The sequence below is a fragment of the Psychrobacter sp. AOP7-B1-25 genome, assembly GCF_052376195.1.
Taxonomy (GTDB): Bacteria; Pseudomonadota; Gammaproteobacteria; order Pseudomonadales; family Moraxellaceae; genus Psychrobacter.
Genome location: NZ_JBQSVK010000015.1, coordinates 1 through 57,671, shown reverse-complemented (window position 1 = coordinate 57,671; position 57,671 = coordinate 1). Strand labels below are relative to the sequence as shown.

The following is a 57,671-nucleotide window of genomic DNA, read 5'->3' as shown; positions in this document are numbered from 1 at the left end:
CTTTGAACGTCGATAGAAAAATGTATCAATGGGTTATTGCGGTAGCTGCTAGCAAGACGCTGTCTTAGTGCATCATAAAAAAACTTAGGCATTTGGTCGGTTAGACACAGTCTAATATGTCCACCATGAACAGAGTCTAGTTGCTGAATATAATGCAGCTGATGTTGAAAATTGGCGACCGATTCAGTAAATGCAACGCAAGCCTCATAAACCGCTGCGCCATCCTCTGTCAGCTTAAATCCTGCGCGACCACGATGGCATAATGTCATACCCAAGCGATCTTCCAAATGCGTTAGATGACCACTAATCACCGAAGGTGTGACGTTTAGGCGTGTCTGAGCTGCTGTCACCCCTTTGCAGTCTACGATAGCCATAAAACTACGTAGGGTTTTTACGTCTATTTTTATCAATTCGTCTAATATCAAGAACCGTCCTCCAATAAATACGCTTTCCAACAAACTTCTGCTAATAACATATAAGTCTGCCTTACTACGAAAATTCAGAAGTTTACTTCTAAATTTTACCATGGTTCATGCTCTTATATTTATGTATTGTCAATGGTATGTAGCAAATTGTGTACTTTAATCAAATAAAGCAAGGAAGAATTTATGACATTCAATCAACCATTAAGTGGTAATGAAATGCCAAGATTTGGCGGTTTCGCTTCTATGATGCGCCTGCCAACTCAAGCCGATGCTGAAGGGCTAGATGTCGCGTTTGTTGGTGTCCCTTTAGATATTGGTGCATCTAACCGTAGCGGTGCAAGATTGGGCCCTAGACAGATTCGTGATGAGTCAAGAATGATTCGCCCTTATAACGTGGCCACTCGTGCTGCGCCTTTTGAGTCATTACAAGTCGCTGATATCGGCGATGTCCCTATCAATACATTCAACCTGCTAAAAAGCGTTGATATCATCGAACAATTCTATACCGATAAAATCGTGAAACACGATGCCATTCCATTGACGCTAGGCGGCGATCACACTATCGCGCTACCTATCCTACGAGCACTTGCCAAGAAACATGGTCCTGTCGGTATGGTACATATCGATGCTCATGCTGATATCAATGATGATATGTTTGGCGAAAAAATCGCCCACGGCACACCGTTTCGCCGTGCGGTTGAAGAGAATCTAATCGATGGTAACCGTGTGGTACAGATTGGATTGCGTGGGACAGGCTATAGCGCTGAGGAGTTTGACTGGTCAACAGAGCAGGGCTTTCGCGTGGTGCCTGCTGAAGAGTGCTGGTACAAGTCACTAGCGCCATTGATGGCAGAAGTACGCGAAAAGCTAGGCGATGGCCCTGTCTACTTGAGCTTTGACATCGACGGTATCGATCCTGCATTTGCCCCAGGTACGGGTACCGCTGAAATCGGTGGTTTGACCTCAACGCAAGGTATCGAAATTGTGCGTGGTATGCGCGGTCTAGATGTAGTCGGCGGTGATTTGGTTGAAGTATCGCCACCTTATGATCCATTTGGTAACACCTCTGTATTGGCGGCAAATTTGTTGTTTGAGATGCTATGTATCCTGCCCGGTGTGCGTTATGACGACAAGGTTAAAGCAGTTTACTAATCGCCATCATTTATTACCTATATAATAAGCAACCTTTGTAGCTAGAAATTAGTAATTAATATGAAAGAAAAAATACAAAGGTTGTTTTGAGGTAGTGATAATTATTTGAATATTCAGCGAAATTTTTAGGATGACTAATCCATGACCCAATTGACGCAAACGTCTTCTGCATTATCAGAAACCACTTCTCTAACCTGTGGTGAGCTACTGGTACAGTGGCTAGAGTACTATGGGGTAGAGACCGTTTTTGGCATCCCTGGCGTACATACGGTAGAGCTGTATCGCGGCTTGCCTAGTACCAATATTCGTCATGTGACACCGCGTCATGAGCAGGGCGCTGGGTTTATGGCGGACGGTTACTACCGCGCTTCCGGCAAGGTCGGGGTTTGTTTTATTATCACAGGACCCGGCATGACCAATATCATGACAGCTATGGCACAAGCGCTGGCTGATTCGATACCGATGTTGGTCATCTCTAGTGTCAACAAAGTCAAAGACACGGGTAGCGGTGAAGGGCATCTACATGAGTTGCATGATCAGCAGGGTATGGTCAGTAAAGTAGCCTTGACCAGCAAAACCATTTGGCAACCTGAATCGCTACCGACAGTGATTGCCGAAGCCTTTGCTTTATTTAATGGTGCACGTCCGGGACCAGTCCATATTCAGTTGCCTATCGATATCATCACCGCTGATGCCAGTTATGTCGCTAAGCCACCTACTTTAAATGCTGCCGCAACTGGCCAAGCCGATACAAACAGCTTGAGCCTACCACAGGTTACCAGACCACTACCGAATCCTGCGCAATTAGATTTGATTGTACAGTCATTAAATACGGCTAAAAATCCTGTAATACTTTATGGTGGCGGCTGCGTCGATGTCGATCACGATGCACAACGACTGGCAGAGCTGATAGATGCGCCAACGTTCTTGACGATTAATGCCAAAGGCTTGCTGCCACCTGGTCATTCATTAAGTTTGGGTAGCAATCAATCATTAGCCGCAGGTCAAGCCATAATTACCGAAGCAGATTGGGTGCTAGCGATTGGTACTGAGCTTGGTGAGACTGACTACGATGTGTTCTTTAACGGTGAGTTTAAGATAAATGGCACGCTGATACGTATCGACTGTGATGCTCAGCAACTGCAGCGTCCATTTAGAGCAGATATCGCGGTACTGTCCGATGCACAGATAGCGATTAGTGGTCTATGTAGCCGCTTAGAACATCAGGCATTCGATCATCAAGCATTGTCACGTGTTAATGAGGCAAAGCAGGCCATCTTGAAGGATGTAACAACAGACTTTGCTGGTCAAAATGCATTATTAAAGCTGATCAGAGATGAGGTAGAAGACGTCATTTTCGTTGGTGATTCAACGCAACCTGTCTATAGCGGTAACCTTGGCTTTGAAGCCTTAGCGACGCGTAAATGGTTTAACTCATCGACAGGTTTTGGCACGTTGGGTTATGGCTTGCCTGCTGCTATCGGAGCCATGGTTGGCTCAAACTTACCTGTCGTTAGCTTGATGGGGGATGGCGGTATTCAATTTACGATTGCCGAGCTCATCTGTGCAGCTGAGCTTAAGTTGCCATTAATTGTCTTATTATGGAATAACCAAGGCTACGGCGAGATTCGTCGTTATATGGAAGAGGGCGGTTTACCACTGATTGGCGTCAATATTAAAACGCCAAACTTTGAGCCACTAGCGGCAGGATTTGGGGCTGGCTATCGCAGAATCACCGATAAGCAGCAACTGTTAGCCGCATTAAAAGCAGACACTAAAGGTAAACAGCCAATCATTTATGAGATTGATGAAGCAGATGATTTTTTAAAGGAAATGGCTGAGACAGTCACTTATTTTAGTTAAGAGTGCTGATATTCATAACTTCATAAAATGACAAACGCTTTATGCAAGGAAGTACGTTCATGCCGCCAAACGCTAAAAAATGGTCAGAAGACAGACACGAGCAAATATCGTGTTTGTTGACCGACCTTGCGGCTGTTGTTGGTACGAACAACCTATTAATAAAATCAAGCCAACAGCAGTCCTATGTACAAGGTGCGATTGAAGCCATCACAGACGCTACCGTAGCAGTTGTGATACCGAACTCTCTAGTAGCACTATGGCGCGTTATTAATATCTGTGCAGCTGCCGATGCGATTATCATTGCTCAAGCGGCCAATACTGGCCTAACAGGCGGCTCAACTCCGAACGGAGATTACGATCGACCGCTAGTAGTGATTTCTATGCAGTCATTGGGCGGCGTGCATTTACTCAATGATGCAGCAGAGCTGGTTGCTTTGCCAGCTGCTACTTTGCAGCAATTAGAGTCTATCCTTGCGCCATTAGGGCGTGAGCCGCACTCGGTATTAGGCTCTAGTTGTGTTGGTGCATCGGTGATTGGCGGTATCTGTAATAGCTCAGGCGGGATGCTAGTACAGCGTGGTCCTGCCTATACTGAAATGGCGTTATTTGCTAGACGCAATGCCTCAGGAGCGTTTGAGTTAATCAATCATTTGGGACTGGATTTGGGTTCGCATCCAGAACAAATGCTAGAGAACTTGCAAGCTGGCACATTTAGCGAAGCCTCGAACAGCACAAGCGACATTCAAGCTTGCACCAACCAGCATTATCAACACAAAGTTCGTGATTGTGATGCAACAACACCTGCTCGATTTAACAATGATCCTAATGGTCTATATGAAGTGTCTGGTTCAGCGGGTAAGGTTATTGTATTTGCGGTGAGGGTAGCGACCTTTGCTAAACCAGAGCGAGAGCAAACGTTTTATATCTCGACCAATGGTGCGGACACTTTAACCACACTCAGAACACAATGGTTAAAGAGTGAGCTCACGCTGCCTATCTTGGCTGAGTATATGCATGGGGATTACAACGATATCACGATGCGCTATGGTCGTGATACTTGCTTAAGTATGCGAAAGCTACCTGCCAATAAGATAGGTGCGCTATATCGATTGCAGACAAAAATTGGCTATTATCTGGATAAATGGCATCTGCCAAAGACGCTGCCAGATCGGATATTGCAACTATCATCGAGATTTATGCCGCCATCGTTACCCGAGTCTTTGAGTACGCAAGCGCTTGCATATAAATATCATTTGATTATAAAAGTCGCAGATGGCGTTGATGGCGGCAACAATATCACCGCTGCGCAGACATTTCTGCAAAACCATCTACAGCAGTATCAAGGGGCTCTGCATGTATGTACAGCATCTGAATCGCAGTCGCTATTGGTGTTTCGCAGTGCCGCGACCGCTGCCATGTTTCGCTATTATGATTTAAATCAAGATAAATTTGGCGAGCTGTTATCGACTGATATTGCCTTACCTAGAAACGCTGTAGATTGGGACGAGATTTTACCTGATTCCTTACAAAAACAAGTCAGCAAAACTTTTTATTTGGGGCATTTTTTCTGTCATGTTATGCACCAAGACTATTTATTGAAACCTAATATCAATGCCAAGCAGTTCAAGGATGAGTTGCTGGCATTTTATGACCAACGTCATATCGAGTATCCGGCGGAGCACAATGTGGGGCATGTGTACCCTGCTAAAACCGAATTACATTATTTTTATAAAAAACTGGATCCAACCAATTCGCTAAATCCAGGTATTGGTCAGACAGAGAAATGGAAAAACTGGCAATCATCGCCCATTAAGGAGAAGTTAAATGACGAATGCTATTGATAAATCGCAGCAGCCGATTTTAGGTAATAATACTGTCGACCCTGAAACGCCGCTGGCAGGACAATGGCGCGCTGCCATGTGGAAATTTTTATTATTTTCAGCGTTGGGTATTGGGTTATTTATCATACCCTTTCAGTGGGATGGTAAAGTCACCATTTTATTGGGTGTATTGACCGATACGCTGCAGGCAGGGCTAGGTAGTTTTGTGGCTTATATCACCATGGCAATCGTTTCTGTCTCCTTTATCGGAGCTCTGGCTGTTAAGGTATTAAAGCCCAACCTAACAGAGAACTCATTAACAAAAAACCTCTTTGATGTGGATTTGTTTTGGTTGATCACGCGATTTTTGGGTATGTTATTTGTTTGGATGATTTATCTACAGGTCGGCCCTGAGTTTATTATCAATCGTAATACGGGCGGCGTCATTTTTGAAGATTTGATTCCCATTCTGATTCCATTATTTTTCTTTGCAGTTTTGTCACTACCATTTTTGACTGACTTTGGTTTGATGGAGTTTTTGGGTACTTTAGCCAGTAAGATATTCATCAAGCTGTTTAAATTGCCAGGTCGTTCTGCTGTCGATGCCATGTCTTCTTGGTTTGGCGCTGCATCTATCGGCCTGCTAGTCACCATGCAACAGTATGACAAGAGTTTCTACAGCCAGCGTGAAGCGTCTGTCATCGCCACCACCTTTTCAGTGACCTCTATCGCCTTTACCTACGTAGTGGCCAAAACCATCGGTGTAGACAATAACTTCGTTTACTTCTATTTGACTATTGCCCTAACAGGGTTTATCGCTGCGATCATCATGCCGCGTATACCGCCATTATCACTTAAACCTGACACATATCACGCTGGCAAGAGCATGTTAGACGAGGGTATTCCTGCACAGTACACCACTTATCAATGGGCGCTCAATCGTGCCGTCACTCGTGCACATTCTATGCCCAGCCTAGGTTATGTATTTAAGCGCAGCGTTGGCAATTTGTTTGATATCTATTTTGGATTGATCCCTGTTATTTTTGCCATCGGCACTATTGGTCTTGGCTTAGCAGAGTACACGCCGGTCTTTAACTGGTTAGCGACACCGCTCGTACCACTGCTTGAATGGTTACAGATTCCAGAGGCTGCAAAAGCAGCACCAGCCATGATTATGGGCTTCGCAGATATGTATTTGCCAGCCTTAGTCGGTAAAAGTATCGAGAGTGAGATGACACGGTTCATCGTTGGCGCTTGCTCCATCACACAGATTATTTATATGTCTGAAGTTGGTGCGCTGATCTTGAAATCAAACATTAAGTTAAATGTACTAGAGCTGTTCATCATCTTTATGTTCCGTACGCTTATTAGTTTGGTGGTTATTACATCAGTGGCGCACTTATTGTATTAGCCATAATACTGTATTAACCACAAGATTGTATTAGCCGCAGATACAGGGCTAAAAAATATCTAGCCTAACAGTAAGATATAAATAATCGGTTTTTCTGTCATCAGATAAACTGATTATTTAATCGATAGTGTTAAATATACAAAGATAATTTTATTAAAAATATAGGGCGATTGATCATTATGGAAATGTTGGAATCTACTGAGCTGACTAGAGAAGCTGCTAGTCAAACCGCTCAAAATGAAGTTGTACTAAATGCCGCTTATATCAATGGTGACTGGGTCACGATTGAAGCGCCTGCAACTGACACTGATAATGCCGATTCTAGTAAAACAAATAACCATGCTTTGTATGATCCAAACTCGGGTGAGGTAATCGCAACGACGCGCTTATGCACCAGTGTCCATGTAACGCAGGCAGTAGAAGCAGCTGATGCAGCGTTTGCTAGCTGGTCAAAAACTGCTGTAAGCGAGCGTGCGCACTATTTAAATGCGATTGCAGACGCTATGGAACAGCAGTTCGATAAATTGGTTGGGCTATCTGTATTAAACAACGGCAAGCCAATTGAAGAGGCAAAAATAGACGTCAGCGATGCCATTGCCTGCTATCGTTACTATGCCAATCTCATCACAGGTCAGGCAACATGGTCTGAGGTATCAACGCTTGAGTCGGGTATACGCTTATTAAAGACATACGCGCCAGTGGGTATTTGTGCGCTGATTACCCCTTGGAATTTCCCCATGGTAACAACCTCTTGGAAGCTAGCACCTGCGCTAGCGGCAGGCTGTACCGTGCTACTAAAACCGTCTGAGGTGACATTATTACCAGAGCTCATGCTAGGTAATATCTTATCGGAAATAGATCTGCCAAAAGGCGTGGTCAATATTTTACCGGGTGCGGCTGAGGTAGGCACTGCTATGACCAGTCATCCACTGATTGATAAAGTCTCGTTTACGGGCAGTAATGTCGTTGGTGAAAAAGTCATGGTCCAAGCAGCAAAGGGTATCAAAGATATCAGCCTAGAGCTGGGTGGTAAGTCCGCTATTATCGTATGTGCAGATGCTGATATTGATTACGCTTGTGATTTAATCATTGGCGGAATATTTACCAATGCAGGTCAGATATGCTCAGCTACTTCACGTTTGGTTGTACATCAAGATATCGCTGAACAGCTGTATGGGGTCTTAAAAGTCAAAACGACAAGTCTGCAAATCGGTGATGGTTTTGCGGTAGATACGCTACTAGGTCCATTAGTGAGCGAGCAGCAATTGAATCAAGTCAAAAAATACTTTGATATTGCCACTACTGAGAATCTCGCTTGTCTGACTGGTGGCGAGCTAGTTACTGGTTCAGGATATTTTGCTATGCCGACTGTCTATACCAATGTACCAACGACCAGCCAATTATGGATGGAGGAAGTATTTGGTCCTGTATTAGTCAGTACAACCTTTGCTGACGATGTAGAGGCTATTCGACTAGCCAACGATAGTAAATTTGCTCTAGCAGCGACCATCGTTAGTACCGATGAAACTGCTGCACTTGAGATGGCGCTACAAATTAAAGCAGGACATATCTGGATTAACGAGCAACAAATCGTACTGCCAGAAGCAGGATGGGGCGGATTTAAACAAAGCGGCATTGGCCGAGAGCTGGGCGGCGATGGTTTGTCCGCTTATCAGAAGAGCAAGCATGTGTTATTGACCGATTGATTAAATGGTCACTATCCCCTGTAGAGACCATTGACTAGCTATCAGCATGATTATTGAGTGATTGTTGATAGCTAGCATTACGTTTTTTTACTAGAGCGTTTCTTATATTAACTTTACTGTTGCACCCATTCAAGATAAAATTGAGCAATCATTCAAGTTTCAAAGCCGTGCCCATTCTTATATGCGGTCACGGCTTTTTAAATGGGGCACATTATGTCACGCACCGCACTTTACAACCGTCATGATGCCTTGGAGCGTGCGCTACAGCTTTTTTGGCAAAAAGGTTTTCATGCTACATCTTTAAAAGATATCGAGCAAGCACTTGATATGCGTCCAGGCAGTATCTATGCTGCTTTTGGTAATAAAGAAGGCCTGTTTCAAGAGTCATTAGAATACTATGCGCGTCTGGGCTTGACTGAGATTGAGCGAGTGTTGAGCCATCATGATACGCCTCTATTAGGCCTTGCTGCTTATGTTCGGCAGCTTGGCGGAATTCGTGACAAGGCGTTACCAAGCCGAGCCTGTATGTTGGTTAAGAGCTTACTAGAGTTGGGTGCGCGTGAGCAAACAGCGTTAACCAAGGTAGAGGTGCTGCTGTCAGGTATGGAGACACGTTTTATAGAGTGTTTTAGAGAAGCACAGAATGTGGGAGAAATGGATAAGCAGTTTGATCCGGTTAGGCTTGGACGTCGACTACAAGCGGAAGTCATGGGCCTGCGTGCCTTCGCACAACGCAGCGTAGAAAGCTCGTCTATACATGCTCTTGCTGAAGATATGGCCTTATCTATAGAAGCACTGCGACTCGATGATTCAGTAGATGATACTTAATAGCATAATGGTCAGGTACTCAACACAGCGTATATCTTACAGTGCACACCTTGAGTTTTTACTTAGAAGATTCGAGCTGCTTTAGGGTATGATACCCCCCATATATACGAGTGAAAATAGTAATAGCGCAGGCAGCAGCAAAGATTCCAGCAAGTAGCACGAAATGCTGCGGCCAAATACATAAAGCGACAAACAGAGCAATAGTCTCGGTGCCTTCAGTCAGACCATTTAGATAATAAAAGCTTTTGTATTTGAACTGCGGCTTATCCAGATTGTATTTTTCAGCGGCAATCGCAAATGCCAAGAAGCTAGATCCTGTGCCAATAAATGCAGCCAGTAATATAGAGCCAGCAATGGCATTTTGTTCAGGATTTGCCAAAATAAAGCCAAGCGGTATGGCGGCATAAAATAAAAAATCCAAGGTAATGTCTAAATAACCACCAGCGCTAGAGCTTTGCTGTGCGTAGCGAGCGAGTGCGCCATCAAGCCCATCAAAAACACGGTTCACCGCAATGGCGGCAAGCGCCCCATACCAAAACTCAAATGCGAGTAATGGTAAAGCCAACATACCAATCAAAAATCCTACCATCGTGAGTTGGTCTGGTGTGATACCGCGCTTGTGTAGTACCGCAACGACAGTGTTCAGCATCGGCTTGATAACGGGAGTGATAAACTTATCTAACATGCGAGCTGCCTTTTGTGTTTTGCTTTTCTTGTTATTTTGACTGGGTGCTTGATTTTAATGTCTAAAAATATTGTCCTATCCTACACGAATAACTTTACCGTTGGCTGCTTCGGCATCGCTTTGGTCATGCGTGACCATAATAGCAGGCAGCTTATGAGTGCGAATTTGATCGAATACCAATTGCCTCGTATCCATTCTCAGTTGGGTATCTAGCTTGCTAAAAGGCTCATCCAGCAGTATCGCTTTTGGCTCACTGAGTAGCGTGCGCAATAGGGCGATTCGTGCTTGCTGCCCACCTGATAAATTATCAGGATGGCGCTTACCCATACCAGCTAATCCAACTTGCTCTAGTGCCTGCTCAATTTTTTCTTGCCGCTGTTTCTTATTGCCTTTTGGCATAGCAAAAGCAATATTACCTGCGACGGATAAGTGTGAAAACAGCAAAGGGTCTTGATACAACACGCCAATATGGCGTAGATGCGGCGGTAGGCTACAGACATTTTCGTCATTTAACCACGCTTCACCTGTGGAGTGAAAGCCACTGGGCAAAGTGCCTGTGAGCCAATTTAAAAAGCTCGATTTACCACTACCAGATGGCCCCATCACAGTGAGTATGTCCCCGCCAAAAATCTGCTCATCAATGCTCAGTAGGCACTTATCTTCTCGATATAGCGCTAATTTCTTTATCTGTAAAGATGATGACATCAAAACCCCTTTATTTATATGGTCATTATTGGCTGGTTTAGGGCATATTAATGAGTGTTGTTTTGACCACTTCTAAAAATATATTTTGGCAGCAGGCTTGCTAGCATAAACCCAATCAGTGGTAGCAACATTTGAATAATGGCATACACTGCACTGGTGCGTCTACTGGCACCGTTTGCGAGCGCGACTGCTTCTGTCGTAATGGTGGCGATACGTCCACCGCCTGCCAACAATGTCGGCAAGTACTGACCAAAGCTTATCGCCAAACCCAGTGCGACAGCAATCAATATAGGTGTGAATAGCTGTGGTAGTTTGACCTGTAAAAACACTTTTAGTGGTGTGGCACCAAGGCTAGCAGCCACGCGCGCAAAACGTGGATCTAAGCGCCGATAGCTACTAGACAGCGATAAAAACACATAAGGCAGCACAAACAGTAAGTGCGTAAAGGCTACATTAAAAAACGCTGCTTGGTTATTGGCCAGTTGCTGTAACCAGACTAAGCCAAATAGAAACGCGATACTCGGTACCAATAAAGGTAAATAAATGATTAAACTGGTAAAGCTGGAGAGTCGTTTTGCACTCAGTTGCTCCGCTTCTAAACACAGTAAAGTCAGCACAATGGCAAATAAAGTGCTCACAAGACCGATAGAGATGGTATTAAATAAAGGCGTACCCATTTGCATAAAAGCACTTTGGAAATGCAATAGGACAAACTGCTCTGGCAAGGCTGCAGGGAAACGCCAAAATCCAGCAACAGACCACATAGCCAGTCCAACAAGTGACATAAACATAAAGCCAATCACGATGACGGTCAAGGCAGCCGTGACTTTTTGCCATATCGCATCTGCATGATGGCGCGCGCCATTGATCAGTGAGCCACTACACATTACTTTTATCAGCTTTTCACCGCCTAGCCACAATGCGATTAGCCCAATGGTCAGAACAAGCTGTAATAGTGCACCTGCCGAGGCTTTTATACGCATGTTCAAATCGACATCATTGAACCATTGCATGATAGTAACGGCAAGCGTTGGCGGGGTGTTTGGCCCTAGGATAAGAGGCATTTCTACGCTGGCACTGGCATAGGCGAGTACCGCTAGGATAGGCAAACGTAGCAACGGATAGAGTAGAGGCAAGACGGCTTTAAAAAAGGCAGTTACGGGGTAATAACTCAGATTGATAGCCACTTTATATTGTTGACGTAGCTTTTTGCCGAGATCTGGTTGTGCCAATGCACCTAGGGCAATTAATAATAAAAAAGGTAACTCTTTTAAGGTCAAACCCAAGATAATACTGATACCGTAAGTATCATGAGGAAATATGCCTTCTGGTGCTAATTCCCAACCGCTTAACCACGGCGATATCAATCGTGCAAACATACCAGAGGGTGCGATTAAAAACCCAACTGCAATCGCTGCTGCAGCATGGGGAATAACCAAAATAGGGCTAAGTAAATGCTCAATACGAGTGAGCCAAACACTATTGAAGAATGCTGCTAATATCATCAAAGTCATGACAAAAGACAGCAAGGTACTGATCAGTCCTGTACCAACGCTGAGCAGAACCATTTGAGTAAGACCTGGCGTCATCCAAAGGTCTTTGAAACCTTGTAGGCTGACTGTCGTTTGCTCAAGTGCAGGCACCCAGCTAAATGCAGGTAATAATACACTGATTAGCCCGCCCAGTACGGGCAGTATCAGTATCAGTAACAAAAACTTAGGGCTCAGGGTAGCGATATGTGTGAATAAGTCTTTTTTATACATGGGGCTCGCACTCGAGTTTTTGCGAGCATTGACCTGGCCTTGGGCGCTACCTTTATTGGTATCTTGGCTCATGGACTCACCCCATAACGTGTTTGCCAGCCCTGCATGATGGCCTCAACCCAACTTGGGTGTGGCTCACTCACAGTACGTTTGATACTGTCAAATGGTAGCGCGCTAGGATGAGGTTTATCGGTCTTGAATAAGGCTTGTTGCTCAGGGCTGAGCGTCGACTGGATGAGTACGGTTTTGTCCCCCCATATAGAGGCGGTTTGTTTTTTGGCTTGTGCTTCTGGGCTCATCAAAAAGTTAGCGACCAGCTGAGCCGCTTGAGGATGACTGGCGTTATAAGGAATGGCCACAAAGTGCGTATTACTCAAGCTGCCATCGCTCATGGCATAGCTACGAATGCTCTGGGGTAAGTCATAACGTTGTACCGCTGCTGGCACTTCTGGTGCCGAGAAGGTAAACGCAAGACTTAGCTCGGTATCATCGACCAAGCGACGCATTTGAGCACCAGTTTGAACAAACTGCTCGCCCTTGCGCCACAGTGTGGGATGCAGGTCGTCCAAAAATGCCCATAATGAATCTAGTACGATTGCTTTGTTTTCCTCAGTCGCAGGCATGTTGAGTAGAGATTTAGTGTCTTCACCAGTATCCGCATCATGTTGCTCATGTAGCATGACCAAGGCATACTTTAAAAAGCTCATCCCTAAAAAATCAGGCGGTTTGGGGTAACTAAAGCGCCCGGGATTCTGTGCGGTCCAAGTGGTGAGTTCATTTAAGGTGGTGGGCGGCTTTTTGGTAGACATGCTATCATAATAAAAAGTCAGTGACGCCTGTCCCCATGGTGCTTCCATGCCGTTAACGGGTACGCCAAAATCGAAGTTAACTGCAGGATTGTTGTCTGGATCAGTGAGTGCAAAATTAGGTATTTTGTTTGACCATTGCTTGAGCAATAAATCGTTTTCACTCATGGTGGCAAAGTTTGCACCATTGATCCATATGAGATCAACGCTACCTTTATCATCGTTATTGGCTGACTTTTCTGCTAGGACGCGACTGACAGCTTCGCTGGTATCACTCAATTTTACGTGGACCAAGTTGATATCGTATTTTTCATCAACTTGCTTGGCCGCCCACTGTAGATAGGCATTGATTTGAGGATCGCCGCCCCATGCATAAAAATAGACGTCTTGATTGGCACCTTGCGCCTCTACTTGTTGCCAAGGTGACGCCTCACCATCACGGCTCACGGTATTCGGTGATGCTGTGCTTGCAGAGATACCGATACAAACGCTAAGCGCCATTGCATAGGCGCTATAACGCGTGAGACGTTTGAGCATCGGTAAAGCGGTAATAACGCGCATTCAAGTTTCCGTCATGATTTAAATTTTATTAAAGCTGGTAAAGATTTTATAGCTAGCCATGTCAAACGACACAGATACTACAGAATCTAAACCAGCTTTATTGAGTTTTTTAGAACTTTGTTATCAGTCGTATCCTTTAACGGTGTTTATCAGCAATCTGCTATTAACTAACTGGCATTAACTAACCGCGACGCCAAGTATGATATTTCTCTAACCAACTCAATACAGTCTCAGGTGCGTGAGCACGTTTCCATTCACCAGCAGCATACTTATTGCCTTCTGCCCAAGTAGGGTAGCTATGGATAGTACCTAAAATTTTATTAAGACCAAGACTGTGCTTCATGGCTAATACAAACTCAGCAATCAAGTCACCAGCATGTTCAGAAACGACTGTCACACCCAAGATTTTGTCTTTACCTTTTGGTGTAATGACCTTGATAAAGCCTTTAGCTGCACTATCGGTAATGGCACGATCCAGCTCTTCAAATTCAAAACGGGTAATCTCGTAATCGATGCCTTTATCAATGGCTTCTTGCTCGTTGATACCTACGCGAGCAACTTCTGGATCAATGAACGTAACCCACGGAATCACACGGTAGTCTACTTTAAACTTCTTAAGATTACCAAATAAACCGTTTACCGCTGCATACCAGCCCTGATGAGCGGCGACATGAGTAAACTGATATGGGCCGACAATATCGCCTGCAGCAAAAATATTAGGATATAGGGTCTCTAAGTATTCGTTGGTCACAATAGTACGATTGGTTTCGATACCTAGGTCTTCAAGACCATAACCAGTAAGACGAGCGCTGCGGCCAACTGCACAAAGTAGCTCATCATATTCGATATCGATTTCACTATCATTGTGTTTAACGACGATGTATTTTTTACCATCACGAGCTTCACAGCGTAGTGCCTGGTGAGAGGTCAAGATATTTACACCACTTTCGGTAAGAGCTTTGTGAGCAAAGGTAGATACTTCAAGATCTTCTTTGATCATGATGCGCTCTGCCATTTCGATTTGCGTCACGTTTGAACCCAAACGAGAAAAACTCTGCGCCAACTCGCTACCGATCGGTCCACCACCCAGTACTACCAATTTTTTAGGTGCTTCGTCTAGCTCTGAGAATTTATCCCATAACGTGTCGCTGGTCACATAACCTGTTTCCTCTATACCTGGTAGAGGTGGTACAAATGGACGAGCGCCAGTAGCAATAACAATAGTACGTGCTGTTAAGGTCTGCATACCACCATCATTTAACTGAATTTCTACTGTCCAAGGGTCGATCAATTTAGCATAGCCTTTGACTACATCTACGCCTAAATCGGTATAACGCTCAACACTGTCATGCGGTGCAATATCAGCGATCACTTTGTGTACACGTGCCATAACTTTTTTAAATGAAAACTGTGGTGTGGCGTTTTCTAGACCATAGTCCTCACCATGGCGAATTTGCTCTGCGATTTTGGCACTTTTGATCACGGCCTTACTTGGAACACAACCATAATTTAAGCAGTCACCACCCATTTCGCCAGATTCGATCAACGTTACTTTCGCTTTAACAGCAGCGGCAATGTAACTTGTGACCAAGCCACCAGCACCAGCACCGATTACAATCATGTTGCGGTCGAATTTTTTAGGTTGCGTATAATCTTTATAGACACGACGTTTTTTAAACACGTTTAAAATTCCTTTAGCAATAAATGGGAATATACCCAACAAAGCGAATGATAAAATTAACTTGGGTGATAAAATACCTGACAAGCTTTCTATTTGCGCAAGCTGCGTCCCTGCATTAACAAATACAAAGGTGCCAGCTAACATACCTACTTGGCTTACCCAGTAGTAAGTCCATGATTTGATAGCGGTAACGCCCATCAATAAGTTAATCAAAAAGAATGGGAATACAGGCACTAAACGTAGCGTAAATAGATAAAAACCACCTTCTTTTTCGACGCCTGCATCAATAGCAGCGAGACGTTCAGGAAAGCGTTGTTTAATGGTATCACGCAGTAAATATCGCGATGCCAAGAAGGCAATAGTAGCCCCAATACTGGATGCGAATGAGGCAATGAGCAAGCCTTGTACTAGACCAAATAATGCACCAGCGGCTAGCGTCAAAATCGCAGCGCCTGGTAAGGAGAGGGCGGTGACAACGACATACAGTAAGAAAAACCCACCGACAATCAATAGTGGTGACTGCGCTTTGTATTCATTAAATTGCGCCATCGACCCTTTTAAGCCCTCAAGCGTCAATAATTGATTTAGGTCAAAGTAGAAAAAACTTGCCGCTAATATCAATATTAATAGTATTAAAAATATTCTTTTAATCATGGTGTGTCCGGCCAAATAAGGGAGCGAAGGCTAAAACCGTAGTTATTACTCAAACAGTTAAATAACTATATTTGAGTAATGCAGCGATTAAATCGAAACATCTGAATCGTTTAACTACGATAAAAAGTTTGAATCAGTAGTCTTAATAGTATACAAATTATGTCTTGCTGTCTGTTATTTGTATTACTAAAGTAATAAGTACTGCCGCTGATATCTATACTAGGGATTTATTTTTGCCCAGTGTTAGGGTGTCATAGTCTCTCATTAAGAATAGAGCGATACAGGCGGCTAGCATTGGCCATGCGGCAAAAAATAACAGGTTGTCAAAAGGCGTTAGGTAAAGACCAAAAGATGCAAAAGTAGAGCCAGCGTGTAGCAGTAAAATAATGCCATATGTCCATTTTTTGAATAGACCCATTACAAATGAGAATATAAGAATGATTTGCAAGCTACCAATCAGGTAAACGATAGTGATACCTAAGTTTTCTAATGCATAGAATTTAGCAAACACATTGGCAGCATGTTCAGGATTTACGAATTTATCGATTGTCCAGAAAAAGAACACAATGAAAACACCAAGGCGAAGAAGTAATAATGAAAGTGGTAAATGTTTTGGCATGAGTTATCTCTTTTGAGAAAAAGTAAAAGTGGATTGGAACAAATCAAGCAAATAAAACGGGCATGATGGTACCGGACTATCAGCTAATAAACACAGGTAAAATATGAACAATGTTGAGTGGTTACTCAAAAATAAACTAAGGCTTACCACCAAATGTGCTAAAAACGCATTGTAGTATTTATTGAATAACTGTTCAAGTTGATTATATCCATATTCTGGCAATTATAGAGCTGGGTTACTTTCTCTAACTAAACCAGCAATGTTAGGTTAAAGAATCTTGATTTGCGTACGTTTGTTTAAGTCTGTCGACATATTTAACCTTTGTTTCACGATATACAGATTTGTCTAACTTGTACAAATACAAAAAGCCCTTTATAGAACGTAAATTCTATAAAGGGCTTTTGACTGGATACTTATAACACTATAGTAAAGCTGACGGCAGTAAAATAAGTCTCTACCACATCAAATCATCTGGAATTACATAAGCGGCATATGGATCGTCTTCTGCCAATGCTTCCTCAGCAGTGTCGTTGGACACAACCATAAAGCCTTCCATTTTTGAATCAATACGATCAGCCAATGGACGAGGCAGTAGTGCATAACTTTCTTCTAAACGTGCGATGACCACGTGACCTGCCACGATTTGATCATACAGTTTTTGAGTAATAGAAATTTTCTTTACTTTCGACTCATCGACAAACTGATAGCTAACCTCACCTTCTGTCTCAGTAATTTGATGCTGTTTAATCATTTGGATGATATTGGCCTTTAATGCCTTTTCTTCCAACACTCGCTGTTTTTCTTGATTAAGCTTCTGATCCTTTTCTAGCTTTTGTGCTTGTGCCTCTGCTAGTGCTTTCTTGGCTTCGGCGCTTTCCGAATCACCAGTACGCTTGGCATGTTGCGTTTGTTTACTGATCTTCTTAGCCTTTTTACTATCAACCAAGCCAGCTTTTAATAATTGAGCCTGTAGGGCGTTTTTTGCCATAATCCAATCACCTAAATAATGATACCAAAATCATAAATGCTAAAAAATACATTGTATCAAACTTTGCTGACGCATGTGGTCAGACGATGACAAGACTTTATACGCAGTTGGTTGTTAGTTTGATATAAGCTATAAGTAATATGGAGAGTAACAAATTGCAATTATTGCAAAGGCGGCTTACACATTGCTGGATGAAGCTATTTAAATTGGTTATTATCAAATGAAAGGGTAGACCTTATAAGCAGATGTTTATAAGGTAATGATCATAAAATAAATGAAAGCTACTCTACCAGAAATATGGCTTAGTCAGAACTAACAAGCTGTATAGGATTAAATAGTTAAATTTAAGGACAGATTATGACAACATCACAGCACATTTTGGCCTGTATTGATGGCTCGGCAGTGACTGAATCGGTTTGTGACTATGCAGCATGGTATGCCAGCAAGTTAAACGTACCTGTTGGATTGTTGCATGTCAGTGACATACCAGTATCGACCAGACGAGATTTGTCAGGTGCCATAGGCATAAACAGTCGTCAGTTTTTATTAGAAGAGTTATCTCAGTTGGATGAACAACGAGCAAAAGTCGTCAACAGTTATAGTAATGCGTTGGTACAAGATGCAAAAAGCCATATTCAAAGCAGTTTCGCTGACGTGAATGTTCGTGTTTATCAACGCCATGGCAAGCTGCTTCCTAGTATTGAGCACTTCAAAGAAGAAAATCGTGCGATTGTGATGGGCCGCCGCGGAGAGGATCATAAGAACAGTCGGATCAATATTGGTAGTCAGATCGAGACGGTCGCTCGTGGGTCAGATATTCCTATATTGATTTGTTCAGAGAAGTTTGAAGAGCCAAGCTCTTATATGATTGCTTTTGATGGTAGCAAAACCTCTATTAAAGCGGCGCGAATGGCGTCAAAAAGTCCATTATTAAAAGGTCTAAAAGGTCATATCGTGATGGTAGGCAATCATAATGACGCTGCTAAGCAAAGTATGAGCGCCGCCGCTGCACAGTTAGAAGATGCTGGGTTTGTCGTTGAAGCACATCATCTATCTGCTTCTGATGCGGTAGATGGATTGTTAAAATTCCAAGTAGAAAACAATATCGACATTATGGTCGTGGGTGCATACGGACATTCAAAATGGCAACAACTGTTTCTCGGTAGCACCACGACAGAAATTATCGCTAGCACGTTATCTCCCGTTATTCTGGTGCGGTAATAACGTCATATATTTGTGTTTATCGTCTAGGGCGTGTCCTCGGTTTTATATTGTGGGTACGCCCTAATTATTTAATACCTTTGGAATACTTTATGCTCATTAATGCAGATTTTTCACAACGTGCTTCATTAACCCCCGAAGCACATCAATGGATTAAATCACCACAAAACGGCGTGGAGCGTGTCATGCTTGACCGTATAGGGGTTGAGAAGGCTCGCGCTACCAGTCTGGTACGTTATGCGCCAAACTCTTACTTTCCGCATCATCTACATCCAGGCGGCGAAGAGATTTTAGTATTGTCAGGCACTTTTTCTGCAGACGATACTCATTATCCAGCAGGTTGGTATTTACGTAATCCACCGTCTTCAGGACACAGACCTTATAGTGACGAAGGGGCTGTTATTTTCGTCAAGTTGCGGCAAATGTCATCTGACGAAACGCAGCACGTGGCTATTAACACTGATGATGAAGCTAATTGGCAGCAACAAGGCAACCGTAATGTTTGTCCACTTTTCTATGATGAGGTAGAGAACGTTAGTCTACAGCGTATCGACGCAGGCGAGTTACTATTTACTGAAACAGTTCATGGTGGTGCAGAAATACTAGTCATAGCAGGCGAGCTAATAGAGGGCGAGCAAGTATATCGACAGGATAGCTGGATACGCCTACCGATAGATGCGAACGTATCAATCAAAGCAGGAGAAAAAGGCGCAACGATATACCTAAAAACTGGTCACCTTAATAATATCATTGGTTTAGATGTTGAAGCTGATTGAATATCATCTATTAAGTGTGCAGACTAACTATAAAAATTTTTTTTGATAAGTACAATTTTGTAAATAGCATACTGAATCATCTTTTTATAAAATTAAGATTTCATTAAGAACGATCGTTCTTAATGAAATCTATAATAGAAAAGATACCGAGTACCTTCTTTTCTACCTACCTTCGAAAAATAAAAACCTTCCAAAAAACTTCTTCTAAAAAATTAGACTAAGTAATTAGAGTGCTCTAGAGTGGCACTCTTGGTTAGTCTTATTTTTTATTTTACAAAAAATCTAATATGCTTTTAAAGATAAATGAGAATACATATCGTTTTTATTACCTATTGTTAAGAAAAACTTAACTTGTAAAAGATAATTATTACGGTCCTATACCCTTATGGTGCCTACTCATTCTCTTGATTATTGACTACTCCCATAGTCTAAATTAAGAGTGTTTTATCCTTAGAGATGCACAGTATATTTGCGAGATAGGATGTATTTTACAATTAAATAAAGAAACTATGTTGACCTATAAACTTAGCGTATTATTATAAAAGTAATCATACAAAACATACTCAAGGCTAGACTCGCAATATCTAGAGGTTTTTTAGCAAGATACAGGTATTTACATATTCATAAATAAGTAACAAAAGTTATATAAATAGTTTATAAATTAAATTTTTGTTGATAGTATGTATCTTGAGGTGAAGGTAACACCCATATTGTACTACTACTGTAATTTGATCTTTATATTCTTATAAGTAAATATTTTAGACTATTAAGTTGTATTTCATTGGAAAAACCTATAATAATTTTCTTAAAAAAGGGTTTGTAAGTCATCACGAGAAAATGGATTTTCTTTATATAGGCCAACTGATAATTAAGGATGAGATTTTATGATTTTCGAAACCATGCTGTTAACTATTAGAAAAAATAGTTCAGTAGGTGTGAAATATTCTGTAAGTATAGGTCAGATGTCTTATGACCGTACTATGAATATGTTATGTATGTCTATCAACGATAATAAATATAGTTGTTGTAATAAAAACTATATATCTGCCCTTCGTGCCAATAGTTGTTTGCAACTAGAACCTCCCAAGAAAAAACTATCTCATCTAAAATTAATGACCGATCAATTGCTAAGAATGATCGGTATCGAAGACTATTGCCATTTTTAATATTATTTTCATAGATTTCACTTATTTTGGGTTATTGAACCCGCTTTTTTGGAGTAGATATTATGCGTATTAATAGCCTTGCACTAGTTGGTACTATTTTTCTCACCATGAATGTGATCGGCTGTCAAACTCTTGACGGTAAATTTATCGAGGCGAACTCTACAGACGTTACCAATGAAAACCAAAGACGCTGGAGTAAAAACGGCCAAGTCTTTCAAATACCTAATGACATGTCGCTTGGTGAAAATAAAAGTAGAGTAGTATTTTTTAGAGATTCAGCTGATATTAGAAAACATATTCCTATTCATATCGGAATTGGTTCAGAGAAAATGTTTCATACAAGTTTAAAAGATGGGTATTACTCAGACGTCGTGGTTTGTAGTGGTCCGCAAACTATCAATAGCGCTAGTATCCTAAATACTAATGAAGATGTTGTATCTCATTCAGAAAAATATAACTTTGCTCCGAAAAAAACAACCTATATCAAAGTTAGTTTGTCACCAACGAATCAATCAGTTATTCAGCAAATAGACGCTAACAAAGCTATTCCACAGCTAGAAAATATCGTACGTCAGTCCTATCAAATTAGCCGTGTATCTACAACATGTGATACCAATTACGAAAAAATAGAGTATATGGTTAATTTTGATTTTGATACAAATGTTATTAATACTAGCTATTCTAGATTTGAAGACTTAGTGAGTTTTATCAACTTATATCCTAATAGCAATATTATCTTAGAAGGTCATACAGATAGTAAGGGGTCGCCTGAATATAACCTTCGATTATCGCAATCACGTGCTGATAAAGTTAAAAGTATTCTGGTAAATAGTTATGGTATAGATGCTTATAAATTGAGAACGGTTGGTTACGGTGAAACAAGACCTATAGATACTAATGAGACAGAGTTAGGAAGATTGAATAATCGTAGAGTAGTGGCAGTGATTAATCCATAAGCTTGCTGAAAAAATATCATTAATTAATAAGGAAATTAACAATGACTACTATTACTGTCAAATCATATGATCAAGCTAAAAATATTACAGAGCAAGCTGTAGTCGTTAACAACGGTCAGCCTGCTATTATTCAAGCTACAGAAAAAGTTAATTATGAACTTTTAGACGAATCTACTGGGCGTGCACCGTATCACGTTATAACAAAGCGTGTGGATAATAATTTGCAGCTCTCGTTCGATGAAGATATTGAGAACCCAGATTTAATTATTGAAGGATTCTACGACACTGCCAATAGTGAATTGATTGGATTGGCTGAGGATGGTAACTATTATTACTACATTCCAAATTCGGGTGAGTATGCAGATTATATAACAGCAATGCCCGAAGGTGCGATTGCAGGGCATGCATTAGGAGGAGCCTCAAGTGCCACTCCTTGGTGGGTAGGTGCCAGTGAAGTAGATGGTTTCAAAGTAATGCCTTGGCTAGTGGGCTTAGGAGCTATCGGTGCAGGCTTGGCAGTCGCAAAAGATTTAGACTCAGATGATAGTCAAGATGGTGCAGATGGACAAAGTGGTCTTTCAGCTTATGAAGTGTGGGAGAACCTATCAGGTAATGAAGGTAAAACTGAAGCAGAGTTCATTGAAGCAATTACCGGTGAGCAAGGAGTGGCAGGTGCAACCGGTGCTGATGGTGAATCAGCCTTCGACGTATGGGAAGCGCTACCAGGTAACGAAAACAAAACTGAGCAAGACTTCATTGATTCTATTACTGGTGATGATGGAGTTGATGGTAAGTCAGCATTAGAGCTATGGCAGGAGATACCAGGTAATGAGAATAAAGATATCAACGAATTGATTACTTCGTTAAAAGGTGATAAAGGTGATAAAGGTGAAGATGGTAAGTCAGCCCTTGAGTTATTGATTGAAGAGGGTAAGTTAGAAGAAGATGCCACTGTTAATGATCTAATCGATTATTTGAAAGGGGTAGATGGCACGGATGGTAAGTCAGCGCTTGAGCTATTGGTTGAGGCGAATGTACTACCAGCAAATGCGACCGTTGCTGATCTGATCGAGTACTTACGCGGTGAAGACGGCGTGGATGGTGAAGACGGCGCGGATGGTGCAGATGGTGTTGACGGTCAGGACGGTGTTGATGGCACAAATGGTAAGTCAGCGCTTGAGCTATTGGTTGAGGCGAATGTCTTACCAGCAGATGCGACCGTTGCTGATTTGATTGAGTACTTACGCGGTGAAGACGGCGCGGATGGTACAGATGGGATTGACGGTCAGGACGGTGCTGATGGCACGAATGGTAAGTCAGCGCTTGAGCTATTGGTTGAGGCGAATGTCTTACCAGCAGATGCAACCGTCGCTGATCTGATTGAGTACTTACGCGGCGAAGATGGCGCGGATGGTGCAGATGGTGTTGACGGTCAGGACGGTGCTGATGGCACGAATGGTAAGTCAGCGCTTGAGCTATTGGTTGAGGCGAATGTCTTACCAGCAGATGCGACCGTTGCTGATTTGATTGAGTACTTACGCGGTGAAGATGGCGTGGATGGTGCTGACGGCGCGGATGGTGCTGATGGCACAAATGGTAAGTCAGCGCTTGAGCTATTGGTTGAGGCGAATGTTTTACCAGCAAATGCGACCGTTGCTGATCTGATCGAGTACTTACGCGGTGAAGATGGCACGGATGGTGTTGACGGTCAGGACGGCGCTGATGGTGCTGATGGTACAAACGGTAAGTCAGCGCTTGAGCTATTGGTTGAGGCGAATGTACTACCAGCAAATGCGACCGTTGCTGATCTGATTGAGTACTTACGCGGTGAAGACGGCGCGGATGGTCAGGACGGTGCTGATGGCACGGATGGTAAGTCAGCGCTTGAGCTATTGGTTGAGGCGAATGTACTACCAGCAAATGCGACTGTTGCTGATTTGATTGAGTACTTACGCGGTGAAGACGGCGTGGATGGCACGGATGGTGTTGACGGTCAGGACGGTGCTGATGGCGCGGATGGTAAGTCAGCGCTTGAGCTATTGATAGATGCCGGTGAATTACCAGACGGCTCAGACGCTGCTGATCTGGCTGCCTATCTAAAAGGAGAGACTGGCGCTGCCGGTCAGGATGGCGAAGATGGTCTAGACGGTGATAATATTCCTTTTGTTAACATTTTAGAAGGGGATGATGCTTACATCTCTGGTTCAGATTTGAATGAGGAAGGGAAGATTGATGTAGCTATTGCCCTACCAGATGACGCTCAAGTAAATGACACTTTGATAGTCAACGGTGTTAATACGACTATCACACAAGACATGATTGATAATGGTTTCATCACTTCTTTAGATGTACCAGATAGCGGAACATTATTCGTCAGAGCGACTGTGGAATACGCAGATGGTAGTATCTCAGGCACTGGTAAGGACTTTGCCAGAGTTGGACTGATTGCTCGAGACGATTTAGATGAGCTTGAGTTGGGGAATTTGCAAGTTGTTCAGCAGACTTCTTATAATGATTCCGATCTAGAACTAGTTGGTCTAACGCCAGGTACTGGTAGTACAGAGAATAATCTTAGCTTTACAGTAAGTGACGGTACTAACGGTACAGTAAGTATCGAGGTCACCCAAACTGCACTAGTTACGGTAGCAGATGCAGTCAATATAGAAGTCTATGATAGTAGTGGCAACCGTGTATATGTTGGTACTACGGGTAGCAGTCCGCTGATAGGTAATGTGGCTGGTCTAGAATTACTAGGATTGACGGGTAATGATACGTTAACAGCGACTGTATCTGGTCTAGAACCAGGTGATTATGATGTAGTTGTGCGGAACGATCCTAGTGCACTAGAGACATTAGTGAGCGAGCTCTCATTGGCAGAATTAGGTGAAGCAGGTGTAGTATTAGGTCCTGAGAATCAGGCTGTCGTCTTCACTACGATTGAAAATGCATTAGGTCCAGTTTTAGGAGGGACTGTTAATGGTCTACTTGGTATTGCACTAACTGCAGCGGGAGGTGAAGGCTTAGGGCTCGATGTTGTAGTAGATATACTTGAAGATAATGTATTAGGATTAGGTGTTTTAGATCCGCTACTTGATAACATCGCTGCTGCGCTTCTTAGCAATACAGTAACGCTACTCGAAAATACCGAGATTACAGCCACGTTATCTGAGCTTGCTTATGCAAATGATACGGTCATTTCAGGCAACGTCATTGATCCTGATGCTTTGCTATCAGATGAGCCAGGTGAAGATACCGTGACAACCAATGCAATATTGACCACGATAAAGAGTAATAATAACTCACAGTCATCGTCAACTTCGACAGACGTTGGTGGTGTGGAAGTGTTCACTATTGTAGGTCAGTATGGTGAACTAGTCATTGATGAAAATGGTGATTATACCTATACTGCAAATGGTGATTATGCTTCATTAGGTCAGTCAGAGACTTTTACCTATACCATTGCTGATGGTAACCGTAGTGATATAGCAGAACTGGTTATTGAACTTGGCGATATGATTCCACCAAATGCGCCAACTATTAACAGCCCGATAGCTGATGATAATGTGGTAAATAGCCAAGAAGCTGCAGATGGCTTTAATATTACAGGTACAGGCGAGATAGGCGCTACTGTTACCTTGACTGATGAAACAGGTGACGTCATTGGTACCGCTATTGTTGATGGTGCTGGAAACTGGAGTGCTCCAGTTGAGCAAGCAGATGTAGATGCTATGGGTCAAGGTGCTGAGACTATCACAGCGACAGTAATGGATCCTTCTGGTAATGTGAGTAGTCCTGTTACAGCGGATATCACGGTCGATACCAATGCACCTACTGCTTTTACTGATCAGACTTCTACTGACCTAGAGGTAGATGTGACCACATCACTATCTTTAGATGACCTTAGTGGTAGGGTTGGAGGTGTGCTAGGTGTTAGGGCTCTTAATTCATTGATAGATTTAGACGAGCTTCAAGACAATAATGTTTTTGATGTCGTCATGGCGCCCGGTAGTACACAGACAATCACCATAGATGGTTCCGGTAGGGAACTTGTGGGTTTGAGTCTGGGGGGCAGCAAGAACTTCGATCTTGAAATTTACCGCCAAGAGGATGATAGTGATGAAGCCATACTCGTGCAACGAGTAGCAAACTTTTTAGTGTATGACTTCTCGGCACTTGGTGATGATTGGACTGCTGATGAGCGCCAACTTGATGAATTCACTGGTGGTGCCAACGGTGCGACGTACTATGTCGTTGCTAGTAACCCTGCTGCTAATAGTGGGCTTTTAGATGTCTCATTGGCTTCAACAATAACGATCGAAGCGACAGCTAGCACAAGAACAGATTATACTGTCACTAATGCAGCAACAGCCGCAGTTAGCGGTGACGTCATCTTTAATGATAATGGTGATGGACAAGCAATAACGGTCACAAAAGTTGGTGATACGGATATAAGCGGGCCTACTACTATCGCAGGTGAATATGGTAACTTAGTCATAGAGGCTAACGGTGACTATACTTACACGCCAACAGAGAATGTTAGTGGTATCGGTCAAACGGATGAGTTTGAGTACACTATCGATGATGGTAATGGCAATGTCGATACCGCTACACTTAGTATAGATATTACTAGTGATGACTATAGTCCTCCAGCGCCAGCTGCTGGACGTATGAGCGCTAGCAGCTTTACACTTGCTGAAAATACCGATAATGCTATTGAGCTACCTGATACATCATTAATTACCTCAAATGGAGGACTCGATACCTTTATCTTTGAAGGTGCAGATCAAGTTATTAGTCTATCTGATATGATGCAGCCTGATATCATTGATATTAGTGGTATTGGCGCTAATACTTTGAATGTAGCAACCAACGATGTTGACTCTACTATCTATGTCAGAGGTGATAGCGATGATACAGTTAATCTAGAAGGTAACAGTTGGTCAGACGTTGGACAGACTGTTTCAGAAGGTGAGGAATACAATTTGTGGCAATCAGGTACTGACGTCTCCACACAGATTTATATCGATACTGATATTACTAATGTTATCTAATAACAAATAATTAAATTTTAGTCTCTAAAACGCTTCCAAAATGGAGGCGTTTTTTGTACTACCTATTTAATTATTTTTAGATATGAGACATAGGTAATCAGCCTAAAAAACTTTAGAGCAAGTAATTAAAAGATAAATAATTTTTTAGCAAGATTTGGATAACATATTCTATATTTTTTTTAACTAATTCTGATTCCACAGTATTTAGTTTAAAATTGCAAAGCGAATTCTATGAGCAATTTTATTATCATTCAACCCATATTTTGAAAAGTTAGTTTATGCAAAATGTCTTTTGTTCAGTGTTACACTGTTTACGATGACTAAATGAACTTTCGTTATTGAGGTTTTTACTCTTTTTTATACTTTATTTTGTTAATTATATTATTGCTTTATAAACTTAGGTTTAATGCGGTAGTATTAAGTAAATATTCGAGCGTGCATTAACAAGGATGGTTACTAAAATAATATGAAAAATTCATCAAATAGTAAGCAGTTACTTCGTAATATCTCAGTGCGCTATTTCATGACCGTTTTGGCGACTGGTGTCTGTTTTACAGTGAATTCGCAAGCAGCGGTAGAGGATTTACAAATCAACAGTCTGGTTGCACAAGCGATTCAAACACATCCTTTAGTAGGTTCGGCTCGAGCGAGTCAAGAAGCAACCACTGAAGGTATCAATGCGGCTAAATTAAACCTTTTGCCAACCCCAAGCGTGAGCTCAGGTTATGACAGAGACAGTGACTTTATATCAGAGGTCACCATTCGACAGCCTCTATGGACTGGTGGTCAACTTACGGCTGATGTCAATCAGGCTATATTTGATGACAAAGCCGCGGTCGAGTATATCTATGAGCAGCAAAACTCAGTAGCCAAAACGACGATTGAGGCGTGGCAGAGTTATATCCAAGCAGTCGCCCAGCAAAGTGTCTATGTTGAAAATATAAAAGAGTTGAATGATTTTGAAGCCATGATGCAGCGCCGTGTTGGTCAAGGCGTGTCGGCTCGTATTGAACTTGATCTAGTAACCAATCGTATCTTACAAGAACAGACCTCTTATCAAGCTGCAGTTGAACAGCAACGTATTGCTGCTGCTAGGCTTGAACAAATCATTGGTCAGCCGTTATCTCAAATGAGCGTGACGAGTATACCGAATATCAAAGTATTGGTTGAGCAGGCCAAACGTCAATCTGTTGATTTTGAAAGAATGGCCTTTGATAGGGCAGGATTTTATAATCCTACCGTCGTAAAAAATCATTTTCAAATTGAATCTGCTAAGCAGGGTGTTGAATCGCAGCAGGCAGCAAGATATCCAACCGTATATGCTCAATACGAACATGTTTACTATCATGAAGATGATGAAAATGACGGACAGTTTTCAGTAGGTCTGAGCTATGAACCAGGAGCAGGATTTTCCAACTTTGCGCTAGCTCGTGCATCGCAAGCAGAGGTCAATAGTTTGATACAGAATCAGGAAGCGTCGCGACGTAATGTCATAGAAGAAATCCAAGTACAGTATCAACAGTTTATTAGTGCTAAAGATCGAGAGACATCATTGATTGCTGCTGTAGCAGGTGCCCAGATTGTGGTCAGCTCTTATCGTCGCCAATTCATTGCAGGACGTAAATCATGGTTAGAAGTGCTCAATGCTGTACGTGAGCATAATGATTACCAAGTCCAGCTAGTGCAGACCCGAGCAGAGATGTTGGGGTCATTTTATAAGTTACAAGTAGATTTTGGCGTTATGCAATGGCAACAGTTTTCCCATAATCGTGAGCCAGTGAGTTTATTTAGCCCAATAGGGTCTGTCAAACAGTGGCTAAACAAACAAGATAAAAACAAAGCTGGTCGCGAGTTTGGTTATGGGGATAACATTACAGATGAATACGTCAATGTCAATTTACCTGTCACAACAGAGCAAAGCTTGAACAATGGTGAACATCTCATGTTAAATGATGATTACAGTATTACGCCGATAAATGAACAAGACGACATGACAAATAATTAAATCGTAAAGTCATTCAACCAGGCGTAACCTATCCTACATATGCAACCATCTAAAATACTAAATAAGCGATTAATATGAGTGCACAATTACAAAAGACACCGTCTCAGTCTGTTGATCACCATGAGCTGCAACACTCAGAGCAGGTCAATCTGACCGAAACGTTGACTGATGCGATTAAGCATTTACTCGGACAGCAAGGCTATCCAGTAGACAATATACGGCTCCATGATGTTGTTAAACGTCATAGTGAGCAGTCGGATATACAAGGTCAAAGCATTCATGAGCTAGGCGGTGTCATTGCAGTGCTACAAGGCATCGGTATAACCGACACGCCAGAAATACTAGAGCAACCTGATGCCGCTTTTTTACCATTACTGGCATATCGCTCAGACATGGGTTGGGGCGTGATCGATAGCCAAACACCACAAAAAAGCTGGAACTTTAGACAAGCGAACCAGCAGGTACATACGCGCGCCGAAGAGTTGACTTTGGTCATGCGTATTCGTCTAAAAGAAGATCATATTAAGCAGCGAAAAGCCTCATTTTCTGATCTGTTAAAATCTGATTTGGGTAATTATAAAGGTATTTTAGCTGAAGCCGTCATAGCTACTTTTCTGATTAACATGCTGGCATTGGCCGTTTCTCTGTTTTCTATGCAAGTTTATGACCGCGTCATTCCAACGCGTAGCGAATATACGTTGATCATTTTAGCCAGTGGCGTTTTCTTAGTGATTATGTTTGAAGCGTTTATGAAGTTCTCTCGCTCAAGAATCATGGATAAGGTTGTCGTCGGTTTAGACCAGTACCTGTCTCGAGAAGTGTTCCAACGTTTGCTTAAAGTACGTATCGACCAAATGCCGGGGTCAGTTGGCTCTATGGCGGCGCAATTACGTGGTTATGAGCAAGTACGTAGTTTTTTTACAGCGAGTACGCTTTTTGGTTTAGTCGATTTACCCATGACTATTATTTTTGTCAGCCTAGTGGCTTTTATTGGCTCACCACTAGTGGCTGTCGTGCCAGTGATAGCGGCAGTTATCGCTATTACGATGGGACTGGTTGCTCGAAAACGCATCGATGCTATCGCATCAGAGGGTGCGACGGCCTCCTATTATAAGACAGGTTTGCTAGTAGAAGCTGTGGAAGGCGTTGAGACAATAAAGGCAGGGGCGGGTAGTTGGAAGTTTCTCTCACGTTGGCTGGATGTGATGGACGTCACTATCAAAAATGATTTGGATATGAAGCATGCCAATGACAACTTAACGTATTTCACGCAAATGCTGCAACAAGCGAGCTATGTCGGTATTGTAATCGTAGGGTCGTTTGTCGTTATGCAAGGTGACATGACAATGGGTGGGCTGATTGCCTGTTCGATACTTGGTGGTAGGGTGTTGGCGCCTGTTATGGCAATACCCAATCTACTAGTGCAGTATGCTCATGCCAAAGCCGCTAAAATGAATATCGAGAGTCTGTTTGCACTAGAGCAAGACAACCAAGGCGTTGCGTATCCATTATCACCTACGCATATAAAAGGAGCATATCAGTGTGATGGATTGTTGTTTAATTACCAAGGCAACGATCGACCAGCCATTACGGTTCCGCAACTATCGATTAAGCCAGGAGAGCGTATAGCGATACTTGGGCCTATTGGTTCAGGTAAATCTACCTTGCTTAAGGTATTGGCAGGATTGTATGCCCCTACGGAAGGGCGCGTATTGTTAGACGGACTTGATATACATCAGGTCAGTCGTGAGACACTTAGTGAGCGTTTGGGTTATCTGCAACAAGATCATCGATTGTTCCAAGGAACGTTGCGTGAGAATCTATTAATTGGTATGGCAGCGCCTAATGACGATGTCCTTCAAGATACCTTGAATAGAACAGGGCTAATCAATTTAGTATCCAGCCATTCGAGCGGTCTTGATCTACCCATCAGTGAGGGTGGTAAAGGATTGTCAGGTGGACAAAAACAACTAGTAGCGTTTACCCGTTTGCTACTGACTAAGCCAGATGTGTTCTTGCTAGATGAGCCAACGGCTTCTATGGACAATCGACAAGAGCAGCGTTGTCTACAAGTGCTACGTCAGGAGTTGACGAAAGGACAGACGTTTATTGTGTCTACCCATAAGACGGCATTGCTAGACTTGGTAGATCGGCTGATCATTATGGATAACCAGCGTATTATTATCGATGGTCCAAAACAAGCGGTACTTGATGAGCTCAGAAAAAATGATCAAGCAAAAAATAAAACTACCGTACAGCAGAAAGATAGAGTCTCTAACAAATCCAATCAACCGTCAAAAGAGAGTGCTGAAGAAAATAAGCCTGCTACCTCTAAAGTAAGAAATATCAGTGTAAAACCTATCAAAGCTAAACATTCAACAGATGATCAAGGGAAGTAGGCATGTCAGAGTATAAGTACACACCCACCAAGCCCAAGGTGAATCGTTCAAGGTTGAGTATTTGGATAGCATTAATCGGGATTGTCACTTTAATTATTTGGGCGTCATTTGCCAAGATTGACCAAGTGACCCGTGCGCAAGCAACGGTGATTGCTAGTGCTCGAACGCAGGAAATCCAAGCGTCAGAAGGCGGCGTATTGACTCAGCTGGCTGTCACAGAAGGTGAGGAAGTTAAAGCAGATCAGTTACTGGTAGTGTTGGAGGAAGAGCGTGCTAAAGCGGCTGTTGATAATTCTGCTTCTAAAACAGCTGCATTGACTGCTAAGCTAGCAAGATTAAACGCTGAAATTTTTGAAAAACCTTTGGTATTTCCTAAAGGGATAGATGACTATCCTGAATACGTGCAAAACCAAACAGCGCTATACAATAGACGTCGTCAAGCTATCAATGAAGAAGTTTCTTCTCTTCAGAAAATGTTGGTGCTGGCACGTCAAGAACTACGTATGAATGAGCCTCTATTGCAGTATGGCGATGTCAGTCAGGCTGATGTCATTAAACTGAGCCGTCAAGTTGCTGATATCGAAGCGCAGATTAATAACAAGCGTAATAAGTATTTTGAAGAAGCACAGGCTGAAATGACAAAGGCTCAGGAAGAATTAGATACAGAGCTTGAGCAGTTGCGAGATCGGGCACAAGTGCTTGAAGAGAAACGCTTGATGGCTCCTACAGAAGGTAAGATTAAAAATATCAACGTGACCACTATTGGTGGTGTTGTTAAGCCCGGCGAGATCATCATGCAGATTCTGCCAACCAGTAGTGACTTGGTTATAGATGCAAAGGTCAGTCCTGCTGATATTGCTTACGTCAAAGAAGGTCAAGAAGCGACAGTTAAGCTTGATGCCTATGACTACTCTATATTTGGAGCCATGAAAGGTACAGTCAACTATATCAGTCCAGACACGTTAATGGAAAAAACACCTGAAGGCGAAGAGCCTTACTACCGTGTATTAATTGTGATTAATGGTGCTGAGTTTAAGGGGCGCGGTGATGAGATTGTCATCAAACCTGGTATGACCGCCTCTGTCGATATTAAGGCGATGGAACGCACAGTATTATCTTACTTAACTAAACCAATTACCAAGACCTTATCAGAAGGGTTGGGTGAACGTTAATAATTCATCAGTGAATATTTATCAATGAGATTAAAAAACCCCAGTTGATTGCTGGGGTTTTTTATATTCAAAAGTATAAGGGCCAATGATGCTACTACTTGTAACTCTTGTAGAATTAGTTGGAATTTTCAGGAGAGTTTTGGTTATCTTTGATGTTTGCCTGATTTCTTAACTGTTGTTGCTCATCAATTTTCTGCTGATTACGCTTCTTAACTTCATTGATGGCGGCACTCAACTGATTATTTATTGCTTCTACTTCAGATTTTGCTGAAAGGTAGTTTTTATCTATTTTGACGTTACTTTTTTGAGCAGGAACGTCTATATCCAATAATCCTGCATTGCTTCTAAGCTCTTCCAAATTATCATCAGTGTTTGCAACTATAGACTGGGTTTCGTTATCTGTTTGAGTATTTGACGTATTTTCTTTTTGCGTAGGAGTATCGATTACCTGAGCTGACTCTTTCGATGTAGTAGCGGATTTCTTGGGTTCATTATCGATGTTACTTACATCTGGAGAAGGGGATGCTTTTTTGCTCTCTACTTTTGCTATTTGCTCATCACTACTTGTTAGTTGGGATGCCTCAGGCTTATTAACAGTATCAGATTTTTTATTGACGGTTTCATTTACATTGTCACTATTGTCATCCGATGTCTTAGTGCTAGTGACAGTAGTGGTATAGACCTTTTTGGGTTCAGGTAGAGTTACATCGTTGATAGCTGCCGGTTCAGTCGTGCTTATTTGGCTATCAGCCACTTCTACCGAATCGGTTTGCTGGGTGTTGAGGTAAAAAATAAGAAAAACCCCAGCATGTACTAATACTGCAAGGCATAACGCCCAAAACCATTTTTCGCGAAACTTCATCATTATATGGCTTTACCTCTATCATATTAGTACACGTGCAACTCATCTTGAGGTTATCAAATAATAAGGATTTTTGGTATAGACAATATGCTAAGCCTGCTCAATGTTAGTTTTAGTTTTTTTATTTCCAGAGTTGTTGGTTTCAAAATCATTGGTCTCAAAGTCAGCTAGCATTTCTATGATTAGCTGATCTTTTTGATGCCATATCTGTTCTACCCAGTCAAACATCTGCGCTTTTATCGCTTCATCTGTTTCATAGCCGCCTTTTTTGATCGCAGTAAACAACTCTTTTGGTATCTCAATATGTCGCACGTCGACGCCTAGACGTTTGATGTTACCTTTCCATAAATCGCTATAAGTAGGCACACCGTCAGGGTAGACAATCGTCATGTCCAAAATCCCATCTATCTCTTCCCCTAATGCACTTATAGCCAGTGATAACCCGCCAGCGCGCGGCTTAAGTAAATGCGTATAAGGAGATTTTTGTTTATCGTGTTTGCTAGGGGTGAAGCGAGTCCCTTCTAGATAGTTCAATAGCGTGAAAGGCTTGTCTTTGAGTAATGCACACGCTCGTTTCGCTTCTTCGATATCCTTACCCTTTAGAGCAGGGTTTTTGGCGATGGCTTCTTTAGAATGTCGACGCATCATGGGAAAGTCGAGAAAGTAAAAAGCTTGACCAATGACGGGAATATATATGAGCTCAAACTTGGTAAAAAAACGTGTCAATGGTAAACGTTTTTCGCTGATATATTGCACGATACTGGTATCAACCCATGACTGATGATTACTAACCAGTAGATACTTACCGTTTGTATGCACGTCATCAGGTAAGTTAATACGCCAGTCTTTGCGCGGTAATACGTTATCGATCAATGCGTTGTTACTGTTAATCCAATAGTTCGTCACATCAATAACAGCTTTGTCTGCGATGGCAGCACCAGTGATAGCTTTCGTCGCACCCATTACCCAGACAGGTAGACCGGCTAACATGCTATTAAAAGTGATAACGCTGGTTGCAGTTGTCAGCGAGGCAGCTTTGCCCAATTTTGGAGTGCGTTCATGTAATTTTTGAACGATTGATTTCAATCGCATATTGTGTCCTTTTACTCATACCTATGATGAGATATTGATAATGTTACTGCATGATTTTAGCAGGAAATCAATCTCAGTGTACGAGTGTTAACAACAAATAATAGACAGTACTGTTCAAAATATCTTTTGACGAACGAATGGTATTGAGCAAAAGTAGGTCATTATAAAACCAAGATATATCCAACCTAACTACTCTAATAGACAAAAGAAGGGTGTATTGAGGTAACTTCTCAATACACCCTTGGTATTCAAACCATCCGATTATTCGAATGAATTAAACGTTATCGATTTACTGTCCGTGCATACCGCGGATAGGGTAATTGTTTTCTGGGTTTCTAACAAAAGCTAGACCGTTTGCCAATGATTCAAGATCTGGTCTAGAGAACGGTGCATTCGAGATATCAACAATATGTACTTTTCCTTCAGCATTGATAACGAACACAGCAGGCTCAGCAAAAGGATGATCAGTTTCTTTTTCTGAACGTGGATCAGAGATATATAAACCTAGCGTATTCATCTGTTCGATAGTTAAACCATAAGCCATCGGGAAGTTAACGTCTATCTGCTCTAGATGACCTTCTAACTGCTCTTTGCTGTCGGCAGATACTGCGATAATATCGACACCAGTGTTATAAAAAGAGTCTTTCATAGTCTCTAAAGTATTTAAGTACTTTGTGCAGATTGGGCAGTGTTTACCGCGATATACAACGACCAGTTTCCAGTCATGACCGTTTTCAGGTTTGCCTAATGAAGTCGTTTCACCATTTAATATCTGTACTTCCATTTCAGGAAATGTAGTACCAGCTTGAATTTTTTGAGCATAATCTGTTGACATAGTTCTTATCCTTTTTGATAGTGTTCTTTTGGTTATTTCTTATTTAGCAGCTCTACATTAACAGTCCTAAGTGCAAAAGTGTTGAATGTTTACAGTAGTCCAAAGTAGTAATAGGAAAAGTTAACATTACCTTTGAAATTGCCCAACAAGACTATTTAAGTAAGCCAGTAAGTAATAGACAAAGCGTCTATTTTTTTGCTTCTTCAGTTGCTTCAGCATCTAATTTGTCTTGAGTTTTTAGTTCAAAGTCTGAGGCATCATGACGTTCATGCAATTGCTCAGCAGGTTCACCCCAGGTACGGTTTACCTTGCGACCACGTTGTACAGCAGGACGCTCTAAAATCTCTGTTGCCCAGCGACGTACATTTGGATAGCTCTCAACTTGTAGGAACTCTCCTGCGTCGTATGCTTGACCTAGTATGAGATTACCATACCAAGGCCAAGTGGCTATATCTGCAATCGTATACTCATCGCCACCTAGATAGCGATTTTCTGCAAGCTCTCGTTCTAGGACATCTAACTGTCGTTTTACTTCCATTGTGAATCGATTGATAGGATACTCGAACTTTTCGGGCGCATAAAAATAAAAATGTCCGAAACCGCCACCCAAGTAAGGAGCGGAGCCTTGTAACCAAAACAGCCAGTTCATCACTTCAGTGCGTGCTGCTGCATCTTTAGGGAGTAGTTTTCCGAACTTTTCAGCCAAATAAAACAAGATAGAGCCACTTTCAAACACTCGGCTACCTGTCTCTGTATCCAAAAGCACAGGAATTTTTGAGTTTGGATTTAGCTCAACAAAACCTGACGAAAACTGTCCGCCTTCACCAATTTGTATAAGGTGCGCGTCGTACTCAGCTTCTGTCACACCTAATGCTAATAATTCCTCGACCATAATGGTGACTTTCTGGCCGTTAGGGGTACCAATTGAGTAGATCTGTAATGGATGTTTGCCGCGAGGTAGCACTGCTTCATGCGTTGGGCCAGCAATAGGGCGGTTGACACTTGCCCACTTACCGCCGCTGTCAGCGTCCCACGTCCAGACGCTAGGTGGCTCGTAATGATTAGAATTTGACATAATGATGATACCTTTTTATAGACTGTGCTCAGTAGAGTGCAATTGGTCAATCAGATCCAGTTTATTATTTTTATTCTGGCATGTCTGCTAGTTGCTTTAAGATACTCTTGTAGTTTTCCACACCTTGCGCGCCGCTCACCAAATGCCGACCATTAAAGATAACCGATGGTACGCTTTGGACACCCTGCTGCCTTGAGTGCTGTACGGCTTCACGTATCACACTAGCAAAGCGTTGATCTGCGATAACGGCAAGCGCTTCGGTACGATCGAGTCCGATATCTGCTGCAACATCTGCAAGTACGGTACTGTCAGCCACATTTTGATTATCGACGAAGTGTGCGACGAACAATGCTTGTTTTAGGTCGTGCATACGTCCTTGCTGATCAGCCCAATGTAGCAACTGATGCGCATTAAAAGTATTGTAAGTACGAAAGTCATCGGTAAACTGAAAATGGAATCCAGCTTCTGCACCTGCTGCTGTCATTCTAGCTCGGCCTTCTTGAACGTCTTCAGCAGTCGTACCATACTTCTCCATAATATGCTCACGATAGTTTCGTCCTTCGTGCGGCGTATTAGGATTTAATTCAAATGGGTGCCAGTGAATTTCGTGTGACGTGTTGGTTTGTTTTAATGCTTCAGCCAATTGACTATAGCCGATAGCGCACCAAGGGCACACAACATCTGACACGATGTCTATTTGTAAAGGTTTTTTTGCCTGTTCCATAGGATCTCTCATTAACGATAAATTAAAATGAAAAACTGCTGCCCGAAGATGTTTCGAACAACAGCATGAAAACATCAAATGGACTGTGTCAGCGTTAGCTGGAAAACATATTAGTCAGCTTTATGCCATTCAAATTTTTGGAATGGTTTGTCAACTGGCGTGTTAGCTAGGTGGTTTGTGTAGTTACTCATTACTTTCTGAGCAGCACCAAGAATAACCTCAAGAACCTGACGCTTAGTGTAGCCTGCATCTAAAAATGCTTGAACAGCGCTATCATCAACATTGCCGCGATCACGTACAACAGAAAGCGTAAAGTCACGTAGCGCTTCTAGACGTGCAGTTGGTAGTGGCGTTTCATCACGTAATGCATCAGTGATGGCGTCATCTACTTTCATGCTTTTAGCAATACCAGTATGCGCAGGTACACAGTAATGGCAAGCATGTTCAACGTTGATAGTCTGCCATACAACAGTGGTTTCTTCATCATCAAAACTGCTGTTTAAAAACAATTCATGCAGACGCTGATAGCCCTCTAGCAAACCTGGTGCTTCAGCCATCACAGCGTGTAGGTTAGGTACCATACCAAATGCTTTGATAGAAGAATCAAGTAAGTCTTTGCTTTCTGCTGGGGCTGTGTCTTTGTCGTGTAAAGTAAATTCGGTCATAATATTATTCCTAATAATAGGTTTAAAATTTAGTGTGTTTTAGATTTTCCATGCTCACTTCGAAGTAGTCGCTGATTTACATTTAATTATTAGCTTGAGTGGTTATTCAAAATTAGCGACTTTGCTTAGTAGGCGAGTCAATAGAGACTACTATAAATGATATTGAGCAATCGCTCAATAATTATTTGAGTAATCGTTCAAGTAAATTGTAATGGCACAATTACATTTCTCTGTATAATTTATATTATTCTAATAATATCAGTGCTTTAATAAAGTAACACTGTGTAAGTAACGATTTAAAAGTAATGGTAAAAAAATGATTATTATTTTGAATGACGCTGATAACATTATTATTTCTGATACTACGGACAAAGATTACTAAGATGATTGAATGAACTAGAATTAATCAATTCCTGTCATCTTATGTAGAACGTATGGATTTGCCGAAGCTCGCGCGTGGCTCAGTTTTTACGATAGCAATACTATCGTTCTTTGCCATTGTATAAGTGATAATAGTTAACACAGGAATTGTTAAGCCTTTGTTATGTAGGTGAAAGGCTGATAAGTTGCGAGGATGTATGCTAGTAAAGAAAACTATAATAAGAACAGGATTATATCGACACTGTTTTGATTATATCGACATATAACATTACTTGAACGACCGTTCATTTGTGGTTATAGTATATATCAGACAATAAAAATGTGCTTCAAACTGCGACGTCTATTTTTGTTATCTCATTACAGCTTTTATAGATCACCTGATCTTATAGTCATTAGACGACTATTTTCATATAATAGGATAAAGTTATGCTTAAATTTTATTTTCACCAAACACCAAACCCAATGAAAGTAGCATTGTTTCTAGAAGAAACAGGGCTGCCTTATGAGCTTGTGGCAGTAGATACGCTAAAAGGTGAGCAACATACACCTGAGTACCGTGCTATCAATCCAAACGGTAAAACGCCTGCGCTAGAAGATGATGGCAAACGCGTGTTTGATTCTACGGCTATCTTAATGTATCTTTCTGAAAAAACAGGAAAGCTGGCAGGACAGCCAAAAGACCGTAGCGAGATGCTGTCTTGGCTAATGTTTGTAGCATCTGGGTTAGGTCCTTTTTCTGGTCAGTCTGTTCACTTTAGACACAAAGCGCCAGAAAAGATCCCATATGCGATCAATCGCTACCTTCGTGAGGCAGAGCGCCATTATGAAGTGCTAGATACGCATCTAGAAGGCCGTGAATATATGGTTGGTGATAGCTATACAATCGCTGATATTTCTACTTGGGGTTGGATTGATAAATCAACATTCGTACTTGGTGAGGATAGTCTGGATAATTATCCAAATCTAAAGCGTTGGTTTGATAGCATTGATGCCCGTCCAGCGGTGCAAAAAGCTCGTGATATTCCTAAAGGTATTGATTTCAAGACTGATTTTGACGATGTTGCTGCACGTGCGCTTTATCCGCAAAACTTTGATAAAAACAGTTAATCACAGCAAAGAGACTCAAGAAGTTTTATAATATAAAAAGTGTTTAAAAACAGTAACTAAGGTTGATTCTACAAACTTTGCCTTAAAATAGATTTTAAGGCAAAGATATTAAGGTGAAAATTATGAGTGCTCCGATAAAGTTCAATCGTGAGGATGTGATCGAAAAAGCAAAAAATCTCTATTGGGAAAAAGGCTATCACGCAACATCCATGCGAAACTTGCAAGATGTTGTGAATATGCACCCAGGTAGTATTTATGCCGCTTTTGGTAGTAAAGATAAGTTATTTACAGTGTCGCTGAATCGTTATGCTGCAGATGGTGCCAAAAAATTGGCCGACTGTATTGAGCAAAAAGACACAGTACTAGAAGGCTTAAAATATTTTATCCATACGGTGATTGTCTGTAATAGCGCTACTGCGCCTAGTGGTATGTGCATGATTGTCAAGACAGTCGCTGAGCTTACTAAAAACGATAGTCCAGATTTGCTTGCGCATGCAACGAATATCTTAGAGGGTATAGAAGCGTCATTTGCCGTCCTTTTTGAACAAGCCATTGATAGCGGTGAGATTAGCGCAGAAAAAGACCCTGTTGAGCTGGCACGTTATTTTCAAATTCAAATTATAGGTCTCAGGACTTATGCGCAGGTTACTAACGACAACGATGCAGTAGAGAAGTATATTGATGATATTTTTAAAAATATCGTATAGCAAGGTTGTATGAAAAGCAGGTTTTTTAGCATGTAATCAAGCAGTTATTTTTTATAAAACACTAACCATTTGGTTACTATAGCTAGTGTATTTTATCGTTGATCAATTATCACGGCATTACTAAAAACCCTGATTGCTAGTACATTAGCAATCAGGGTTTTTGTTATTTATTGCTGTGCTTTTGGATTGTCATTAATGAATGTCAATAGAAGTTCAGCCAACGTTTCGCTTTGGTCTTCTTGCAGGAAATGACCGCCATTAATAATAGTCGTATGATTTTGGCCTTTGGTACCAGGAATCAGTTTCTGCATGATGCGATCGCCACCACCAGTCACTGGATCAGAATCACTAAACAACGTGATAAATGGCTTGGTCCATTTGCTCAGTACGACCCAAGCAGCACGATTGTTTTCTGAAGCAGGATCATCTGGTGTGGTAGGTACTAGTATAGGAAACTGTCTGGCACCTTCTTTATAGGACTCATCAGGGAAGGGTGCATCGTACGCATCCAGTACGGCTTGAGACAATGTCGTTGTGGTACCGCTTTTGATGGCGCCTGCTACATTGAACTGCGGCGTCTCTTGAGAGAACTTCTGCCACTTGCGAAAACCTTCGCCAGGATCATGATCCCCAGTCGGTAGCATTGTATTCCCTGCAGCGACGCGATCAAACTTATCAGGGTGTGCTGCTACTAAGCGCAGACCGATTAAACCGCCCCAGTCCTGACAAAACAGCGTAATATTTTTTAAGTCTAATTGATCAAGCACCGATTGCATCCAATCGACATGGCGCTGATACGTATAGTCAGTACGCGATGCAGGTTTGTCTGAACGTCCAAAACCAGGAAGGTCTGGTGCGATGACGCGGTGTCCTGCTGCTGTTAGTATTGGAATGACTTTACGATATAGATAAGACCAAGAAGGCTCACCGTGTAATAGTAAGATAGGGTCGGCGTCGCTTGGACCTTCATCAAGGTAGTGTACTCGCAGCTCGCCACCTTCTGTATCATCGACCATCAGATAGTTCGGTTCAAAATCATAGTCCTGCAAACTGGCAAAACACGAATCAGGCGTCCTAAGTTTTTTCATATATCATCCTTGGGTTAGAAAAATAATAGTACATTTTGGCACATATGTTAGACAGTCTATTAGAAATGAGTTTCTAAATGCTAATTGACTATCACTTGTAATTTCAGTGATAGATCTATCTGAATATGTACTATAGTACTATATTGATTAAACGTTCAAAATGAAAACTATACCTTACATTCATCCAATGCTGCAAACATTAATAGTAGATGCATGCGTTAATAGCAATGACTATATTTAGGATACTCTTGAGTTACATTTTATAGGACTAAACTAATCATGACGCCAATATACTTTTACCACAATATCTGTACGACTTAGCCCAAGTCGGTCTTTAAGCAATGAGCGTAATGCTTTGGTAGTATTTGCTTCTAATGCTCCCCAAACTTTATCAATCTGTAGAGGATTGTCGGTCAAGTAATCGCCCAACTCGCTATCAATTAGTGTGGCTAACTCTGCTCCTGAATTTGTTTGGTTGGTCACTATAGGCAATACGGTAAAGTGGTTGTTACCATTGTTTTCAGTATCGCAATTAAGGTCACTGCACATTTTTACAGTATCAAAATAACGTTGATCCTCTGCATCTTGTGTTACACAAATGACCAGTGGTGGTTTGGGGTTATTCCACAGTTCCAGCAGTCGTGCTGCCGTTGGCATCGAGGTCTCATCGACAATTAGTACCGCTTGACCGTCTTGCAAGTGCTCTACTTTTTCTGGAAACTCTCGTTTTGTGACAACGGTTTCGCCTGCTTGTAGTGCTGCTGCCCAATTACCGCCCGGTGTATTCCCATGTAGAAATACATCGACCCATGCTCGTATCTCATCATCAGCATGCCATGCTTTTCTCAAAGTGTAATAACAATGAGGACGAGCAAGGCGTACGTTATCTTTTTCACCGTCATCAACAGCATTGCTATTAGCTTTATTTTCATTAGTGCTGTCAGTCATTGATGCGCTAGTCATTGCATTGTGCTCTAAATCAAACAAGTAAGCGTAACCTGCTTCGTTGGTAGGCACTGACGTTGAGCGAGGGGCATTCTTGGCACCACTTAATGGCGGCATACTCAATTCAAGGCGCAGCATGTTTTTGCTGACTCTATAACTGTTTTGTACATCAAATACTTGTTTAGTCAGTTTGATTGTTTTTTTGCCTAACTTTTTATCTGCTCTTTGCTTTAGCAAGATATATTGAGCTTGTAAGTCATCAAGCCGGGAAATAGGTGCAGCGAAAGCGATAAAGAAAGTTTGTTCGGAAAGAGTGCTATCTTGAGTAACAGTTGGCTGGTCCTCTGAGACTTTTGGACGAGTCTGTATGGCAATACCTTCAGCGTAAATATCAGTCATTTGTGCATCTATAAGATCCAACTTGGCTGTAGATAAAGAGGTAAACGCACTCAAGAACCCAAGCAGTTCATCGAGGTGCTCTTCGTTAATATGAGCAACGACACTTGCTATTTCAGGATTATTCAGAGAAGTATATTGGCTGTTCTGGTTATGGGCGTTTTCTGTAGTGGCTAAAAGAAGGTTGGTCATATAAATACTCGCAATCAACAAAGTGTTGAAATTAAAGTGAATGAGTTTTTAGTTAATGATAATTGTTTTTGTTATCGTTTACGAGTAAAATCAATTTTTTATTGTGGTTTTTCTCAAAAATCGGTCTATAACCAAAGATCGGTAAACCATAACTTTTATGACGTATTATTTTTATCAAAAATGAGTACTTATATGCTACGTGCAAACCAGCTGACTATCAGCCGTCAAGGGAATACGCTATTAGACAATGTGACTTGTGAGATTGATACCAATCAATTGGTGGCTTTGGTTGGACATAATGGATCTGGCAAGTCGACCTTGATCAAAGCATTAGCAGGGGAGATGGCAAGTAGTAGCGGTAAAGTCGCATTAGATGAGCACAGTATCAATGACTACGGCAGCAAAGAGTTGGCGCGACAAATGGCATATCTGCCACAGCAATTGCCAGAAGCTGCTGGATTTACGGTGCGTGAGCTAGTCATGTTAGGTCGCTATCCACATCAAAAATGGCTGCAAAAGCCCACTCAAATAGATAAAGACAAAGTTGCGCAAGCATTAAAAGTGACTCAAACCGAAGCGTTTGCTGACCGAATCACTGCCACGCTATCAGGTGGTGAGCGCGCTCGTGCCTGGCTTGCGATGTGTCTGGCACAAGATACCCGTTACCTATTGCTCGATGAGCCACTTGCTGCGCTTGATATGCATTATCAAATCGAGATTATTCAGCTTATTCGTCGTTTGGTAGATGAGCAAGGCTTAAGCGTGGTAATTATTATTCATGATATTAATTTGGCCGCGCAATATGCTGATCGAGTCATCGCGCTAAAAAATGGCCAAGTATGTCACAACGGCGATATCGCCAGTACCATGCAACCTACCGTGTTACACGATATCTTTAATGTCGATATGCAGCTGCTTAGTCATCCTATTACTGGACAGCCTGTCGCAGTTGCTTAACATCTGGTTTCTGCTTCTTCTTTTTATTCGCCTACAAAGATACGCTTCTATGCCTCACGTTCTTTATACAGACAAGTCATCAAAATTTCCACTATCCACGTCAGTAACAGTAATGGCTTCACTGAAGTGGTTTGCCCTCGTATTGTGCTTGGTATTGACGGCCTGTAATAATCAGGCATCCACGCAAACAACCGCTACCTTGGAGGTAGAAAGCAGTCACAGCGATAGGATGAATATTGTGTCTCCTGACTGGGGTAATGCAGCAACTTTGACAGCGATGGGGCATGTACCAATTGCGACAGGTGATGTAAGGGTTTGGGATAGATGGGTAGGAAGCCCCAAACTGCCAGCATCGATAACGGATTTAGGCATCCGTTATCAGCCCAATGCTGAGCTAATCGCTCAACTGCCTGTGGATATGGTCATAGATAATTATTTTTATGAGCATGCTCGTAATCTATACGGCGATGTCCCTGCTGAGTCTGTGATGTTTGCGGCAAAAGAAGAGACAGCAACGTGGGCTGATTATACCGAACCGACGCGGGAGCTTGGCGTACTGATTGATAACCCAAAGATGGCTGAAGACTATATTGTACAAAGCCAAAAAGACATACAGCTAGCCAGTCAGCAGTTCCAACAGCGTTATCCAAAAGCAAAAAAATTCGCAGTGGTACAGTTTGCGGATGCTAATAACATGCGTATGTACGTAGCAAATAGCTTATTTCAGCCTGCGTTAGAGCAGATGAATAGAGAGCTTGTGGTATTGGGCAAGGGCAATCAGTGGGGGTTTGTGCCGATACGAATGGGAGATTTGGCACAATTAGATGATGAAACTTGTCTACTAATTATCGACCCGCTGAGCCCAATTACTAGAGCTGAGATTGATGGTAGCTTGATTTGGCAGCGTCTAGGGTATGGCAATACTCGCTGTGTGGGCGAGCTACCACCAGTATGGATTTATGGTGGTATGTCGTCATTGGTAAGCCTAGCAAATAACTTGTCAGACGTTTCATTAAAAGGCGGGGAAGTACTATGAGCGCCAATGCAGATACTCACAACAACCACAATACCAATAACCACACCGACAGTTCTCATAACGACAGTGTTCATACGATGACATTAGCTTCTCAAGCAGCAACAGTTTCAAAACCCTCATCAACGAAACAGTCATCATCACTAAATCAGCCACCGAATCAACCCAATCCGCAAACTTCTCTATTTACCAATTTGTCTTGGCGACTATGGGCCATGCTTGTCGGGTTAACGGTACTATCTTTATGGAGTAGTTGGGCATTGCTAGATCAGCAGTGGACGCGTCCATTTAGTGATTTGTTTATACCAAGCATGCAGTTAGATATTGCCAGTATGGCGATACAGCTGCATATAGTGGCAACCAGCGTAGTAGCATTGTTGGCTGGCGGGCTATTAGGTGTGGTTAGTATTTTACTACAGCAGTTGGTAAAAAACCCCTTAGCATCAGATACTACGTTGGGTGTGGGTGTTGGGGCACAGTTAGCCATGCTCATCGTCACGTTGTTTTTACCAAGCTTGGCCATTTATGGCGGACTTTATGTGGCCTTTGCAGGGGCAATCATCAGTATGGGTCTGGTATTTGCCTTGTCAGCACCCAGTCGATTTAACCCATTAATTTTGATATTAGCTGGTTTGGTGGTCAATATTTTACTAGCAGCAGTCGCCAATGTACTGGTGCTGTTTTTCGCTGAGCGTAGTAATGGCATGCTGTCGTGGGCAGCTGGATTTTTAGCACAAAACAGCTGGCATACCAGTATCGCGCTAGTCATTACTGCAGCGTTGATGGCGGTTGTATGTCTACCATTATTGAAACCATTAACGCTTATGAGTCTAGATGACACTCAGGCAAAACGCTTGGGTGTGCCTATTAATGGAATTCGCGCAATTGTTGTATTGGTCGTCGCTGTTGTGACGGCCTTAGTAATTAGTGAAGTCGGTTTGATTGGTTTCATTGGTCTTGGTGCGGCAAGTTTGGTCAATGCGCTTGGTATCTCGTCTATTGGTAAGCGTTTGGCCGCTGCCTTTGGGTTAGGGGCACTGCTTTTATTGTTAACCAGCAATGTCGCGTTACTGCTTGAGCCGATACTTGATATGCAAATTCCGGCTGGGGCTATGACAGGTATCTTGGGTGCACCGTTAATTATTTGGCTAATTTTACGTCAGCGTCGTGAGCGGATAGAGACAGTGACGCCTATGCTTGCGGGTAAGCATATATCCATTACATTTTGGCGCTGGGGTGTTGGGGTGCTTGCTGTCATAATGTTGGCTTGTTTGTTTGTGCAAGATATCAATGGTTGGGGACTTAGTACAGATTGGGCGCTTACGCAGCAGTATCGCTTACCTCGTAGTTTGAGTGCTGCTGCCACAGGCTTGATGTTGGCGGTTGCAGGCGTGCTACTACAAACCTTAACGCGTAATCCTATGGCCAGCCCCGAGGTATTGGGGGTCAGTTCAGGTGCTGCACTTGGGGTTATTTTAGGGTTTTTATTATTACCAAGTTTAGGGTTATCTGCTGGAGCAGGGACGTTGCTGATCTCAGGACTGTCAGGTGCGATGGCTGTGCTGCTATTGATTATTTGGCTGGCACGTAGGGTCAGCTCAGGTTATTTATTATTAGTAGGTATAGGCATTGCCGCCATGATGGATGGTGTGATGCATATGGTCAAGCTCTCAGGAGATCCGCGGCTAGAGGCGATGCTCAGCTGGCTGTCAGGGACAACTTATAGCGCTCAGCCCAGTACAGTATGGTATCTCATTGGCATTGCCACTATTTTATTTGTACTCAGTCTACTGCTGATTAAACCCTTACGCGTCCTTGGTTTAGGCACAGGTGTGGCGCGTAATCTAGGTGTGGCAGTTACGCCGATTACTTTGTCACTATTGGCATTAGTGGCAGCGCTTAGTACGGCCAGTACGCTTGCCGTTGGCCCATTGAGCTTTATTGGTTTGATGGTGCCACATTTGGCTACTTCATTGGGAGCTGTGAAGCTTGAACGGCAATTGCCACTAGCTGCACTTTTAGGGGCAGGGGTGATGGTGATAGCGGATTGGATTGGACGTTACGTTATTTTCCCTTATGAGCTACCGGCAGGAACGATTGCGGCTATTATCGGTGGTGGCTATTTCTTATGGCTCATTCGTAAGGTGCCAGCCTCAGCAAGCAGATAGTCGCTGTCTTCAGCAGAGGTCTATCGAATGTTGTTTGAGCTACAGCTTGATGTGAATAACGCCGCAAAATTTCAGCTAGATTGGATGATGCGCTCGGCAGGCTAGCAAAATAATAATCATAAACATGCCATGCCGACCATCACCCAAAATCTACCTGACACTTTTAGTATTGAAGCTTATCAAAAGAAGTTTGCCTTGAGACCTGTCAACTATCCAGAAGATATGCCATTTTGAATACAACGTCTGATTGAGATGCCAGAAAAGGCGGCCTTGTTATATTTCTGCAATTGAGATGAGTTTTTTGAATCTAGAGGCTATCTTAACTTCTATGGTGTCACGGCTTAATGAGCAACGCTCCTATAAATAAAGCACCCATAAATAAGGCATCTACAAATGAAGTGTCTATACGCGAAGCCAATCAGAATAGTAATAACGGCTTGAGCGAAAAACAAGTGCAGCGGGTACTATTGACGCTATTACTTGGCGGTACAGTGGTTAGCTTTAGTAATAGTGCGCTCAATCCAGCGATTCCTGTTTTTATGTCAGCGTTTGATGTCGATATTGTGATGGGCAGTTGGGTACTAAATGCTTATGTCTTGGCCATGAGTGTGGGGTTGATGCTGAGTGGTTACTTAAACAAAAAGTTTCCTTTTAAGCATGTTTATTTGGCGGCAATTTTTGGGTTTATGTTGGGCTCAGTCATTGGCATGCTGGCCTATAGTATGAGCTTTGTCATCATTGCCAGAGCTATCCAAGGGTTGAGTGGCGGTCTGATTATCCCGCTGTCCATTGGTATGCTGTATCAGATTTACCCACAGCAGCAGCATGGCAGAGTAATGGCGCTATGGGGCATCGTTATTATGATGTCATTGGCGTTTGGTCCTTTGGTTGGCGCTTATTTGGTTGAGCAGTTTGCATGGTGGACACTGTTTGCCATTACTGTACCACTCAGTGCGGTGGTCATGACGATGGTGTGGCTATTAATACCTGATATATGCTCACATGAAGAAAAACATCATTTTGATACCATCGGGTTTATCAGCTTACTCACTTGGCTGCTTGCGATGATGGTATGGCTGAGCACGCTGCAAATAGATTTTACTGGTGGGTTACTCAGCAGTGACGGCTTATTAAAGATAGCTACGTTAGGTTTATTGTCTGTCGGGTTTTTATTGTCTGCGATGGTTTGGTGGGCCTATGAGCGTCGTCAGCGGCATCCGTTATTGAATGTACGCTTATTCCGTAATAAAACCTATTTGCACAGTAATATCATCAGTATTAGCCAAACAGTAGGTTTGATGCTTTGTCTCTTGCTACTGCCTGTGTTAATACAAGATGTGATGGGTGAAAGTGCGTTATGGACAGGCGTTGTCCTGATGGTCGCGACGCTCGTGGCCAGTATTACCACGCATTACGCTGGCAAGAGGGTAGACAAGCGCGGTGCCAAAGGAATTGGTATTGTGGGGATTGCGATTAGTGCGTTATCTACCTTGATGCTGGCATGGTGCTTGTATCAGCCAACGCTTTGGCTACTCATGCTGATTATGAGTATACGCGGTATCGGAGTAGGTTTGGCGTATCTGCCGACCACTACCGTTGGTTTTAGTAGCTTACCCAAAGACTCAGTCACGGAAGGCGCCGCACTTAATAACATCAGTCGCCGCATCATCTCTACCATATTTATCACGCTGTCCACAATTTATATAGACAGTCGAGGTGTGCAGTTATTAGCATCAGGTAGTAGCCAAGGTATGGCGAGCGCGATCCAAGAAATATTGGTAGTAATCACGGTGATTTTATTATTCACGATTCCTTCAGCGTGCAAATTACCACGATCCCCATAAACGAATACCCCTTATCTGGGTTTATTTTGACTTATCAAGATGAAAATATTATTGGTTTTTGGCACCAAACATTAATCGCCGAAGAGCAGTGGGTATCACTGATGAATTGTCCTTTTCACCTACTGGCTAAAGGTAAGTTGGGCTTTACTGTATTTGCGCAGGGTATCAGGGCTGTGACCACGTCTAAGAGCAACCAATTACAAGGCAAGCTGGTATCTGATATTACCTATCGCTTCGGTGAGCAAACAACGACGATTCGTTCAGGCGATATTGCTATTATGGATAATGATGGGGTGTTTATTTTGTCTATTGAAGTGGCAAAACAGTTATTATCAGATTGTCAAAAGAAGCATAGAGAGGATGAGTGGAAGTTTCAACGATTCTTTGAGGCCTATCGCAACAATGAGTTAGATAAGTTGTTTGACGGCCAGTAAAGTTATTAAACATTACCCTGTACTCCGAATTACCACGAATGAGCACTGTATAAGTCCTTATCAATAAGAGTTAAATACATATAGAAATAAAAACGATTATCATTTACAATACGATTCACAAAGTTAGTACACACAGTATTATTAGCTAAATATTACTCATACCACTGTTTATCTATCCAACTAAGTGAAACCAACATGAAAAGTCATCATCAAGTTGCTCTATCTGTTCTTACCCTTTGTATTAGTCAGCAATTATATGCGCAAACTGACAACGCATCGGACGTTGCATTGAATGCGCAGACCTCAGCGGAACTGACCTCAAATGCCGTGTCTAATGAGACGCCCAATGTCACTTTAGATACTATCAATGTTACTGCTAAAGCCAGAACGGGCACAGCACTGGCACAGAAAATTAGTGAGATGCCAGCAGTTACGCAAGTGATTACTGAAAATGAGATTCAGATGCAGGCAACGGGTGACCGTACCACTGGTGATATCTTGGCACAGTTGATTCCGAGTCTGGGTGCCAGTAGTGGTTCAACCAGTAACTATGGCACGACCATGCACGGACGTCCTGTACAGTTCTTGTTGAATGGCGTGCCTTTGAGTAGTTCACGTAGTCTCTCACGCGAGCTAAATAGTATTGATCCTGCGCAGCTTGAGCGGGTAGAGGTACTCTCAGGTGCTACCAGTATTTACGGCGCTGGTGCAGCAGGTGGTTTGATTAACCTTGTGACCAAATCTTTGGTAGGATACGGTCCTATCAGACAGACCAGAGTTGGTGTCAGTAGTAGTCGTGGTTTTGAGTCAGACTCATTGGGTTATCATGTCGGGCAAACCTTAGGATATGGCGGCGAGCGTGTGTATGGTCGCCTAGACGTTGATTATGATAACAAAGGCGGCAAGTTTGATAGTAAAGGCAACCGAGTCAGCCCTGATGTGAACCAAACGGACCAACAAGATACCGAATCGCTAAGTGTGAATGGTAGCTTAGGTGTGGAGCTCACTGACAGCCAACGTCTTGATCTTGCAGTGACTTACTATAAAGACGAGCAAGATACTGACTATGGCCCAGACTATGGTGATGGTTTGGCAGTATTATTTGGTGCAACACCTTCTTTAAAAGCCATTGATGGTGCCAACGTAGAAAACGAGCCATATACTGAAAAAAGCTCGGTGAATCTAAGTTATAACGATGATGACTTTGTAGGCTCAGGTTCTAACTTAAGCTTGACAGGTTATTATAGAGATGAAAAAGGCCGTTTTTATCCTTCTGCTAAGAGCGCAGCAGCCCAAGCAGCTGAAGTATGGCAAGACAATGGTTTAACTGATCAAAGTACAGTAGACCAGCTTAGCAGTGCTGCAGTGTTTGTGACCCAGTCAGAAGCTGACATCGAGGTAATGGGCTTGCGAGCAGCGTTGCAAACGGAGACTGAACTTGCTGGCAAAAACATACTGCTGAGCTACGGCGCTGATTTCGAACGCGAAAATAGTGAGCAAACGTATTATGGTCAAGATCTAAATGCGTTTCTTGCTAGTAATGGCTTGACCGCCCAAACTAACGGACTTACCTATAATGCTGGACCAGATACTACCATCGATAAATGGGGTGCATTTGTCAATGCAGATGTAGATATAACCGATAAGTGGCATACCAGTGCTGGCGTGCGTTATCAAAAACTGAAGTCAGAGACTGACACCTTTACGCCCATTTATGAGCAACTGCTTGAAGAGTATTTCAACAATCCTGCTATTAGTAGCACAAGCGATGCTTATGGCATTGACTATAAAGCAGGCGACGTAGAGAAAGGTAATACAGACCATGACAAAGTACTCTTTAATCTTGGTACTAGCTATCAACTAACACCGAACGATCAAATTTTTGCTAATTTTTCACAAGGGTTTACGACAGCAGATATCCAGCGTGCGCTGCGTGATGTGCGTGCAGGTTTTGTGGTTAATTCAGACAATGTTCAGCCGATTACAACCAATAACTACGAGTTTGGTTGGCAAGGCAAACATGGTGATACCGCAGCGCGTTTGAGCGGTTTTTATAATGAGTCAGATAAAGTTGTACGTTTCACCGATAGCTATACTGTAGAAGTCGTCGATACTGATGAGCGCGTCTACGGCGTAGAAGGGTCGCTCAGTTACGATATCAGTGATAAATGGCAAGTAGGTGGTAGTGTGGCGTATACCCGTGGTCAATATGATAAAGATGGCGATTGGCTAGAGCTCGATGCAGTACGTTTAACACCGTTAAAAGGTACCGCATTTGCTCAATATAACTTTGATGAAGGTAGTAATATTCGTTTGCAAGCCCTAGCCATCGGTGGTGATGATAAAGCCTTTAAAGATCAACAACAAGATCCTGATTCTAGTGCCTTACCTGTCACTGGTTATATGACCTTTGACGTGTTGGGTCAAGTAAAAATGCCAGTAGGTCGGGTAGACTATGGCGTTTATAACTTGCTTAATAAAGACTACCTAACGGTTTATCATCAAACCACTTATTCAGACTTGAATCGTCTGCCAGCTTCTGGTACTACTTATGGCCTAAGCTATACCGTTGATTACTAGAAATAGAAGGTATTAAGAAACACTTTTATGCCAACTTACTTATGCGGTTTGCCATTGATTATTTTGAGCAGAATATTAATGGCAATAGACTTTATAACGGGTGCAAATATCACACTGATACCAGTTCTTAAAAGGAAATGCGTGATCGCTGTGTATAACGCCCGATTTCATAAGGCAAAACGTAACCAAAGTTTTTTAACAGGCATGACTATCATATTCTATGGCTACAACCCTAATCTAAATCCTGAGGTTAAAGTACTAATTTGCTCGAGCGGAAAATGAGAGTTGTATTCAAGTAGAAAAATAAATGGGCACAAGCTAAGTTTCTACGTTAAAAGTGGGTGGAGAGTAATCTACATAAACTATTTCATAATACGGGCTGTGTCAATTTTATATTGAACCAACTTTATATAGCAGTTATTTGTGTCCCTAGTAATAGTAAAAAGCCAGATACACAGCGTATCTGACTTAACGAAAACTATTCATTTATTTTGGGACGAGATATATCTATATCTCTTTCTGCAAAACCACTTTGTCCGAATAACCTGCAGGCATCGGTGTGACTGCTGTATCTAAATCATCTATATCAGTTGATTTTGCTGCTGTACCTACATAGTCTATATCAGTTGGCTTGACTGCTGATGTATGCCATTCTGGATCGAGATGCGCTCCCATCTTTAGCATTTTCATTAATGACAAGACTAGTAACAAGATCACGAATAGGAAAGGTATGGCTGTCAGTATTGAAGCAGTCTGTAGTGTTTTCAGATCTCCACCTAATACCATTAAAGTGCATGGTAAAATAAATAAGGTAAAGGCCCAAAACAATCTATTCCATTTAGCAGGTTCTTCGTTTTGTCTTATGTAGGGTGTCGTTGAAGAAGCCATCATATAAGCTGCTGAATCAAATGAAGTTGCTAAGAATATCAAAGCGACAAAACTGTACAAAGCCACTACTAATTTGCCTAAAGGTAAGGTGCCCATGATTTGAATAATAGTTGCAGCTCCACCTACTTCTTCTATTAGGTGTTCAGTTGACAATACTCCAGTCAACTCTACGTGCATTGCATAATTTCCTAATATTGCGAAATAAGCAGTACATCCTACGCTACCCCATGCTATTCCTCCTATGATTATTTCTCTAATGGTCCTTCCTCTAGAGATCTTAGCAATAAATAATCCCATGAATGGGGTGTAAACAATCCACCACGCCCAGTAGAATATAGTCCAACTGTTGACAAAGCTTCCACCATTCGTAGGATCAGTATAAGTATTCCAGCGTACAAAATTACTAATTACCATACCTACACCATTGGTTCCCATTCTTAGAATGAACTCAGTGGGTCCAATCAATAGAACATAACCTAGTAGTATGATAGAAGAGACAATTGCTATGTCACTCAAAATTTGTAATCCACGTTTCAAACCAGAGTAAGCACTCCATGTGAATAAAACAGTACATAATACGAGTACAAAAACGGTCATTGATGTTGTAGCTGGTATTCCAGTGACACTGCTGATACCTTCTGCTACTAATGGAGTGCCGAGTCCTAATGACGTGCCAGCAGCCCCTAAAATGCCAAACATAAATGTTACATCAATTGCCTTACCCAATAATCCATCTGCATGTTTTCCGATTACAGATCGACAGACTTCACTTAACCGAAGAATAGGAACTTTTAGGATATAGTAAGAGTAGGCAATAGGTATAGATGTGATGATGAAAAATGCCCAAGCAGTAGGCCCCCAGTGAAAAATACCATAAGCAGCAGCAATCTCAGCGGCAGAAGCAGATTTTGCTTCAATGCCATAAGGTGGCGCTGTATAGTAATAAGCCCACTCAATCACTCCCCAATAAAGTATTCCGGAGGCTACGCCCGCAGCAAAAAGCATGGCGCCCCAGCTAAAAGTTGAGAACTCGGGTTTTTCATCTTTAGTACCAAATTTAATCTTTCCGTGTTCGCTAAAGAATAAATAAATTAGAAAGCCAATACTCCCTGCGCCACCCCACAAAAATAGTAAGCCGAGATTTGTAGTAAAGAAATCATTTGCTTGATTGACAATCACGGCACCTTTTTCTGGAAATAAAACCAGAGGAAGACAAATAGCGACAATCAAAAAAAATGTGGCAATAAATACTGACCAATCAATCCTTCCTGATTTTACTTCTTTCATTTCAACACTCCTTCCTTAGAGTTAGATATCTTATACGTTTAGAGGCTCGTTTAGTTCAATAACGTATCCATCAGGATCAAAAATGAACCCTAGCATTCTTTTGCCATGGTTCATTTTTTTTGCTTCACTTTTTATTTTGACGCCTTCTGATTTAAGGTATTCCATTGCCTCAGTTAAGTTTTCAATATAGGAGATTATCCAAGTATCACTGAGGTTGGAGGCTTTACTGTAGCTGCATTTTTTATGATGATGATGATCTCTGCTTCTTGGTTAATCGGTTTTGCTCCTTACGTTTCTGACTATTCAAGATATATGTCTCCTGATAGTGATGAAAAATCTGCATTTTGGGGAACTTATTTAGGATGTACTCTAGGTGCCGTAGCAACGATGATAGTTGGAGCTTTTTTGGCATCTCAAGTAATAGCCGGTGACCCACTTTTAGCGTTAAAAGAAAACTATGGGCTTGCTGGGTTATCTGTTCTAGTTATTTTCTTCGCTGCTTCTGCACTAGTTAATAGTATTAATTCTTATACTGCAACATTGAGTATTCTAACATTGTTAAAAGGAATGTTTCCTAAATTACAAATAAGTTCATCTATAAGGATATCTACTGTATTTATTTTTCATATTGTTGCATTTTTCATGGCAACAGCTGCAAGTGAAGACTTTTTGACAAACTTTACTAATTTTATATATCTTTTGATTTATTTTTTAGTTCCGTGGTCAGCTATTAATCTTGTGGATTATTTTTTAATAAAGGAAGGTGAGTATGATATAGATTCCTTTTTCGAAGATGGAGGTGGTATATACGGACGATGGAATGCGAATGTTATGACAGTTTATGCTTTAGCTATGGTTTTTGAAATTCCATTTATGGGTACAAGTTTATACACTGGTGTAATGTTTGATGTACTTGGAGGAGTAGATATTGCATGGATATCAGGATTTGTATCTGCGGGAGTTTTGTACTATTTTTCAAATAGAAATAAAAAAGTATAAATTAATTTGTAGGTTTTATTTATCTTCTAGGTAGTATGTTTTTTAAAAAGGATTTTAAAATGGATTACGATTATATAATAGTTGGTGGTGGGTCTGCAGGGTGTGTATTAGCAAATAGACTAAGCGAAAACCCAAACATTAGGGTTCTTTTATTAGAAGCTGGAATTTGGGATACAAACCCATTAATTCACATACCAGCAGCCCTTCCAGCCGTAGCCCCTAACAAGAAAATTAATTGGGGATATTATACTGAAAAAGAAAGAAAATTAAATAAACGTTCGCTTTTCTGGCCTCGGGGAAAAGTTATAGGGGGATCAAGTTCTATAAACGGAATGGTATATACTCGCGGCAACGCTGGTGATTATGATAAGTGGGAGGAGTTAGGAGCTGTCGGTTGGTCTTATAAAGATGTATTACCTCATTTCAAAAAAGTGGAGGCTAATGAGCGTGATGATGATGTTTATCATGGAAAAACAGGCCCTTTACGTGTAACACGTGGGGTTCCAACATCAGAATTATCTGATTTATTTGTTGAAGCAGGAAAGCAGGCTGGTTTCAGACATAGTGATGATTTCAATGGAGAGAATCAAGAAGGTTTCGGCGAGTTCGATGCAACCGTATATCAAGGTAGGCGTTGGAGTACTGCTACTGGTTTTTTAAGACCAATCAAATCAAGAAGCAATCTTTCTGTTATTACTAGTGCATTAGTATCTAGAGTTTTATGGAATGAAAATCGTGCTATCGGAGTTGAGTACTGGTGTAAAAATAAAATTCATGAAGTCTACAGTGGAAAAGAAGTGATTTTATCAGGTGGTGCTATTAACTCACCTCAGTTACTACAACTGTCTGGAGTTGGTCCAGCAAAACTATTGGAAAAACTTGGGATCAAAGTTATTGCTGACCGTTCACAAGTTGGTGAAAACCTCCAAGACCACCTTTGTGTATGTGTTATGTCTAAAATTACTAAGCCAATTAGTCATTATCGTTGGTTAAATCCGTTCCGTGGAGTAATGGCTGGTTTACAGTATATGATGGGGAGACAGGGTATTGCCGGACAAGCCCCATTATCGACAGGAGCCTTCTTAAAAAGCGACTCGGATTTAACCTATCCAGATTTACAACTTCATCTCACGCCTGCACTTGTGACCAGTCACGATAGTTCTTGGCCTACAGAACATGGACTAACCATTTACGTCAATCATGGCTATCCGAAAAGTCGAGGAACAATTAAAATTATTAGTAAAGATCCTAATGTGCATCCTAGTATTAATGCGAATTACTTATCTGATCCGGAAGACGAAGATCTTACTATTCTTCGTAATGCAGTAAAAATGACTCTTAATCTTTTACAATAACCCTCTTTCAAAGGAATATTGGGAGAAAGTATAGGGTTGATTGATCATAATGCGGCGGATTCTGATATCGATGATTTTATACGTTCTTATGCAGAGACGGTTTACCATCCTATTGGAACTTGTAGAATGGGTAGTGACGATGATGCGGTAGTTGATCCAAAGCTAAGGGTGAAAGGTGTTGAAGGTCTACGTGTAGTTGATGCTTCAGTAATGCCTTCACTCATCAATGGTAATACTAATGCTCCTACGATTATGATTGCGGATAGAGCAGCCGATATAATTCTTGGTGATACAAATTGATTAAATCTTCACTGAGTGAGATAGTCTCTTTTAAGTTTTGTATTTTTCCACTTGTATTAAAGTCAAACGTCGCATTATCCACGGTACAGTAAATATTGCCATTAGAGAGTTTGAAATTCAGCTGGCTAATGGCATAACTCATACTTCCTCCTATAGCACCCTCGTAAGTACAAGCTTTTACGATGGCTTTATTTTTAATAATAGAATCAATGATGGTGCATTTGGTACTACCATTGACATCGGCCGTACCTGCAATAGCGCTAACAGAGAGTAATGACAACGGAAGCGCTATGAGTATTTTTGAGAGTTTCATTGATATGTCTTTTTATGGGTTTTTAACTTGAGCCGGAATGACTGCATTTTTTGCTGCTGAGTTCATTATAGCGACTAAAAAAACAGCTATTTTCTAGACCTGATGAACGATTGTTTGTCTAACGAAAGTCTTTTAGCATTCCCCTGTTTTTATTAGTTAGAGCTTTTAGTAGCATTCGGAACCAGATGAGTTCAGAATCAGCGTACAGCAGGATAGTATTGGAAAATAGTCAATAAGGGAGGGCGTTATATTTTTAGATCAAACCTTAATTTTAAGCGACTCCACCACATAAGAGTATGGATAAAAAAACACCCTTTAAGCTATATAAAATATAGCTTAAAGGGTGTTTTTTTATCCATAAAATACGTGACGGTGATACCGTTTAATCGCGATAATTTGTATTTTAGAGTGTCTGAAAATAAGAGGTTTGATACATGATGAATTATAATATAATTCACTATTTAGTTTTTGAATGAATGTTATTCATCTAAAAATCGCTTGGTTCATCCTATATCATATAGATGTATCTCAACTAAACAGTATGTTATGACATTATCTTACATGTGCTGATTTCGTTAACTGATTATTAGAATTATCACCAAGTGCAGGTTTTGATTTATAAAGGCTCAAAAAACATCACGCTAGCCTCAGTCGGTGCATGAGGTTTATGGTTAGTATTCTTAGGAATAACGACCACTTCGCCAGCATTAACCTCTATAGTTTTGTCCTGTAATATAATAAATAACTGCCCTGACAGTACATGAAATAACTTGTCTTCATGTTCATGATTATGCCATTCATATTCGCCTTTCAGTTTGGCCAGCTTGACGGTCAACTGATTAAATTTTGCAATATCAGTAGGCTTCCATAATGCTTTAATATCATCCAGTTCATTTTTTATGTTGGCTATAAGTAGGCTCATTATTGCTTCATCCTGATATATTAGTTCCAGCTATTTATGTTTAATTGATAATCATTTACATTAAAATGATTGTTTATTGCGAATAATGCTATGATTACTTCAATAGTTA

General features: G+C 41.8%; 44 protein-coding genes (1 of these 44 running past the window's edge). 24 read left to right on the top strand and 20 right to left on the bottom strand.

The genetic code is table 11. From position 1 onward, the window contains the following. Window positions 1–425: the beginning of a LysR family transcriptional regulator gene (locus ACT3QR_RS11350; RefSeq protein ID WP_444521439.1), read on the bottom strand. It extends 478 nt beyond the left edge of the window; the window shows 425 of its 903 coding nt (coding positions 1–425); it begins with the start codon at window positions 423–425; its stop codon lies beyond the left edge, outside the window. Between the two features lie 183 nt (window positions 426–608). On the opposite strand from ACT3QR_RS11350, the gene speB reads away from it, so the two are divergent. The 6 genes from speB to ACT3QR_RS11320 all read left to right on the top strand — a co-directional run bounded on the left by speB (window position 609) and on the right by ACT3QR_RS11320 (window position 9,205). Beyond that, window positions 609–1,577 (top strand): agmatinase, encoded by a 969-nt coding sequence (gene speB / locus ACT3QR_RS11345; RefSeq protein WP_444521438.1) that lies wholly within the window; start codon window positions 609–611, stop codon window positions 1,575–1,577. A 141-nt stretch (window positions 1,578–1,718) separates the two neighbouring features. Then, window positions 1,719–3,440 carry a 5-guanidino-2-oxopentanoate decarboxylase gene (locus tag ACT3QR_RS11340; protein ID WP_444521437.1) on the top strand — a complete coding sequence of 574 codons (1,722 nt, stop codon included), beginning with the start codon at window positions 1,719–1,721 and terminating at the stop codon, window positions 3,438–3,440. A gap of 59 nt (window positions 3,441–3,499) precedes the next feature. Beyond that, on the top strand, window positions 3,500–5,281 hold the full coding sequence (gene dld, locus ACT3QR_RS11335) for a D-lactate dehydrogenase (RefSeq protein ID WP_444521436.1): 1,782 nt from the start codon (window positions 3,500–3,502) through the stop codon (window positions 5,279–5,281). After that, a complete protein-coding gene (locus tag ACT3QR_RS11330; protein WP_444521435.1) occupies window positions 5,265–6,671 on the top strand; it encodes a YjiH family protein in 1,407 nt (468 codons plus the stop codon). Before dld ends, ACT3QR_RS11330 begins: the two co-directional genes overlap by 17 nt. Window positions 6,672–6,850: 179 nt before the next feature. Further along, a complete protein-coding gene (locus ACT3QR_RS11325; protein ID WP_444521434.1) occupies window positions 6,851–8,377 on the top strand; it encodes an aldehyde dehydrogenase family protein in 1,527 nt (508 codons plus the stop codon). Window positions 8,378–8,590: 213 nt separating this feature from the next. Further along, window positions 8,591–9,205, top strand: coding sequence for a TetR/AcrR family transcriptional regulator (locus tag ACT3QR_RS11320; protein WP_444521433.1), 615 nt, complete (start codon window positions 8,591–8,593; stop codon window positions 9,203–9,205). A gap of 58 nt (window positions 9,206–9,263) precedes the next feature. Here ACT3QR_RS11320 and ACT3QR_RS11315 read toward each other — a convergent pair whose 3' ends face one another. The 7 genes from ACT3QR_RS11315 to ACT3QR_RS11285 form a co-directional block, all read right to left on the bottom strand. Continuing rightward, window positions 9,264–9,890, bottom strand: a complete 627-nt coding sequence (locus ACT3QR_RS11315) for a CDP-alcohol phosphatidyltransferase family protein (RefSeq protein ID WP_444521432.1) — start codon at window positions 9,888–9,890, stop codon at window positions 9,264–9,266. A 75-nt stretch (window positions 9,891–9,965) separates the two neighbouring features. Continuing rightward, entirely contained in the window at window positions 9,966–10,595 is a 630-nt protein-coding gene (locus ACT3QR_RS11310; RefSeq protein ID WP_444521431.1) for an ATP-binding cassette domain-containing protein, read from the bottom strand. Between the two features lie 47 nt (window positions 10,596–10,642). After that, the gene (locus ACT3QR_RS11305) at window positions 10,643–12,430 is read right to left on the bottom strand and encodes an ABC transporter permease (protein ID WP_444521430.1); all 1,788 of its coding nucleotides are present in this window, start codon (window positions 12,428–12,430) and stop codon (window positions 10,643–10,645) included. Next, window positions 12,427–13,725, bottom strand: coding sequence for an ABC transporter substrate-binding protein (locus tag ACT3QR_RS11300; protein ID WP_444521429.1), 1,299 nt, complete (start codon window positions 13,723–13,725; stop codon window positions 12,427–12,429). The genes ACT3QR_RS11305 and ACT3QR_RS11300 overlap by 4 nt, the downstream gene beginning before the upstream one ends. 181 nt (window positions 13,726–13,906) lie before the next feature. Then, window positions 13,907–15,955, bottom strand: coding sequence for an FAD-dependent oxidoreductase (locus tag ACT3QR_RS11295; protein ID WP_444521428.1), 2,049 nt, complete (start codon window positions 15,953–15,955; stop codon window positions 13,907–13,909). Window positions 15,956–16,274: 319 nt separating this feature from the next. Then, complete coding sequence (locus tag ACT3QR_RS11290; RefSeq protein ID WP_444521427.1) at window positions 16,275–16,679, bottom strand: hypothetical protein; 405 nt, start codon at window positions 16,677–16,679, stop codon at window positions 16,275–16,277. A 454-nt stretch (window positions 16,680–17,133) separates the two neighbouring features. After that, window positions 17,134–17,667: a DUF2058 domain-containing protein gene (locus ACT3QR_RS11285; RefSeq protein WP_444521426.1), complete on the bottom strand. Its 534-nt coding sequence runs from the start codon at window positions 17,665–17,667 to the stop codon at window positions 17,134–17,136. Between the two features lie 357 nt (window positions 17,668–18,024). Between ACT3QR_RS11285 and ACT3QR_RS11280 the strand changes: the two genes are divergently transcribed. From ACT3QR_RS11280 to ACT3QR_RS11250, 7 genes are all read left to right on the top strand, one after another. Beyond that, the gene (locus ACT3QR_RS11280) at window positions 18,025–18,888 is read left to right on the top strand and encodes a universal stress protein (RefSeq protein ID WP_444521425.1); all 864 of its coding nucleotides are present in this window, start codon (window positions 18,025–18,027) and stop codon (window positions 18,886–18,888) included. A 92-nt stretch (window positions 18,889–18,980) separates the two neighbouring features. Further along, window positions 18,981–19,664 (top strand): cupin domain-containing protein, encoded by a 684-nt coding sequence (locus ACT3QR_RS11275; RefSeq protein WP_444521424.1) that lies wholly within the window; start codon window positions 18,981–18,983, stop codon window positions 19,662–19,664. A 1,228-nt stretch (window positions 19,665–20,892) separates the two neighbouring features. Beyond that, window positions 20,893–21,786 carry an OmpA family protein gene (locus ACT3QR_RS11270; protein WP_444521423.1) on the top strand — a complete coding sequence of 298 codons (894 nt, stop codon included), beginning with the start codon at window positions 20,893–20,895 and terminating at the stop codon, window positions 21,784–21,786. A gap of 41 nt (window positions 21,787–21,827) precedes the next feature. Further along, a complete protein-coding gene (locus ACT3QR_RS11265) occupies window positions 21,828–26,837 on the top strand; it encodes an Ig-like domain-containing protein (RefSeq protein ID WP_444521422.1) in 5,010 nt (1,669 codons plus the stop codon). Between the two features lie 466 nt (window positions 26,838–27,303). Beyond that, window positions 27,304–28,842, top strand: coding sequence for a TolC family protein (locus ACT3QR_RS11260; protein WP_444521421.1), 1,539 nt, complete (start codon window positions 27,304–27,306; stop codon window positions 28,840–28,842). Window positions 28,843–28,916: 74 nt separating this feature from the next. Further along, window positions 28,917–31,241: a type I secretion system permease/ATPase gene (locus ACT3QR_RS11255; protein ID WP_444521420.1), complete on the top strand. Its 2,325-nt coding sequence runs from the start codon at window positions 28,917–28,919 to the stop codon at window positions 31,239–31,241. 2 nt (window positions 31,242–31,243) lie between these two features. Next, window positions 31,244–32,413 carry an HlyD family efflux transporter periplasmic adaptor subunit gene (locus tag ACT3QR_RS11250; RefSeq protein ID WP_444521419.1) on the top strand — a complete coding sequence of 390 codons (1,170 nt, stop codon included), beginning with the start codon at window positions 31,244–31,246 and terminating at the stop codon, window positions 32,411–32,413. A 115-nt stretch (window positions 32,414–32,528) separates the two neighbouring features. Here the strand turns inward: ACT3QR_RS11250 and ACT3QR_RS11245 are convergent, their stop codons facing one another. The 6 genes from ACT3QR_RS11245 to ACT3QR_RS11220 all read right to left on the bottom strand — a co-directional run bounded on the left by ACT3QR_RS11245 (window position 32,529) and on the right by ACT3QR_RS11220 (window position 37,666). After that, the gene (locus ACT3QR_RS11245) at window positions 32,529–33,278 is read right to left on the bottom strand and encodes a hypothetical protein (RefSeq protein ID WP_444521418.1); all 750 of its coding nucleotides are present in this window, start codon (window positions 33,276–33,278) and stop codon (window positions 32,529–32,531) included. A gap of 87 nt (window positions 33,279–33,365) precedes the next feature. After that, complete coding sequence (locus ACT3QR_RS11240) at window positions 33,366–34,367, bottom strand: acyltransferase (protein WP_444521417.1); 1,002 nt, start codon at window positions 34,365–34,367, stop codon at window positions 33,366–33,368. Between the two features lie 289 nt (window positions 34,368–34,656). Further along, window positions 34,657–35,202, bottom strand: a complete 546-nt coding sequence (locus ACT3QR_RS11235) for a peroxiredoxin-like family protein (protein ID WP_444521416.1) — start codon at window positions 35,200–35,202, stop codon at window positions 34,657–34,659. A gap of 187 nt (window positions 35,203–35,389) precedes the next feature. Continuing rightward, on the bottom strand, window positions 35,390–36,277 hold the full coding sequence (gene yghU / locus ACT3QR_RS11230; RefSeq protein WP_444521415.1) for a glutathione-dependent disulfide-bond oxidoreductase: 888 nt from the start codon (window positions 36,275–36,277) through the stop codon (window positions 35,390–35,392). A 70-nt stretch (window positions 36,278–36,347) separates the two neighbouring features. After that, entirely contained in the window at window positions 36,348–37,001 is a 654-nt protein-coding gene (locus ACT3QR_RS11225; RefSeq protein WP_444521414.1) for a DsbA family oxidoreductase, read from the bottom strand. Between the two features lie 110 nt (window positions 37,002–37,111). Further along, window positions 37,112–37,666, bottom strand: a complete 555-nt coding sequence (locus tag ACT3QR_RS11220; protein ID WP_444521413.1) for a carboxymuconolactone decarboxylase family protein — start codon at window positions 37,664–37,666, stop codon at window positions 37,112–37,114. Window positions 37,667–38,473: 807 nt separating this feature from the next. Between ACT3QR_RS11220 and ACT3QR_RS11215 the strand changes: the two genes are divergently transcribed. Together ACT3QR_RS11215 and ACT3QR_RS11210 are read left to right on the top strand one after the other, a co-directional pair. Continuing rightward, complete coding sequence (locus tag ACT3QR_RS11215; protein ID WP_444521412.1) at window positions 38,474–39,154, top strand: glutathione S-transferase family protein; 681 nt, start codon at window positions 38,474–38,476, stop codon at window positions 39,152–39,154. 122 nt (window positions 39,155–39,276) lie between these two features. Next, window positions 39,277–39,861: a TetR/AcrR family transcriptional regulator gene (locus tag ACT3QR_RS11210; RefSeq protein WP_444521411.1), complete on the top strand. Its 585-nt coding sequence runs from the start codon at window positions 39,277–39,279 to the stop codon at window positions 39,859–39,861. 167 nt (window positions 39,862–40,028) lie between these two features. On the opposite strand, the gene ACT3QR_RS11205 is transcribed toward ACT3QR_RS11210, so the two are convergent. Both ACT3QR_RS11205 and ACT3QR_RS11200 read right to left on the bottom strand, forming a co-directional pair. Next, the gene (locus ACT3QR_RS11205; protein WP_444521410.1) at window positions 40,029–40,949 is read right to left on the bottom strand and encodes a haloalkane dehalogenase; all 921 of its coding nucleotides are present in this window, start codon (window positions 40,947–40,949) and stop codon (window positions 40,029–40,031) included. 273 nt (window positions 40,950–41,222) lie between these two features. Continuing rightward, window positions 41,223–42,482: an SIP domain-containing protein gene (locus ACT3QR_RS11200; protein WP_444521409.1), complete on the bottom strand. Its 1,260-nt coding sequence runs from the start codon at window positions 42,480–42,482 to the stop codon at window positions 41,223–41,225. 192 nt (window positions 42,483–42,674) lie between these two features. Here ACT3QR_RS11200 and ACT3QR_RS11195 point away from each other — a divergent pair, with 192 nt between their 5' ends. The 6 genes from ACT3QR_RS11195 to ACT3QR_RS11170 all read left to right on the top strand — a co-directional run bounded on the left by ACT3QR_RS11195 (window position 42,675) and on the right by ACT3QR_RS11170 (window position 51,498). Next, window positions 42,675–43,439, top strand: coding sequence for an ABC transporter ATP-binding protein (locus tag ACT3QR_RS11195; RefSeq protein WP_444521408.1), 765 nt, complete (start codon window positions 42,675–42,677; stop codon window positions 43,437–43,439). Window positions 43,440–43,488: 49 nt separating this feature from the next. Further along, window positions 43,489–44,475 carry an ABC transporter substrate-binding protein gene (locus tag ACT3QR_RS11190; RefSeq protein WP_444521407.1) on the top strand — a complete coding sequence of 329 codons (987 nt, stop codon included), beginning with the start codon at window positions 43,489–43,491 and terminating at the stop codon, window positions 44,473–44,475. Continuing rightward, window positions 44,472–46,640, top strand: coding sequence for a Fe(3+)-hydroxamate ABC transporter permease FhuB (gene fhuB, locus ACT3QR_RS11185; protein ID WP_444521406.1), 2,169 nt, complete (start codon window positions 44,472–44,474; stop codon window positions 46,638–46,640). The genes ACT3QR_RS11190 and fhuB overlap by 4 nt, the downstream gene beginning before the upstream one ends. Window positions 46,641–46,984: 344 nt before the next feature. Next, window positions 46,985–48,484 (top strand): MFS transporter, encoded by a 1,500-nt coding sequence (locus ACT3QR_RS11180; protein ID WP_444521405.1) that lies wholly within the window; start codon window positions 46,985–46,987, stop codon window positions 48,482–48,484. After that, window positions 48,460–48,918, top strand: a complete 459-nt coding sequence (locus ACT3QR_RS11175; protein WP_444521404.1) for a hypothetical protein — start codon at window positions 48,460–48,462, stop codon at window positions 48,916–48,918. The genes ACT3QR_RS11180 and ACT3QR_RS11175 overlap by 25 nt, the downstream gene beginning before the upstream one ends. A gap of 195 nt (window positions 48,919–49,113) precedes the next feature. Beyond that, window positions 49,114–51,498 carry a TonB-dependent receptor gene (locus ACT3QR_RS11170; RefSeq protein ID WP_444521403.1) on the top strand — a complete coding sequence of 795 codons (2,385 nt, stop codon included), beginning with the start codon at window positions 49,114–49,116 and terminating at the stop codon, window positions 51,496–51,498. A gap of 507 nt (window positions 51,499–52,005) precedes the next feature. On the opposite strand, the gene ACT3QR_RS11165 is transcribed toward ACT3QR_RS11170, so the two are convergent. Beyond that, window positions 52,006–53,673, bottom strand: a complete 1,668-nt coding sequence (locus ACT3QR_RS11165) for a BCCT family transporter (RefSeq protein WP_444521402.1) — start codon at window positions 53,671–53,673, stop codon at window positions 52,006–52,008. Between the two features lie 30 nt (window positions 53,674–53,703). Then, entirely contained in the window at window positions 53,704–53,859 is a 156-nt protein-coding gene (locus tag ACT3QR_RS11160; RefSeq protein ID WP_444521443.1) for a VOC family protein, read from the bottom strand. Between the two features lie 57 nt (window positions 53,860–53,916). On the opposite strand from ACT3QR_RS11160, the gene ACT3QR_RS11155 reads away from it, so the two are divergent. Genes ACT3QR_RS11155 through ACT3QR_RS11145 form a run of 3 tightly spaced genes read left to right on the top strand, consistent with a single transcriptional unit; the run spans window position 53,917 to window position 56,327 of the window. Then, window positions 53,917–54,672 (top strand): cytosine permease, encoded by a 756-nt coding sequence (locus tag ACT3QR_RS11155; protein WP_444521401.1) that lies wholly within the window; start codon window positions 53,917–53,919, stop codon window positions 54,670–54,672. A 59-nt stretch (window positions 54,673–54,731) separates the two neighbouring features. Beyond that, entirely contained in the window at window positions 54,732–56,027 is a 1,296-nt protein-coding gene (locus tag ACT3QR_RS11150) for a GMC family oxidoreductase N-terminal domain-containing protein (RefSeq protein ID WP_444521400.1), read from the top strand. A 36-nt stretch (window positions 56,028–56,063) separates the two neighbouring features. Further along, entirely contained in the window at window positions 56,064–56,327 is a 264-nt protein-coding gene (locus tag ACT3QR_RS11145) for a GMC oxidoreductase (RefSeq protein WP_444521399.1), read from the top strand. Here ACT3QR_RS11145 and ACT3QR_RS11140 read toward each other — a convergent pair. Further along, window positions 56,278–56,640: a hypothetical protein gene (locus ACT3QR_RS11140; RefSeq protein ID WP_444521398.1), complete on the bottom strand. Its 363-nt coding sequence runs from the start codon at window positions 56,638–56,640 to the stop codon at window positions 56,278–56,280. The two genes, ACT3QR_RS11145 and ACT3QR_RS11140, sit on opposite strands and share 50 nt — an antisense overlap. A gap of 616 nt (window positions 56,641–57,256) precedes the next feature. Next, the gene (locus tag ACT3QR_RS11135) at window positions 57,257–57,562 is read right to left on the bottom strand and encodes a cupin domain-containing protein (RefSeq protein ID WP_444521397.1); all 306 of its coding nucleotides are present in this window, start codon (window positions 57,560–57,562) and stop codon (window positions 57,257–57,259) included. Window positions 57,563–57,671 lie beyond the last annotated feature (109 nt).

Bases quoted from the DNA above. Each gene is read 5' to 3' on its own strand.
- ACT3QR_RS11295 (WP_444521428.1), bottom strand. From the start codon at position 15,955: ATGGCGCAATTTAATGAATACAAAGCGCAGTCACCACTATTGATTGTC.
- ACT3QR_RS11330 (WP_444521435.1), top strand. From the start codon at position 5,265: ATGACGAATGCTATTGATAAATCGCAGCAGCCGATTTTAGGTAATAAT.
- ACT3QR_RS11275 (WP_444521424.1), top strand. From the start codon at position 18,981: ATGCTCATTAATGCAGATTTTTCACAACGTGCTTCATTAACCCCCGAA.
- ACT3QR_RS11240 (WP_444521417.1), bottom strand. From the start codon at position 34,367: ATGCGATTGAAATCAATCGTTCAAAAATTACATGAACGCACTCCAAAA.
- ACT3QR_RS11195 (WP_444521408.1), top strand. From the start codon at position 42,675: ATGCTACGTGCAAACCAGCTGACTATCAGCCGTCAAGGGAATACGCTA.
- ACT3QR_RS11325 (WP_444521434.1), top strand. From the start codon at position 6,851: ATGGAAATGTTGGAATCTACTGAGCTGACTAGAGAAGCTGCTAGTCAA.
- ACT3QR_RS11305 (WP_444521430.1), bottom strand. From the start codon at position 12,430: ATGAGCCAAGATACCAATAAAGGTAGCGCCCAAGGCCAGGTCAATGCT.
- ACT3QR_RS11155 (WP_444521401.1), top strand. From the start codon at position 53,917: ATGATGATGATGATCTCTGCTTCTTGGTTAATCGGTTTTGCTCCTTAC.
- ACT3QR_RS11340 (WP_444521437.1), top strand. From the start codon at position 1,719: ATGACCCAATTGACGCAAACGTCTTCTGCATTATCAGAAACCACTTCT.
- ACT3QR_RS11165 (WP_444521402.1), bottom strand. From the start codon at position 53,673: ATGAAAGAAGTAAAATCAGGAAGGATTGATTGGTCAGTATTTATTGCC.
- fhuB (WP_444521406.1), top strand. From the start codon at position 44,472: ATGAGCGCCAATGCAGATACTCACAACAACCACAATACCAATAACCAC.
- dld (WP_444521436.1), top strand. From the start codon at position 3,500: ATGCCGCCAAACGCTAAAAAATGGTCAGAAGACAGACACGAGCAAATA.
- ACT3QR_RS11140 (WP_444521398.1), bottom strand. From the start codon at position 56,640: ATGAAACTCTCAAAAATACTCATAGCGCTTCCGTTGTCATTACTCTCT.
- ACT3QR_RS11220 (WP_444521413.1), bottom strand. From the start codon at position 37,666: ATGACCGAATTTACTTTACACGACAAAGACACAGCCCCAGCAGAAAGC.
- ACT3QR_RS11255 (WP_444521420.1), top strand. From the start codon at position 28,917: ATGAGTGCACAATTACAAAAGACACCGTCTCAGTCTGTTGATCACCAT.
- ACT3QR_RS11180 (WP_444521405.1), top strand. From the start codon at position 46,985: ATGAGCAACGCTCCTATAAATAAAGCACCCATAAATAAGGCATCTACA.
- ACT3QR_RS11310 (WP_444521431.1), bottom strand. From the start codon at position 10,595: ATGTCATCATCTTTACAGATAAAGAAATTAGCGCTATATCGAGAAGAT.
- ACT3QR_RS11205 (WP_444521410.1), bottom strand. From the start codon at position 40,949: ATGAAAAAACTTAGGACGCCTGATTCGTGTTTTGCCAGTTTGCAGGAC.
- ACT3QR_RS11250 (WP_444521419.1), top strand. From the start codon at position 31,244: ATGTCAGAGTATAAGTACACACCCACCAAGCCCAAGGTGAATCGTTCA.
- ACT3QR_RS11200 (WP_444521409.1), bottom strand. From the start codon at position 42,482: ATGACCAACCTTCTTTTAGCCACTACAGAAAACGCCCATAACCAGAAC.
- ACT3QR_RS11315 (WP_444521432.1), bottom strand. From the start codon at position 9,890: ATGTTAGATAAGTTTATCACTCCCGTTATCAAGCCGATGCTGAACACT.
- ACT3QR_RS11210 (WP_444521411.1), top strand. From the start codon at position 39,277: ATGAGTGCTCCGATAAAGTTCAATCGTGAGGATGTGATCGAAAAAGCA.
- ACT3QR_RS11215 (WP_444521412.1), top strand. From the start codon at position 38,474: ATGCTTAAATTTTATTTTCACCAAACACCAAACCCAATGAAAGTAGCA.
- ACT3QR_RS11225 (WP_444521414.1), bottom strand. From the start codon at position 37,001: ATGGAACAGGCAAAAAAACCTTTACAAATAGACATCGTGTCAGATGTT.
- ACT3QR_RS11320 (WP_444521433.1), top strand. From the start codon at position 8,591: ATGTCACGCACCGCACTTTACAACCGTCATGATGCCTTGGAGCGTGCG.
- ACT3QR_RS11150 (WP_444521400.1), top strand. From the start codon at position 54,732: ATGGATTACGATTATATAATAGTTGGTGGTGGGTCTGCAGGGTGTGTA.
- speB (WP_444521438.1), top strand. From the start codon at position 609: ATGACATTCAATCAACCATTAAGTGGTAATGAAATGCCAAGATTTGGC.
- ACT3QR_RS11265 (WP_444521422.1), top strand. From the start codon at position 21,828: ATGACTACTATTACTGTCAAATCATATGATCAAGCTAAAAATATTACA.
- ACT3QR_RS11290 (WP_444521427.1), bottom strand. From the start codon at position 16,679: ATGCCAAAACATTTACCACTTTCATTATTACTTCTTCGCCTTGGTGTT.
- ACT3QR_RS11135 (WP_444521397.1), bottom strand. From the start codon at position 57,562: ATGAGCCTACTTATAGCCAACATAAAAAATGAACTGGATGATATTAAA.
- ACT3QR_RS11260 (WP_444521421.1), top strand. From the start codon at position 27,304: ATGAAAAATTCATCAAATAGTAAGCAGTTACTTCGTAATATCTCAGTG.
- ACT3QR_RS11170 (WP_444521403.1), top strand. From the start codon at position 49,114: ATGAAAAGTCATCATCAAGTTGCTCTATCTGTTCTTACCCTTTGTATT.
- ACT3QR_RS11280 (WP_444521425.1), top strand. From the start codon at position 18,025: ATGACAACATCACAGCACATTTTGGCCTGTATTGATGGCTCGGCAGTG.
- yghU (WP_444521415.1), bottom strand. From the start codon at position 36,277: ATGTCAAATTCTAATCATTACGAGCCACCTAGCGTCTGGACGTGGGAC.
- ACT3QR_RS11285 (WP_444521426.1), bottom strand. From the start codon at position 17,667: ATGGCAAAAAACGCCCTACAGGCTCAATTATTAAAAGCTGGCTTGGTT.
- ACT3QR_RS11190 (WP_444521407.1), top strand. From the start codon at position 43,489: ATGCCTCACGTTCTTTATACAGACAAGTCATCAAAATTTCCACTATCC.
- ACT3QR_RS11300 (WP_444521429.1), bottom strand. From the start codon at position 13,725: ATGCGCGTTATTACCGCTTTACCGATGCTCAAACGTCTCACGCGTTAT.
- ACT3QR_RS11235 (WP_444521416.1), bottom strand. From the start codon at position 35,202: ATGTCAACAGATTATGCTCAAAAAATTCAAGCTGGTACTACATTTCCT.
- ACT3QR_RS11270 (WP_444521423.1), top strand. From the start codon at position 20,893: ATGCGTATTAATAGCCTTGCACTAGTTGGTACTATTTTTCTCACCATG.
- ACT3QR_RS11245 (WP_444521418.1), bottom strand. From the start codon at position 33,278: ATGATGAAGTTTCGCGAAAAATGGTTTTGGGCGTTATGCCTTGCAGTA.